We start from the raw sequence: 57,671 nt of genomic DNA, 5'->3' as shown, positions 1-57,671 counted from the left end.
GGCGGCCTGGTCGGGGTCGGTCAGCAGGTCCTCGCGGGTCATGTGGCCTTCGGCGCCGTGTCCATCCTCCTTGTCGGCCTTCATGGTTTCCAGGGAACCCAGCACGCCCAGTTCGGCTTCGACGGTGACGCCGATGTAGTGGGCGAACTCGACCACCTTCTTCGACACGGCGACGTTGTATTCATAGCTGGAAGGCGTCTTGCCGTCCTCTTCCAGGGAACCGTCCATCATCACCGAGCTGAAGCCGGACTTGATCGCCGCCATGCAGACGGCGGCCGACTGGCCGTGGTCCTGGTGCATGACGATGGGAATGTGGGGGTAGGCTTCCAGGGCGGCCAGGATCTGGTGGCGCAGGAAGGGCTCGCCGGCGTATTTGCGGGCGCCGGCGGAAGCCTGCATGATCACGGGGGCGTTCAGTTCGTTGGCCGCCTCCATGATGGCCCACACCTGCTCCATGTTGTTCACGTTGAAGGCGGGCAGGCCGTAGCCGTTCTCGGCGGCGTGGTCGAGCAATTGGCGCATGGATACGATGGGCATGGAAGTCTCCTCGTGGCGGGTTTGACGGATTAATGCTTCGGCGCGGGGTGCTCCCCCACTTTGACGATCTTCAGGGTGTTGGTGCCGCCGCTGCGGCCGATGGGCTCGCCGATGGTCAGCACGATCAGGTCGCCCGGAACCACGACCCCCTGTTCGATCAGCAGTTGTTCAGCTTCCCATAATAGTTGGTCGCGGTCCACGTGCTGCTGTTTCATCAGCAGGGGATAGACGTTGCGGTAGAGGCTCATCTTGTAGCGGGCGCGAACCTCGGGCGTCAGGGCGTAAATGGGGATGCCGCTGTTGAGGCGGCTCATCCACAAGGCCGTGGAGCCGGACTGGGTGAGCGAGGCGATGGCCTTCACCTTGAGGTGCGAAGCCGCGAACAGCGCGGCCATGGCGATCGACTGGTCGATACGGGTGAACAGCCGGTCGAGAAACTCCTTGTCGATCGAGACATCGGCGGATTTTTCCACTTCGTGGCAGATGCGGGCCATCGACTCCACCGTCTCCACCGGGTATTTGCCGCTGGCGGTCTCGGCCGAGAGCATCACCGCGTCGGTACCGTCCAGCACCGCGTTGGCCACGTCGGAAACCTCGGCCCGGGTGGGCACGGGGCTGGTGATCATCGATTCCATCATCTGCGTGGCGGTGATGGTGAGCTTGTTGTGCTCGCGCGCCAGGCGGATCATTTTCTTCTGCAGCGCCGGCACCGCGGCGTCGCCCACTTCCACGGCCAGGTCGCCGCGCGCCACCATGATGCCGTCGGAGGCTTCGAGGATTTCCTCCAGATTGGCCACGGCCTCCACCCGCTCGATCTTGGCGATCAGCAGCGCATGGGAGCCGGCCCGGGCGAGCAGCTTCCGCGCCTGCTGCATGTCGTCGCCGGACTTGGGGAAGGACACCGCCACGTAGTCCACGCCGAGTTCGGCGGCGGTGCGGATGTCGGCCCGGTCCTTGGCGGTCAGCGCCGGCGCGGTCAGGCCGCCGCCCTGGCGGTTGATGCCCTTGTTGTTGGACAGGCGCCCCCCCAGGCGCACCCGGGTGGCGACCTCCTGGGCGGTCACCTCCACCACGTCGAGCACGATGCGGCCGTCGTCCAGCAGCAGCACCGCGCCCGCCTCGACGTCGTCGATCAGGTCCGGATAGTCCAGTCCGACCCGCTCCTGGTTGCCCGACACGCAGCCCACGTCGAGGGTGAAACGGTCGCCCGGCGCCAGGTCGATGTGACCGTGCTCGAACTTGCCGATGCGGATCTTGGGGCCTTGCAGGTCGGCCATGATGCCGATGGTGCGCCCGGTCTTCTGGGTGACCCGGCGCAACAGTTCGACCCGGGCCCGGTGGTCGTCGGCGGTGCCATGGGAAAAATTGAGGCGGACCACGTCGATGCCCGCCTGGGCCATCCGCGTCAGCACCTCCTCGTCACTGGAAGCCGGACCTAGGGTGGCGACGATCTTGGTGCTGCGTTGCATGTGTTGCCTTTCCTTCAGGTGTTGGCGCGGGATTCGAGGATTTCCACGGCGGGCAGCTTCTTGCCCTCGAGGAATTCGAGGAAGGCACCGCCGGCGGTCGAAATGTAGCTGACCCTGGTTTCGAATTTGTTGATCGCGGCGATGGTGTCGCCGCCGCCCGCCAGGGAGAATGCCTTGGAGCCGGCGATCGCCTGGGCCAGGGTCCTGGTGCCGTTGGCGAAGGCGTCGAACTCGAACACGCCGACCGGGCCATTCCAGACGATGGTGCCGGCCTGCGCGGCGATCGCGGCCAGCGCCTTGGCGGACTCGGGGCCGATGTCGAGGATCATGTCGTCGTCGGCCACGTCGTCGATCTGCTTGACGGTGGCGGCGGCCGTGGCGGAAAACGCCTTGGCGCAGACCACGTCGGTGGGCAGGGGCACGGCCACCTTGGCCATCACCTTCTTCGCCTGCTCGACCAGGTCGGGCTCGGCCAGGGACTTGCCGATCCTCTTGCCGGCGGCGAGCAGGAAGGTGTTGGCGATGCCGCCGCCGACGATCAACTGGTCCACCTTGTCGGCGAGGGATTCCAGCACCGTGAGCTTGGTCGACACCTTGGAGCCGGCGACGATGGCGGCCAGCGGCCGCGCCGGCTTGGCCAGGGCCAGCGTCAGGGCCTCCAGCTCGGCGGCGACGCAGGGGCCGGCGCAGGCGACGGGGGCGTACTTGCCCATGCCGTAGGTGGTGGCCTCGGCGCGGTGGGCGGTGCCGAAGGCGTCATGGACCCAGACGTCGCAGAGCCTGGCCAGCTTCCGCGACAGCGCGTCGTCGGACTTCTTCTCGCCCTTGTTCAGGCGGCAGTTCTCCAGCAGCACCACTTCGCCGGGCTTGACCTCGACGCCGTCGACCCAGTTCTGCGCCAGGCGCACCGGCTGGCCGAGCAGTTCGGCCATGCGGACGGCGATCGGGGCGAGGGAGTCCTCGGGCTTGAACTCGCCCTCGGTGGGGCGGCCCAGATGGGACGTCACCATGACGGCGGCGCCCTGCTCCAGCGCATAGCGGATGCCCGGCAGGGCGGCGCGGATGCGGGTGTCGTCGGTGATCGCCCCGGCATCGTCCTGGGGCACGTTGAGGTCGGCGCGGATGAAGACCCGTTTGCCGGCGACGTCGAGATCGGTGAGCTTTTTGAAATTCATGGCGACCCGGTGCGGTATGAGAAAAGAAAAACGAGGACCGAAAAGCCTTGCGGCCTTGCGGTCCTCGGTGCCGGACTTACTTGGAGACGACGCGCACCATCTCCAGCACCTTGTTGGAATAGCCCCACTCGTTGTCATACCAGGAGACGATCTTGACGAAGGTGGAATCCAGGGCGATGCCGGCCTCGGCGTCGAACACGGAGGTGCAGGACTCGCCGCGGAAATCGGTGGCCACCACCTTGTCCTCGGTGTAGCCCAGGATGCCCTTCATCGCGCCTTCAGAGGCGGCCTTCATGGCGGCGCAGATCTCGTCGTAGCTGGCGGGCTTGTTCAGTTCCACGGTCAGGTCCACCACCGAGACGTCGGAGGTGGGCACGCGGAAGGACATGCCGGTGAGCTTCTTGTTCAGTTCGGGGATCACCACGCCGACGGCCTTGGCGGCGCCGGTGGAGGACGGGATGATGTTTTCCAGGATGCCACGGCCGCCGCGCCAGTCCTTGTTGGAGGGGCCGTCCACGGTCTTCTGGGTGGCGGTGGCGGCGTGCACGGTGGTCATCAGGCCGCGCTTGATGCCCCAGGTGTCGTTCAGCACCTTGGCCACGGGCGCCAGGCAGTTGGTGGTGCACGAGGCGTTGGAGATGATGTCCTGGCCGGCGTAGGTCTTGTCGTTCACGCCGAAGACGAACATCGGGGTGTCGTCCTTGGAGGGGGCGGACATGATCACCTTCCTGGCGCCGGCGGCGAGGTGCTTGGCGGCGCTGGCCTTGTCCAGGAACAGGCCGGTGGATTCGATCACCACGTCGGCGCCGACTTCGTTCCACTTCAGCTCGGCGGGGTCCTTGACGGCGGTCAGGCGGATCTTCCTGCCATTCACGATCAGGGTGTTGCCTTCCACGGCGACGGTGCCCTTGAAGCGGCCATGCACCGAGTCGTATTTCAGCATGTAGGCCAGGTAGTCGGGCTCCAGCAGGTCGTTGATGCCGACGATCTCGATGTCAGCGAAGTTCTGAACCGCGGCGCGGAAAACCATGCGGCCGATACGACCGAACCCGTTGATGCCGACTTTGATAGCCATGACTTTATCTCCGTAGAAAAATCGAAAATGACGAAACCGATGACAGAACCGTTACAGAACGGACCGCACGGCCTTCACGACGTTGTCCGCCGTGAAGCCGAATTCCTTGAACAGCACGCCGGCGGGGGCGGACTCGCCGAAATGGTCGATGCCGACCACCGCGCCCTCCAGGCCCACGTACTTGTACCAGCCGGTGGTGACGCCGGCCTCCACCGCCACGCGCGGCACGCCGTGGGGCAGCACGCTGGCGCGATAGGCCGCCGCCTGGCGCTCGAAGATGTCGACGCAGGGCATGGAGACCACCCGCGCCGCCACGCCCTCTGCGGCCAGTTGCGCCTGGGCCTTGAGGGCCAGTTCCACCTCCGAGCCGGTGGCGATGATCACCGCCTTCGGATGGGCGCAATCGGAGAGCACGTAGCCGCCCCGGGCGATGTTGGCCTGGGTAGCGGCTTCCCGCTTGACGAAGGGCAGGTTCTGGCGCGACAGCGCCAGCACGGTCGGACCGCTGTCGTCACCCTGGCGCTCCAGGGCGGCGGCCCAGGCCACGGCGGTCTCCACCGTGTCGCAGGGGCGCCAGACGTCGAGATTGGGGATCAGGCGCATGCTGGCGATGTGCTCCACCGGCTGGTGGGTGGGGCCGTCCTCGCCCAGGCCGATGGAATCGTGGGTCAGCACGTAGACCACGCGCTGCTTCATCAGCGCCGACATGCGCAGGCCGTTGCGCAGGTAGTCGGAGAACACCAGGAAGGTGCCGCCGTAGGGAATGAAGCCGCCGTGCAGCGCGATGCCGTTCATGATCGCGGCCATGCCGAACTCGCGCACGCCGTAATGAATGTAGTTGCCCTTGCCGTCCCGGCCCACGGACTTGGAACCGGACCAGTTGGTCAGGTTGGAGCCGGTCAGGTCGGCCGAGCCGCCCAGCATCTCCGGCAGTTTCGGCGCATAGGCGCCGATCACGATCTGGCTCGCCTTGCGGGTGGCGACGGTTTCCGCCTTTTCGTTGAACTGCGCCAGCACGCCCTGCACGTGGGCCGCCCAGTCGACGGGCAGCTCGCCCGCCATGCGGCGCTTGAATTCGGCGGCCAGCTCCGGATGGGCGGCCGCGTAGTGGTCGAACCGCCGCTGCCAGACGGCTTCCGTCTCGGCGCCTTTCTTGCGGCCGTCCCAGGCTTCATAGACCTCCTGGGGAATTTCGAAGGGCGCGAAGTTCCAGCCGATGTGGGGCCGGGCGGCGGCGATTTCCTCGGCGCCCAGGGGGGCGCCGTGCACGTCGTGGCTCCCCGCCTTGTTGGGGGCGCCCATGCCGATCTTGGTCTTGCAGCAGATCAGCGACGGCCGGTTCTGGTCGGCCTTGGCCATTTCCAGCGCCTTGTGGATGGCCTCGGGGTCGTGCCCGTTCACATTGCGGATCACCTGCCAGCCATAGGATTCGAAACGGCCCGGCGTGTCGTCGGTGAACCAGCCTTCCACATGGCCGTCGATGGAGATGCCGTTGTCGTCCCAGAAGGCGATCAGCTTGGACAGCCCCCAGGTGCCGGCCAGGGAGCAGGCCTCGTGCGAGACCCCCTCCATCAGGCAGCCGTCGCCGAGGAAGACATAGGTGCGGTGATCGACGATCTCATGGCCGGGACGGTTGAATTCGCTGGCCAGCAGTTTTTCCGCCAGGGCCATGCCGACGGCGTTGGTGACGCCCTGACCCAGGGGGCCGGTGGTGGTCTCCACACCCGGTGTGTAGCCGTGCTCCGGATGGCCCGGGGTCTTCGAATGCAACTGGCGGAACTGCTTGATGTCGTCGATGGAAAGATCGTAGCCGGTGAGGTGCAGCAGCGCGTAGATCAGCATCGAGCCGTGGCCGTTGGACAGCACGAAGCGGTCGCGGTCGGGCCAGGACGGATTGTCGGGGTTGTGCCGCAGATGGTGGTTCCAGAGGACTTCGGCGATTTCCGCCATGCCCAGCGGCGCGCCGGGATGGCCGGACTTGGCCTTTTCCACGGCATCCATGGCGAGGGCGCGGATCGCGCTGGTGAGGTTGTTGAACACGGGGGGCTCGAAATCGCTGAAGGTGGAAGACATTTTTTCGCCTCGAAGGCTGATCGGAACGGTCGGGAGACCGCAAAATCGAGCCCGTAATTATCGGCGAAACCAGGGACTCTCGCCAAGTGTTTGTTTTATCGCCCTGTTAGCCCCAAAACGCGCTTTTCCGTCGGGCTGCTCCGGAGGATGGCGAAGAAATGGAATACCGAAAAAGCTTTTCCGCCGCGCCGCTATTTCTCACGATGGGGAAAAGCGGCACGCGGCAAAGCCGCAACGCATCGGTGTCCGCTACAGCGTTTCCCCAAACACCCGAGCGCAGCGAGCCGTATCGAACCCCCCGGAGGGGGGCGAAGGGGGGCGGGCCACGAAGGGGGCGAGCCACCCAATCACCGCCACTTGATGGAACAGCCGATGCTCGGAATCTGCTCGGCCGGCCCCGTGCCGGTCAGCGCCACCTGGCGCATCGCCTCGAACAGCTCCCGTCGCGCGTCCGCCGGAGCCGTTTCCTTGCGCGAGGCATCGAGCCGGCCGCGGTATTGCAGTTCCAGCGCGCCGTTGAAACCGAAGAAATCCGGCGTGCAGACCGCGCCATAGGCCCGTGCCACGGACTGGTCCGCATCCAGCAGATAGGGAAAGGGAAACGCCAGTTCCTGCGCCACTCGCACCATGTCGTCCCAGGAGTCCTCCGGATAGTCGGTGGGATCGTTGGACATGATCGCGACCGCGCCCACCCCGAGCGGCCGCAGTTCGCTCGCGTCGCGGATGATGCGGTGGATCACGGCCTTGACGTAGGGGCAGTGATTGCAGATGAACATCACCAGCAACCCGCGGGGACCGGCCACCGTGGCCAACGAATGGCGCCGGCCATCGGTGCCGGGCAGGGAAAAATCGGGGGCCTTCCAGCCGGGAAGACAGGGCGGCGGCGAAATACTGACCATGAGGGACTTTCGAAGCAACGAGATGTGGCCTTTGTATAGCCTCCAGCCGCAGTGTCCGTCAATGGCCGGCACTCCGTCGGGGGCCCGGCGCCATGATCTAATACGCTTTCGCGCCTCGGCCAATCGGGGCGTTATCCACCACTAAAACATAACGAGGATTCAATATGAAAAACACCCCCCAACGACGAGACCTGCGCTTCGCCATCATCGGCGCCGGCATGGCCGGCATTCTGGCGGCCATCAAATTGCGCGAGTCGGGCCACCAACAGGTGACGATCTACGAGAAGGCCGACCGCATCGGCGGCACTTGGCGCGAGAACACCTATCCGGGACTGAATTGCGACGTGCCGGCCCATGCCTACACCTATTCCTTCGCCCCCAACCCCAACTGGAGCCACTACCTGGCGCCGGGCCCCGAGATCCAGGCCTATTTCGAGGGCGTCGTCCGCGACTACGAGATCGAGCCGTTGATCCGCTTCCGCCAGGAAATCACCCGCTGCGCGTTCGAGAACGGCGCCTGGCGGTTGAGCACCGCGGACGGCCTGGCGGACACCGCCGACGTGGTCATCGCCGCCACCGGCGTCCTCCATCACCCGAGCCTTCCCGACATCCCCGGACTGGACCGCTTCGCCGGCGCGGCGTTCCACAGCGCCCGCTGGGATCACGGCGTTCCCCTGGACGGACGGCGGGTGGGGGTCGTCGGCAACGGCTCCACCGGGGTCCAGATCATCTCGGCCCTGGCCGGCCGGGCCGGCAAGCTGCTGCACTTCCAGCGCTCCCCCCAGTGGATCATGCCGGTGGACAACTACGCCTACAGCGAGGCCCAGATCGCCGCGTTCCGCCAGGATCCGGCGCTGGTGGACAAGGAACGCTACAACGAGGCCTATCTGACCAACGTCCGCAACTTCACCGACGCCATCATCGACGCCGACTCCCCCCAGATCGCCGCGATCGAGGAAGTGGTCAAGACCAATCTGGAGCAGAGCGTCCAGGATCCCGTGCTGCGGGAGAAACTGCGCCCCACCTACCGGGCGGCCTGCAAACGCCTGATCTTCTCCCCCGACTACTACCAGGCGATCCAGCATCCGGATTCGCAACTGGTGGTCGAAGGCATCGCCGGCGTGGAGCCGGAAGGCGTGCGCACCAAGGACGGCGTGTTGCATCCCCTGGATGTCCTGGTGCTGGCCACCGGCTTCAAGGCCGACCGCTTCGTCCGCCCCATGACCGTGCTGGGTCGCGGCGGCGCCGACCTGGACCGGGTATGGGCCGCGCGGCCCACGGCCTATCTGGCGATTTCCATTCCGGAGTTCCCCAACTTCTTCCTGCTCAACGGCCCCACCGGTCCGGTCGGCAATTTCTCCCTGATCGACATCGCGGAGCGGCAGTGGAACTACATCGCCCAACTGTTGGACCAGATCGAATCCGGCCATTGCCGGGAGATCAGCGTCACCGCGGCGGCCATGGAGGACTATGAGCAGCGGCGCATCGCCGCCGCCAAGAAGACCATCTTCGCTTCCGGCTGCACGAGCTGGTACCTGGACGCGGAAGGGGTGCCCGCCAGCTGGCCCTGGAGTTACAACAATTTCGCCGAAGCGATGACCCGGCCCAATCTGGAGGCATTCGACCGGATCGGCCGAACCTGACGCACACCGGGCGGACGCCGGGTGTTCGCCCGGTGTCCGCCCGCATTTCCCGTGCGACCGCAATGACGTGAGCCTGATCAAGATCCAGCCTCATCAACATTGCCACCAGCATGGTCTTGCTATACCCTCCGAGGCCGATCAGGGAGCAAAGACATGCGCTTACGTAATTTCATCATGGCGACCTCGGCGGTGGTCTCGGTGATGTTCATTGGTGGCACCTATTTCGTCCTGAATCGGGTTTTCGATCAGTCGCTCAAGGACGAAGCCAGACAAAGCTCGCGCGCCATGGCCCAGGTCACCTTCAACGCCATGTTCGAGTTGATGAGCACCGGCTGGAACCGGGCCCAGCTCCAGTCCTTCCTCGAAGCCATGGGCCGCGCCACCGCCGACACCCCCACCCGGCTGCAGATCCATCGCGGCCCCCTGGTGGCCGAGCTGTTCGGCGAAATACCGCAAACCGAGGCCGACGCCCTCCTGAACCGGGTGCTTGCCGACGGCCAGGCGCGCCAAACCACGGCCGGCGACAACATCCGCTACCTTTTCCCCCTCGAAGCCGAGCAAAAATGCCTGGGCTGCCACGTCAATGTGCGCGCCGGAGACACCCTGGGGGTCATCGACGTGCGGCACGACGTGGGCCCTCGTCTCGCCGCCAGCCGCCAGGAGTTCCTGAACTGGGCCAGGCTGGTCATCCCCGCCGCCCTGGCCATCGCGGCCCTGATGGTGTGGCGGGTGCGGCGCAGGATCGAGTTGCCGCTGGACCAGCTCACCCACAACATCAACGCCATCAACGACGTCTCCGACCTGCGGCAGATCCAGGCGCCGCACCGCACTTCGGGCATTCTCGAGTTCGACGAACTGCTCTCGGCCTTCGAACAGTTGACCCGGCGCATCCGGGATATCGCCGTCGACAAGAACATCCTTCAGTTCGAGATCGGCCTGCTGGAAAAATTCGTCATCACCTCCGAGGTCGTCCGCGACTGGCGCGATTACGTGGCCCGCCTGCTGGAGGACATCAACCAGGTCATCACCGCCCACGTGCTGTTCTCGATCTTCAAGATCGATGAGGAACTGTTCGAACTGGAAATCTTCTGGCGCCATCCGCCCACCGACGACACCCGCGCCATGGTGGAGCGCTACATCCGGGAGGCGATCAACCAGCACACCCAGATGGGGGACCTGACGACCGTCCATATCCATCATCACTGCCATGCGGCGCCGGAAACGCCCGCGATCGAACTCAGTGACGAGGACGTCCGACTCCAGGTCAAGTCGTTCTTCGTCGACACCCCGAAAATCGGCGGCATCGTGGGTATCGGCGTCCATACCGACGTGCTAGGCGACTCGACCCTGCGGCTGGTGATGGACAGCATCCTGTCCACCCTGATGAATGTGGTGGGATCGGTGAAGGCCATCTACAAATACACCCGCGACCTGGAGTACTACGCCACGCGCGACCCGCTGACCGACCTGTTCAACCAGCGCGTGTTCTGGGAACTGCTGGAATACGAGCGCCTGCGCGCGCAGCGCCATGCCTATTCGTTCGCCCTGCTGCTGCTGGACCTGGACAACTTCAAGCTGGTCAATGACGGCTACGGCCACAGCTTCGGCGACAAATTCCTGCAAACCTTCGCCGACACCATCGGTGGTGCCTTGCGCACGGGGGACATTTTCGCCCGCTACGGTGGCGACGAGTTCGTCATCATCCTGCCGGAAACGGCGCTGGAGGAAGCCACGCTGGTGGCCCAGCGCCTCCTCGACGCGGCCACCGGCATGACCCTGGACGCGCCCGACGGCAGCGAGGTGCATGGCGCCGCCTCCATCGGTGTCGCCATGTATCCGCAGCATGCGGAGGACGTGCGCGATCTGTTCATGTTCGCCGACAACATGATGTACAAGGCCAAGGCCGAGGGCAAGGGACGCATCTCGGTACCCTCGGAGCAGGACGTGGTGGATGTGTTCCGCGACATCACCCAGAACGGCGTGATGATCATCAAGGCGATCGACGAGAAGCGCGTGATTCCCTTCTTCCAGCCCATCGTCGCTCCCGACTCCGGCGAAATCGCCGCCTACGAGGTGCTCAGCCGTCTGGAACTGGACGGGCGCATCGTCGGCGCCGGCGACTTCATCGAGATCGCCGAGAAAATGGGCGTCATCCATCGTATCGATACGCTGGTCATCGAGCGCGCCCTGCAGGAAATCAGCGAGCAGAACTACCAGGGCAGGATTTTCCTCAATCTCTCGCCGCGGGCGCTGGTGCTTTCCGAATTCACCCGCGACATGATCGCCCTGGTGGCCGGCAGCGGAATCAGCCCGGAGCGCATCGTGTTCGAGATCACCGAGCGCGACACCATCAAGAATCTGGCCCTGCTGGAAAACTTCCTCCTCGACCTGAAGCTGGAAGGCTTCAAGCTGGCCGTCGACGATTTCGGCTCCGGCTTCTCCTCCTTCCACTATCTGCGCCGCTTCCCCATCGACTACCTGAAGATCGAGGGGGACTTCATCGCCAACATGCTGCACAGCGCCAAGGATCGTGCCTTCGTGCAGAGCATGCACACCCTCGCCCATGAGCTGAAAATCCAGACCATCGCCGAATTCGTCGAGGATCAGCAGGTGCTGGAGGAAGTCGGGAAAATGGGCATCGATTTCGCCCAGGGCTTCCACCTCGGCCGCCCCAGCCGGCACATCCTGGCGACCAGCCATTGGCGGGCGCCGAACCATGCCCTGCGCTCGGCTTGAAGCCGCGCTGTGAAATAATCGGCCCATGATTCCTCGCCTCTATTGCCCCGAGCCCCTGCCCCCCGGGGGTGTCCATGACCTTGCGCCGGCGGCCGCCCACCATGCGGTGCGCGTGCTGCGGCTGGGCGAGGGCGACGAAGTGCGCCTGTTCGACGGCAGCGGCGGCGTCTGGAGCGCCCGCATCGAACGGTTGCGGCCCCAGGTGCGGGTGCGCCTCGACGGCTTCGATCCGGAAGACCGGGAGCCGCCCCTGGCGGTGACCCTGGTCCAGGGCCTGCCCGCCGCCGACAAGATGGACTGGATCGTGCAGAAGGCCGTGGAACTGGGCGTGGCGGCGATCCAGCCGGTCACCGCCCGGCGCAGCGTGGTCCGCCTGTCCGGCGAGCGCATGCAGCGCCGGCTCCAGCATTGGCAGGCGGTGGTGGTCGCCGCCTGCGAACAGTGCGGCCGCAACCGGGTGCCGGTCGTGGCGCCCCTGCTCGACCTGCACCACTACCTGGCGCAGGCCGCGCAGGCAAACGCCGTCAAGCTGCTGCTGGCGCCCGCAACCGCCCAGCGGCTGCGGGATCTGCCGCCGCCCGCCGCCATGCCTTTGCATCTGCTGATCGGCCCCGAGGGGGGCTTCGAGGATGACGAGTACAGTGCCGCCGCAAGCGCCGGATTCACCGCCCTGGGACTGGGGCCGCGGGTGTTGCGCACGGAAACCGCGGGGCCGGCGGCCTTGGCGGCCATCATGTCGCTGTGGGGCGATTCATAGGAGCTGCCGGCAATGTTCGAATCCGCGGAACTGGGTCACAAGATCGACAAGGAAACGTACCGCAAGGCGGTGCCGCAGTTGCGCACCGCGCTGCTGGAGGCGCAGTACGAGCTCAAGGAAAACCGGAACATCCCGGTCGTCGTGCTGATCAGCGGCCAGGACGGGGCCGGCAAGGGCGAGACCATCAACGTCCTCTACGAGTGGATGGACCCCCGCTTCATTTCCACCCTGGCCTTTTCCGCGCCCACCGACGAGGAATGCCAGCGCCCCTTCATGTGGCGCTACTGGCGGGCGCTGCCGCCCAAGGGCCGCGTCGGCATCTTCGCCGGCTCCTGGTATTCCAGCCCCATCCACGACCGCATCAACGGCCACATGACCAAGGCGGACATGGACCAGCGCATCGACCAGATCAACCGCTTCGAGCAGATGCTGGTCAATGAAGGCGCGCTGATCCTCAAGTTCTGGTTTCACCTGACCAAGGACGGACAGAAGCGCCGCCTCAAGGCGCTGGAAAAAGATCCCCTGACCGCGTGGCGGGTCACCAAGCAGAATTGGGATCGGCTCAAGACCTACGGCAAGCTCCAGGAGGTGGCGGGCCACGTGCTGCGGATGACCAATACGCCCTGGGCGCCCTGGATCACCATCGAAGGCGAGGACGACCGCTACCGCGCCCTCACCACCGGCCAGATCCTGCTCGACGCGCTGCGGCAGCGCCTGACCTCCGCGGACCGGCAGGCCACCCCGGTGGCGCCTCCGCTGCCGCCCAACATCGACGGGCGCGACGTGCTCTCGGAACTGGACCTCACCCGCAGGATCGCGAAAAAGGAATACGAGAACCAACTGGCCAAATGGCAGGGCCGGCTCTCCGAACTGGTGCTGGACGCGCGTTTCAAGCAACGCTCCCTGATCTGCGTGTTCGAAGGTTCGGACGCCGCCGGCAAGGGGGGCGCCATACGGCGCGTCACGACGGCCCTGGACGCGCGGGATTACCAGATCGTGCCCATCGCCGCCCCCACCGAGGAAGAGCGCGCCCAGCCCTACCTGTGGCGCTTCTGGCGCCACATTCCCCGCCGGGGCCGGGTCACCATCTTCGACCGGTCCTGGTACGGCCGGGTGCTGGTGGAGCGGGTCGAGGGCTTCTGTGCCGAGGCCGACTGGCTGCGCGCCTACACCGAGATCAACGACTTCGAGCACGAGCTGGCGGAATCCGGCGCGGTGATCGCCAAGTTCTGGCTCCAGATCGGCAAGGACGAGCAGTTGAAACGCTTCAAGGAACGGGAGAAGATCGAGTTCAAGCATTTCAAGATCACCCCGGAGGATTGGCGCAACCGGGAAAAATGGGACGATTACCACCAGGCCGTCTGCGACATGGTGGATCGCACCAGCACCGGCAACGCGCCGTGGACCCTGGTGGAGGCCAACGACAAGAATTACGCCCGGGTGAAGATCCTGCGCACCCTCTGCGAACGCCTTGAAGCCGCCTACAAGCGCAAGGACAAGAACTGGGACTGACGAGACGATGGACGCCGGCGACACCAATACCAATATCAAACTCGTGGCCTGGGTGCGCCAGGCCGCCCCCTACATCCACGCCTTCCGCGGCAAGACCTTCGTCATCGCCTTCGGCGGCGAAGTGCTGCAGGGCGACTCGGCCCAGGCCCTGATCCACGACATCGCCCTGCTCGACGCGATGGGCATCCGCCTGGTGCTGGTCCACGGCGCCCGTCCCCAGATCGACGAGGAAATGCGCGCCCGGAGCCTGGAGCCCCGCTTCCACCGGGGGCTGCGGATCACCGACGGCAACGCCCTGGAGTGCGTCAAGCGCGCGATGGGGGTCACCCGCATCGAGATCGAGGCCCTGCTCTCCCAGGGCCTGCCCAACACGCCGATGGCCGGCGGCTTCCTGCGGGTCACCGGCGGCAACTTCATCACCGCCCGGCCGGTGGGCGTGGTGGACGGCATCGACTACCAATACACCGGCGCCGTGCGCAAGATCATCGCCGAGGAGATCCAGGCCGACCTGGCCCAGGAGAACGTGGTGCTGATCACCCCGATCGGCGCCTCGCCCTCGGGGGAAATCTTCAACCTGGCCTGGGAGGAGGTCGCCGAAGCCGTCGCCGTCGCGGTCAGGGCCGACAAGCTGATCTATCTCTGCGACGCACCCGGCCTGACCGACAAGAAGGGGCAACTGATCGACGCGCTCACCGCGGACGAGGCGGAGCCCCTGGCCAAGCGCGCCACGAGTGCCCATGGCCAGACGGCGGGCGTGGCGCGCGCGCTGCCCGGCGCCATCCGGGCCTGCCGCGCCGGCGTGGGCCGGGTCCATTTCCTCGACCGCCGCGCCGACGGCGCGATGCTGATGGAGTTCTTCACCCGCGACGGCGTCGGCACTGTGATGACCCAGGCGCCGCTGGCCCGGCTGCGCGAAGCCGGCACCGACGACGTGGGCGCCCTGCTGGCCCTGATCGCCCCGCTGGAAGCCGACGGCACCCTGGTGCGCCGGGAGCGGGAGCGGCTGGAAATGGAGATCGACCGTTTTTCCGTCGTCGAGCGCGACGGCGTGATCGTCGGCTGCGCCGCGCTCTATCCCTTCGCCAAGGACAAGGCGGCGGAACTGGCCTGCCTGGCGGTGATGCCGGAATTCCGCCGCGGCGGCTACGGCGACCAGTTGCGCCGCCACATCGAATCGCGCGCCAAGAAGCTCAAGCTCAAGCGCCTGTTCGTGCTCACCACCCGCACCGCCCACTGGTTCATCGAGCGCGGCTTCGCCGAAACCAGCCTCGACCAGCTCCCCGCCGAGAAGCGCGAACTCTACAACCTGCAACGGCGTTCGAAGGTGCTGGTGAAGAGTCTCTGAAAATTCTGGCTCACCCCCTCCGGGGGGTTCTGATTGGCTCGCTGCGCTCGATATCACGGGGAATGCTGTGGGGGCACCGATAGGTTGCGGCTGGCGCCGCGTGCCGCTTTTCCTTGCGGCGGCGCGGCGGAAAAGCGCTGTCAAGGAAGCACGGGAGTTCTGATTTTGCAGGAGCGGGCCGTGCCTGCCGTGTCGCCGTGGTTTGCGACGGGAAAGCACATTTTTCACGTTAAAATCGCCGCCTTCGGAAGTCGCTGCGCGGCTCTCTCACGTCAAGGAAAGGAAACACCGTGGCACGCATGGTCAAGTGCATCAAACTGGGTCAGGAAGCCGAGGGGCTCGACTTCCCGCCGCTGCCGGGCGAACTGGGCAAGCGGATTTACGACAGCGTCTCCAAGGAAGCCTGGCAGCAATGGATCCGCATCCAGACCATGCTGATCAACGAGAACCGCCTCTCCCTGGCCGACCCCCGCGCCCGCCAGTATCTCCAGGAGCAGGTGACCAAGCACTTCTTCGGCGACGGCGCGGACAGCGCCGCCGGCTACGTGCCGCCGAGCGCCTGAAAGCGCCTGCGCCGAACCTGGCGAAGGCCGGGTTCGGCAAATCCACGCATCCGATTGTTGCCGCCAGAGCGACAATCAGGCATCTTCAGAAGTGTCTGACTGAAGGCCAAAAAAAGCGAGCCCGCTTCCCACCTGGAACCTCGCTTTGAGCTTCCCATCTCCCGCTTTTGACTGTAGCGATCCAGGATACAATCCTGCCGCCAGCCGGTTTCAGCGGCGGTATTCCTCGACGCCGCCGGCGGTGGCCAGCAGCAGCAGATCGGCGCCGCGGCAGGCGAAGAGTCCGTTGGTCACCACGCCGACGATCTGGTTGAGCCGGGTTTCGAACTCGGCCGGCGCGGTGATCGACAGGCCATGGACGTCCAGGATCACGTTGCCGTTGTCGGTGACCACGCCTTCACGCCACTTCGGCTGGCCGCCCAGTTTGGCGATTTCGCGGGCGACGTGGGCGCGGGCCATCGGAATCACTTCCACCGGCAAGGGAAACCTGCCCAGCACCGGCACCCGCTTGCTCTGGTCGCAGACGCAGACGAAGGTCCGGGCCACGGCGGCGACGATCTTCTCCCGCGTCAGCGCCGCGCCGCCGCCCTTGATCATCGACAGGCCGCCGTCGATCTCGTCGGCGCCATCCACATAGACCGGCATCTCGTCCACGTCGTTCAGATCCAGCACGCGGATGCCGTGGCCTTCCAGGCGCTTCTTGGTCGCCTCCGAGCTGGCCACGGTGCCGCCCAGACGGTCCTTGATCGCGGCCAGTTCGTCGATGAAGAAATTGGCCGTGGAGCCGGTGCCGACGCCGACGATGGCGCCCGCCGGCACCGTGGCCGCCACGTAGTCGCGGGCCGCGCGGGCCACCGCCTGTTTGAGTTCGTCCTGGGTCATGGTTCGAGTTCTCCCTGAGAAGCGGGGAATTTTACGTCAGTGGACTTCCCGCGTTTCCAGGAACTGGATGTCGGGGTAGCGTTCCTGGGTCAGTTGCAGATTGACCCGGCTGGACGCCAGATAGACGTAATCGCCGCCGCCGTCCAGGGCCACGTTGAGCGGGTATTTGTCGGCGATGGCCTTGATCTGGTCCGGGCCGCCCTTCAGCCAGCGGGCGGTGGATACGTTGTAGGGCTCGAAGATGGCATCCACGCCGTATTCGTTTTCCAGCCGATGGGCCACCACGTCGAATTGCAGGGCGCCGACCGCGCCCAGGATCAGGTCGTTGATGCCAAGAGGCCGGAACAGCTGGGTGGCGCCCTCCTCCGCCAACTGCTGCAAGCCCTTCTGCAATTGCTTGAGCTTCAGGGGATTGCGCAGCACGGCGCGCTGGAACAGTTCCGGCGCGAAGGAGGGAATGCCGGTGAAACGCAGGTCCTCGCCCTCGGTGAAGGTTTCGCCGAGACGGATGGTGCCGTGGTTGGGGATGCCGATGATGTCGCCGGCGTAGGCCTCGTCCATGGTGGTGCGGTCGCGCGCCATGAAGGTGATCGCGTTGTTGACCGCCAGGGTCTTGCCGCCGGCCACCTGCTTGAGCTTCATGCCGCGCTCGAAGCGGCCGGAGCAGATGCGCAGGAAGGCGATGCGGTCGCGGTGCTTGGGGTCCATGTTGGCCTGGATCTTGAACACGAAGGCGCTGAACCTGGACTCGTGCGGCTGCACGGTACGGCTCTGCGCGGGCCGCGCGAGGGGCTCGGGAGAGAGGTCGACGATGGCGTCGAGCACGCTCTGCACGCCGAAGTTGTTCACCCCGGAACCGAAGAACACCGGCGTCTGGCGACCCTCGAGATAGGCTACTTGGTCGAAGGGGTGGGAGGCGCCGCGCACCAGTTCGATGTCGGTGCGCAATTCATCGGCCTGGCCGCCGATCAACTCGTCCAGGCGCGGATTGTCGAGACCGTCGATGATCTCGGACGTGCCCTTCTCCGCCTGGGGATCGAAGAACTGGATGGTGTCGTTGTGCAGGTGATAGACGCCGCGGAAGGCCTTGCCCATGCCGATCGGCCAAGTCATCGGCGCGCACTGGATCTTGAGCACGGACTCGATCTCGTCCAGCAGGTCGATGGGCGCCCGGCCCTCCCGGTCCAGCTTGTTGATGAAGGTGAGGATCGGCGTGTCGCGCAGGCGGCACACGTCCAAGAGCTTGATGGTGCGGTCCTCCACGCCCTTGACCGAATCGATCACCATCACCGCCGAGTCCACCGCGGTCAGGGTGCGGTAGGTGTCCTCGGAGAAATCCTCGTGGCCCGGCGTGTCGAGCAGATTCACGATGAAGTCGCGATAGGGGAACTGCATCACCGAGGAGGTGACCGAGATGCCGCGCTGCTTTTCCAGCTCCATCCAGTCCGAGGTGGCGTGGCGGCTGGCCTTGCGCGCCCGCACCTCGCCCGCGACCTGGATCGCGCCGCCGAACCAGAGCAGCTTTTCGGTCAGCGTGGTCTTGCCCGCGTCGGGGTGGGAAATGATGGCGAAGGTGCGGCGGCGGGCGATTTCGGTATCGAGGGCGGACACGGCGGAGGCTTTCGGGGCGGATCGGGGCGGGCGATTATACAAGCCGGCCCCGGGCGGACCGGCGCGGCAATCGGCGCGGGCAAGCTTGTTCAAAACAGGCCAGATCGGCGACAATGACGGGTTTTCAAGCCTCGACGCCGAGAGAGCCCCCATGAGCCAGCAGGAACAGAACGCCGCCGCATCGCCCGCCCAGGACGAGAACCACATCATCGCCGAGCGCCGCGAGAAGCTGCGCAAATGGCGGGAGAGCGGCCGCGCCTATCCCAACGACTTCCGGCGCGAGAACACCGCCGGCCGCCTCGACGAACTCTACGGCGAAAAGACCCGCGAGGAACTGGAGGCGACGCCGATCGCGGTCAAGGTCGCCGGCCGCGTGATGCTCAAGCGCGTGATGGGCAAGGCCAGCTTCATCACCATCCAGGACCTGTCCGGCCGCATCCAGATCTTCGTCGCCAAGGATCATGTCGGCGACGAGGTGTATGCCGAATTCAAGCACTGGGACCTGGGCGACATCGTCGGCGTCACCGGCACCATGATGAAGACCAGGACCGGCGAACTGACGGTCCAGGCGCAGACCATCCGCCTGCTCTCGAAGTGCCTGCGCCCCCTGCCGGAGAAATTCCACGGCCTCGCCGACGTCGAGACCAAGTACCGCCAGCGCTACCTGGACCTGATCACCAGCGAGGAGTCGCGCTTCACCTTCATCGCCCGCAGCCGGATGATCGCCTCGATCCGCAACTACATGACCCATCACCACTTCCTCGAAGTGGAAACGCCGATGATGCATCCCATCCCCGGCGGCGCGGCGGCCAAGCCCTTCGTCACCCACCACAACGCGCTGGACCAGCAGATGTTCCTGCGCATCGCCCCCGAGCTGTATCTGAAGCGCCTGGTGGTGGGCGGCTTCGAGAAGGTCTTCGAGATCAACCGCAATTTCCGCAACGAAGGGCTGTCGCCGCGCCACAACCCCGAGTTCACCATGATGGAGTTCTACGAGGCCTACGCCGACTACCAGACCCTGATGGACTTCACCGAGGGCCTGCTGCGCCACTCGGCGCGGGACGCGCTGGGCCGGGAGACCTTCCAGTACCAGGGCCGGGAACTGGACCTGTCCAAACCCTTCGCCCGCCTCACCATGGTGGAGGCGATCCACCAATACCATCCGGGCTACAGCTTCGAGCAGCTCAACGACGAGGCCTGGCTGCGGCAGAAACTCCACGCGCTGAAGGTCGACGTCAAGCCCGCCGCCGGCCTGGGCACCCTGCAGATGCAGCTGTTCGAGGAAACCACCGAAGCCGAGTTGTGGGCCCCCACCTTCATCGTCGACTACCCCACCGAGGTCAGCCCGCTGGCCCGCGCCTCCGACAGCAGCCCGGAAATCACCGAGCGTTTCGAATTGTTCATCGTCGGCCGCGAAATCGCCAACGGCTTCTCCGAACTGAACGACCCCGAGGACCAGGCCGCCCGCTTCCAGCAGCAGGCCCAGGCCAAGGAAGCCGGCGACGAGGAGGCGATGTTCTACGACGCCGACTACGTGCGCGCCCTGGAGTTCGGCCTGCCCCCCACCGGCGGCTGCGGCATCGGCATCGACCGCCTGGTGATGCTGCTCACCGACAGCCCGGCGATCCGCGACGTGATCCTGTTTCCGCAGATGCGGACATCGGCCTGAGCCATCCGGCGCAGGCAGGCGCGTAACGGGATATTTCCGGCGTCACCCATTGCTGAAACCGTCCGTTAGAGTGGTATGTAAGGACATCTTTCGGAGGACACCATGGAAAATGCGCCCCGCTCTTCCCTGCACCCATTGGTCGGGATCGCCGCGGCCGCGGTGATTCTTTTCGCCGGCGTCGGCACGGCCCATTTCCTCGGCTGGCTGCCGGGAAAAAGCGAAGCGCCGCCCACGCCCGCCGTGAATGCGGAGACCACGCCGGCGCCGACGGCCGCGCCCGCCGCGCCGCCGGTTGCCGCGGCACCGGCGGTGGCGCCTTCGCCGGCCCCCGCTCCCGCGCGGAAAGCCGCGCCCGAGCACAAGGCGGCACCCGCCAAGCCCGCGGCGCAAGTCGTGGCGACACCCGCCGCCGTACTGCCGCCCCCGCCGCCGGCCAATGCGGTCTGCCAGGATTGCGGCAGCATCGAATCGGTACGTCAGGTGGTCAAGGAAGGTGAAGGTTCGGGCATCGGCGCGGTGGCCGGCGGCGTGCTCGGCGGAGCGCTGGGGCATGGCGTCGGCCAGGGTAGGGGCCGGGATCTGGCGACCATCGCCGGCGCGGTCGGCGGCGCCGTGTTGGGCAACAAGATCGAGAAGTCCCAGAAATCGGCCACGCTGTGGGAAACCACGGTGCGCTTCGAAGACGGTACCTCGCGGGTGGTCAGAAACGATTCACCGCCCGCCTGGCGCGCAGGAGACAAAGTAAAGGTGGTCAATGGTGCCATCTTGCCTCGCTGACCAAAGGGGGCAGTCGTAGAAAAAAGCCGGGGCGGACCCCCGGCTTTTTTCGTTCCCGTGACCGGGCTCCGGCGGAACCCGATCAGTGCCCGAGGGCGTTTACAACCAGCGGTCCAGCCGCGCCAACACGGCGTCCCGTCCCAGCACTTCGAGCACGGCATCGATCGAAGGCGACTGGGGCTGGCCCAGCAGCGCCACCCGCAGGGGAATCGCCACCTGGGGCATCTTCAGGCCCAATGCGGCGCAGGTTTCCTTGATCGCCTGGCTCAATGCGGACTTCTGCCATTCCGCCGCCGCCAGCCGGCCGCGCAGATCGGCCAGGGCCGCGCGGGCCGCATCGGTGAGGTGGGTCTCGATCATCTCGGCGGACGGATGGACCAGCACCAGCAAGGGCGCCACGGCGTCGGCCAGTTCGTTGAGGTTGCCCACCCGGTCCTTGTAGAGCGCCACCACCCGCTCCAGCACCGGCCCCGCCTCCGGGTCGATGCCCCGCGGCGCCAGGCGCCGGGCCGCCTCGGCGGCGAGATAGCCGTCGGCGGCCTGCTTGATGTACTGCTGGTTGAGCCAGTTCAGCTTCTCGGTGTTGAACTGGGCGGCCGAGGGGGTGATGTGGTCCAGGTCGAACCACTGTACGAACTGCTCGCGGGAGAAGAACTCGTCGTCGCCGTGGGACCAGCCCAGGCGCGCCAGGTAGTTGACGATCGCGTCCGGCAGATAGCCGGCATCGTCGAAATCCGTCACCGCCACCGCATTGCGGCGCTTGGAGAGCTTCTGCCCGTCGTCGCCGAGGATCATCGACAGATGGGCGTACTGGGGCACGGCGGCCCCCAATGCCTTGAGCACGTTGATCTGGCGCGGCGTGTTGTTCACGTGGTCGTCGCCGCGGATCACCTGGGTGATGCCCATGTCCCAGTCGTCCACCACCACGCAGAAATTGTAGGTGGGGGTGCCGTCGGCGCGGGCGATGATGAAATCGTCGAGTTCCTCGTTGGCGAACTCGATCCGCCCCTTGACCAGGTCGTCCCAGGCGACGACGCCATCCCGCGGGTTGCGGAAGCGCACCACCGGTTCCACACCCGGCGGCGGCGGGGGCAGGGTCTTGCCCGGCTCCGGCCGCCAGCGGCCGTCGTAGCGGGGCTTTTCCTTCTTCGCTTCCTGTTCCGCGCGCAGCGCCTCCAGCTCGTCCTTCGACATGTAGCAGTGGTAGGCGCTGCCCGCGGCCAGCATCTGGGCGATCACCGCCTTGTAGCGGTCCATGCGCTGCATCTGATAGAAGGGGCCTTCGTCGTGCGTGAGGCCGAGCCAGCGCATGCCGTCGAGAATCGCCTGCACGGCCTCGGGCGTGGAACGCGCCACGTCGGTATCCTCGATCCGCAGAATGAACTGGCCGCCATGGCGACGGGCATAGGCCCAGGAGAACAAGGCCGTGCGGGCACCGCCGATATGAAGGTAGCCGGTGGGGCTGGGAGCGAAGCGAGTGCGTACCGTCATGGAAAACCACCTGCGCAAAAGCCGGTGATTTTACGCGAGCGGGCCAGGGGGCCGGTAACCGGCATGCCGCAGCGCCGCCGCCGTTTCACGGGTTGGTGGCGATCCATGCCCACAGATGGGCGGCAACCAGCGCCCGCCACGGCGAGAACTCGGCCAGCCAGCGCCGCGCCGCGTCCTCGTCCATCTTGTCGGCGCCGCCCAGCAGCCGTTGCAGGCCCCGGCGCACCGCGGCATCGCCGTGCAGCGAACCGTCGAGCCAGCCGAAGCCGCGCAGCAGCGCATAGTTGACCGTCCAGGGGCCGATGCCGCGCAGCGCCAGCAACTGCGCGCGCATTTCCTCCACGGGCAGCGTCTCCAGCCACGAAGCCAACGGCAGCCGGTTTTCCGCCACCGCGCGGCTCAGTGCGAGCAGCGCCTGCGCCTTGGTCAGGGAAAATCCCGCCCGGCGCAGGTCCGCTTCGCTCAAGCGCGCCACCTGGGTGGCTTCCGGATAGCAGAGCAATCCGCCGGAATGCCGCAGGCCCGCCGCCTGGATGAATTTCCGGCGCAACGAGACCGCCGCGCCGACACTGATCTGCTGGCCGGCGATCGCCCAGGTCAAGGCTTCGAAAGGCGTGGCCGAGAGCGGCACCCGCAATCCCGGCCGCTGGGCGATGAGGCGCCCCAGTTGCGGGTGGCGGCGGTAGGTCCGCTCGAATTCCTCGATCGGCTGGGTGAGGCCCAGCATGCGCCGTGCCATCCGCGCCAGCGCGTCCCGGTCGATCTCGTCCCCGCCATCGACCGCCAGCTCCACCTCGGCCTGCCCGGACACGAAACGAATTTCCAGACGGGCCGCGCGGTCCGCCCAGACCAGGCCTTTTTGCAAGCCAGCGCCGACGACCCGCTCGGCCAGCGCCTGCGCGTCGCGGGCGTGAAAGTCGAGGACGTCGCGGGGTCGGAAGTCGGCCGGAAGAGGAATGGAAAAAGAGGCGCGGGAAGGCATCACGACCGGGCACACGACAGGAGAAGGGACAGCGGGCTGCAACCATAGCATCCTTGGCGTGCCGCGCTCGATGATGCGCGCCGCCGGCATCAGGCGGGACGCAGAGTTTCATTGGACGACCCCATAGAAAACGGCTATAGGGCACATAAAATAAAACTATTATAAATCATTGACTTACATCAACACCCATGAAGGCTATATGGATATCATTTGGCTCAATGCAAGATTTTTCCAAGCAAGGGAGCACAAGTATGAAAGTCCGTATCTTCTTCGCGAGCCTCGCTATCGCCGGCGCTGCCACGGCCTTCGCGGCCGATGAGCCGATCCAGCCCATCGTCGCGCCCAAGGTGGCCAACCCGGCCTTGGCCGAACTGGGCAAGAAACTCTATTTCGATCCGCGCCTGTCCAAGTCCGGCTTCATTTCCTGCAATTCCTGCCACAACCTGTCCATGGGCGGTACCGACAACATCAAGACCTCCATCGGCCACAACTGGACCGAAGGCCCGATCAACGCGCCGACGGTGCTCAATTCGAGCCTCAACGTCGCCCAGTTCTGGGACGGCCGCGCCGCCGACCTGAAGGCCCAGGCCGGCGGCCCCATCGCCAATCCCGGCGAGATGGCGTCCAGCCACGTGCTGGCGATCGAGGTGCTGCAGTCGATTCCCGGCTACGTGGCCGAATTCAAGAAGGTCTTCGGTTCCGACAAGGTGGACATCGACAAGGTGACCAAGGCCATCGCGGCTTTCGAGGAAACCCTGGTGACGCCCAATTCCCGCTTCGACAAGTGGCTGAAGGGCGACAAGAAGGCACTGACCGCCAACGAGCTCGCCGGCTACAAGCTCTTCAAGGAAAGCGGCTGCGTCGGCTGCCACAACGGCGCCGCCGTCGGCGGCAATTCCTTCCAGAAGATGGGCGTGGTCGAGGCCTACAAGGCCAGCAGCCCGGCCGAGGGCCGCGTCGCCGTGACGGGCCAGGACGCCGACCGCTTCAACTTCAAGGTGCCGACGCTGCGCAACGTGGAAATGACCTACCCCTACTTCCACGACGGCGCCGCCAACACCCTGAAGGAAGCTGTGGACACCATGGGTCGCATCCAGCTCGGCAAGAAGTTCACCGGGGACGAGAACGCCAAGATCGTGGCCTTCCTGAAGACGCTGACCGGCGAGCAGCCCAGCTTCAAGCTGCCGATCCTGCCCCCGTCCTCCGACGCCACGCCGCGTCCGCAGCCCTTCGCCAAGAAGTAAACGACGGAACCGCGAAGGAAAATGCCCTGGCCTGTGCCGGGGCGTTTTTGTTATCAGCTCGTGTATGGAGCGAACCCGCGCTGGTTTTCATCGACGACCAGGCTACCTCCCACCGACGATCCGTCCGGCGCGCGCCATGCGACCCGCCGCCAGCAGGGCGGCGACGAGCAGCGGGGCCATCGAGAGGTTGAGCAGTACCCAGCCAAAACGTGCATAGAGCCAGCCAGCCGAGAGCGAGGCGAGGGCGACGAGGCCGAAGACGATGAACTCGTTGGCCATCTGCACGCGCAGTTGCTCGGCAGGCCGGTAAGTCTGCGTCAGCAACGTGGTGCCACCGACGAAAGCGAAGTTCCAGCCGACGCCGAGCAGGATCAGCGCGGAGAAGAAGTGCAGGAATTCGAGGCCGGAGACTGCCACCGCGACATGGGCGAGCAGCAGTGCGAAGCCGATCTGCATGATGCGCGGCACACCATAGCGCTTGATGAGGGCGCCGGTAAAGAAAGAGGGTGCGAACATGCCGACCACATGCCACTGGATCACCGGCGTCACGCGCGTGCCCGGCAGGCCGCAGCCAAGCATGGCGAGCGGCGTGGCGGTCATCGCCATGATCATCGCCGAATAGCCGATGGCGGTACCGAAGACTGACATCAGCAGGGCCGGCTGGCGCAGGATTTCACCGAGCGGACGCGCCGCCCCACCCTGCGTCGGGCTGACGGCGGGCAGACGCAGGCCGGCGAGCAACGCGAACGCGACTACGCTCAACGCCGCCTGGGCGAGATAGGCGCCGAGGAACAGTTCGCCCGGAAACCAGTCGCGCCCCCACTGGCCGAGCTGCGGGCCGAGGAAGGCGGCGACGATGCCGGCAGCCACCACCAGCGAGATCGCCCGCCCCGCTTCGGTCGGACCACTGGCTTCGACGGCGGCGAAACGGTAGTAGTTGGCGAAGCCCTGGTAAGCACCGAGCAGGAAATGGCCGAGGACGAAGAGCGCGAAGGACTGCACCTGCAAGGCGTGAGCAGCGAGCAGGCTGGCACCGACACCGATCGCCGCGCCGCAGAGAAAGCCGGTACGCCGGCCAACGCGGCGCATCAGCAGCGCGGCCGGCAGCGAGGCGACGGCCACGCCGACCACCATCGCGGCGATGGGCAGCGCCGCCAGGCCCGCGTCTGGCGCAAGCTGCGCACCGAGGATGCCGGCGACCGCCATCGACATGACGATAGCCGAGAGCATCAGGGCCTGGCTCGCGGCCAGGCGCAATACGTTGGCGTTGGCGTTCAAAACACCAGCACCTTGTCGGCCGTGAGCGTCCAGGCAGTCAGTTCATCCATGGTGCTGCGGCAGACAGTTGTTTGTCGTTCATGCTTTGAGGTCTCCGGACATCGCCAACAGAGTAATTCCAGATGGCATGAGGAGTTTACTCGCGGAGAGGCTCGCCAGACGAACAGTGGTGAGTGTCAGATCAGCCAGGAGACGCTCTCCTCCGGGGCATACACGAGTTCGAAGCCCAGCCGGAGATTGGGGAACTGGAGGTGGCTCGCCAGATCGATGCTGTGCTCGGAAATTTCGCGGATGGCACGGCGGATCGCGTTGCCCACGGACTTCCGGTAGCGCTCCCGGTCGTCGATCGCGGACGGCACGTCGCTGCCGAGAATGCCGGTGCGGCGAAGCTCTCCCAGCAGCTGCTCGATGACGCCGGGAAAATCATCGCTCGGCGTACCCGGCTGCGGCAGCCGTTTGCGGTTCTCGATGGCGCTCTCGGCAAGGCGCCGGTAATGGCTCAGGCTGCTGTCGTCCATGCGCGACGCCGAGCGGACGAGAATGTTCTCGCGTTCCTTCGGCACGGTGAGAAACACGACGTCTTCGACCGAGAAGTAGCGGCCCGGGTAGGCGAGCAGGCATTGCAGGTAGGCCAGCCCCAGCATGTCCTTGAGCTGAAAGCGCGGCTGCCCCTGGAAACCGATTTCCCACCACGCGCCCATGGTGCGGAAGACGCTGCCGGCGCTTGCCGCGGCGGCCCCCTGCGCCGTGTCGCGCAACGCATCGAAGGCGAACTTGTAGCGCAGCTGACTGCGCACGCGCGCCAGCACGACGTCGGGCTCGAACGGCTTGGCGATGTAGTCGGCCGCGCCCGCCTCGAAGCCAAGGATTTCGTCGGCCTTCTCGTCCAGCGCGGTGATGAACATCACCGGAATGTGCTGCGTGGCGACCTGGCGCTTGATCTCCCGGCATACCGCGTAGCCGTCCATGCCGGGCATCATGACGTCCAGCAGGATCAGGTCCGGCAGCGGCCGCTGGCGGAGCAGCCGCAGGGCTTCGGCGCCGCTGTTCACGAGCCGGATTTCATAGGACTCGGCGAGGATGGCGACCAGCACCTGGAGGTGCTGCGGCACGTCGTCGACGATCAGCAGGCGCGGCCGGGCCGGACGCCTGGGCGGTGGATTCAGGTTCTTCAATGCCGGATCGGTCATGCCACGATTGTAGCAAGGCGGTGGGTACGGCCGGATCGCCCGGGTTTTCCGCTACACGCCGCGTAGCACATGGAGCGAAGCGTTCGCAGTAGCATTTCCAAGGGAAACACTGGAGTATTTTCAGCGAGGAGGACGGGTGGCGGCTATTTCGAAACAACGGCGTGGCGAGTCGGGGCGAGGATTGCCGTGACTCATCGTCCCTCATGAGACGCGCCCGATGAAGCTCCAGAAGGCTTCCCTGTCCTTTTCCATCTGCCTGCTGCTGGTGCTGGTCGCCAACACGTTCGTGCTTTTCGAGACCAGGAGCGCGCACGACAAGGTCATCGAAGCGCAGAACCATCGCCAGCAGGCGACGGCGCTGACTCACGAGCTGCAACAGGAAACCGAACAGCTGGCGAGCCTGGTGCGCGCCTACACCACCACCGGCGAAGCCCGCTACCTGTTCTACTACTACGACATTCTCGCCATCCGCCGGGGCGAGAAACCCGCTCCGGCCGAGTTCAACCCGAACAGCTACTGGAGCCTGGTGATCGCCGGCCGCATCCAGCACAGCCTGCCCAAGGACGGCCAGAAGAAATCCCTGCGGGAAAGAATGCGGCTGCTGGGTTTCAGCGAACGGGAACTGAACACCCTGAACGGAGTGCTGGCCGCGACCGCGGCGATGAACGAGATCGAGCAGATCGCCTTCGCCGCGACCCAGGGGCTGTACGACCCCGTCAAGCAGGACTTCGTCTCCGACGGCAGGCCCCATCTCCGGTTCGCCAGCAAGCTCGTCAATGGCAACGAGTACAACCGGATGAAGGCCGACCTCTCGAAAGCGGTCGACGACCTGTCGTCCATGGTCGATCAGCGCACCCGCGCCGACATCGCCGCGGCGACCGGCCGGCTCGACCAGCTGATCTCCCGCTCGCTGGCCCTGCTGATCGGCACCCTGGCGATACTGATCGGCGCCTATATGGTGATCCGCCGACAGGTGCTGCAACCGGTCGAGCGTCTGAGCAAGGCGGCGAAGCGGCTGGCCGACGGCGAGTACGCCACGCGCACGGGGCCGGTGCGGGGCGTCGACGAACTCGTCGCGCTGGGCAACACGATGGACATCATGGCGCAGTCCATCGAGAACGACATCCAGGCCCAGATCGTCACCCAGCGGGAGCTGGAAAGCGCGCGCCGCCACGCCGAGGAAGCCACCCGCACCAAGTCGATGTTCCTCGCCAACATGAGCCACGAGATCCGCACGCCGATGAACGCCATCATCGGCATGGCCTATCTCGCCCTCAAGACGGAGCTGACGCCGCGCCAACTCGATTACGTCGAGAACATCTACAACGCCGGCAACTCGCTGCTCGGCATCGTCAACGACATCCTCGACTTCTCCAAGACGGAAGCCGGCAAGCTCGAACTCGACCAGACCCGCTTCCGGATCGAGGACGTGGTCGCCAACACCTTCTCGCTGCTCGCCCAGCGCGCCCAGGAAAAGGAACTCGAACTGCTGCTCGACATCGCCGACCCGCGGCTGCTCGGCGACAACGGCACCCTGATCGGCGACCCACTGCGGCTCGGACAGATCCTCACCAACCTGCTGTCGAACTCGGTCAAGTTCACCCATCAGGGCCACGTCATGCTGTCGATCGACATCGACGCCTGCGACGAGGACGGCGAGACGCTGCGCTTCGCCATTCAGGACACCGGCATCGGCATGACCGAGGCGCAGCTGGGGCAGCTGTTCCAGGAGTTCACCCAGGCCGACGGTTCGACCACCCGCAGGTACGGCGGCACCGGTCTCGGCCTGTCGATCTCGAAGAAGCTCGTCGAATTGATGGGCGGCGAAATCCGGGCTGAAAGCACGCCCGGCGAGGGAGCGACCTTCGTCTTCACGGTTCGCTTCTCGATCGCCAAGCCCGGGCTGCCGCCGGCGCCCGCGCTGCCGGGCGTGGATGCCCTGCGCGTGCTGGTGGTCGACGACCAGCCGGAGAACCGCCGAACGCTGATCCGCCTCCTGTCGGCGCTCGGCGTGGGGGTGGCGCAGCCGCCCGCGGGCGTCGAGAGCGCGGACAGCGTCGCCGCGGCGCTGACCATGATCCGCCGAGCGCGGGAGGCGGGCCGCGCCTACGATCTGCTGCTGCTGGACTGGCTCCTGCCGGACCTGGACGGCGCCGCCTTGCTGGCGCAGCTCCGGCAAGACGGCGCGAAACCGCCGGCGGTCGCGGCCCTGGCCTACGATTCGGACGCGATCCGCGCCGCCGTCGCCAGAAGCGGTGTGGGTCTGTTCCTGTCCAAGCCGGCGCTGCCCAAGGCGCTGCGCAAGCTCGTGAACGGGCTCACCGGCAACAGCGCCGACGAGAGCCGCCCCGCCGCCGCGCAGGACCAGGTCCACAACTTCGCCGGCATGCGCGTGCTGCTGGTCGAGGACAACCGGGTCAATCAGCACCTGGCCATCGAACTCATGGAAAGCTGCGGCATCCACGTCGACGTCGCCAACGACGGCAAGGAAGCCCTCGCCAGGCTGGCCGGCGTCGCCGCCAACTACTATCACGCCGTGCTCATGGACTTGCAGATGCCGGTCATGGACGGCTACGAGGCCACCCGCCGCCTGCGCGTCGACCCGCGCTACGCCACGCTGCCGATCATCGCCATGTCCGCGCACGTCATGGCGGAGGAACACGAGCGCGCCGCCGCGGCCGGCATGGACGGGCACATCAACAAGCCGATCGAGCCGGACCGGCTGTACGCCACGTTGCGCCGCTTCTCGGCCGCGGCGAACCATCGCGAGATGCAACCGGCCATCGAGACCCCGGCGACGCCTGCGGAGCCTCGTTTGCCCACCATCCCCGGACTCGATACGACGGTCGGCATGCGCCGCTCGGCCGGCATGCACGACCTGTACCTGCAAATGCTGAAAGCCTTCGTGGACGACTTTTCCGGCTTCCGGCACGAGATGGCGCAGCTGACGGCCGAGCGGCGCTGGGCTGACGTCGAGCGGCTCGCCCACACGCTCAAGGGCCTGGCCGGGACGATCGGCGCCGGCGAAGTGTATGCCCTTGCGGCAACGCTCGAAACCGCATGCAGGAGCGGGCAAGCCGCGGCCGCCACCGCGTTGGCGCCGCTGCTGGAAAAACTCGAGCCGCTGGTGGCGGCCCTTCAGGCCCACCTCGCCGCGGCGTGCGCCCCGCCCCCGTCCGTCCCATCCCAGGAAACCAACGCCCCCGGCGCGATACCGGCCTGCCTGCCGCGCCTGCGGAAATTGCTGGCCGAGGGCGACAACGATGCCATCGATCTGTGGCAGGCTCACGAGTCCGAGTTCCAGGACATCCTGCCGCAGCAGACGATGTTCCGCATCGGTACGGCCATGAAGCACTTCGAGCTGGACGTCGCGCTGACCCTTCTATCCGAGATACCGAATGAGCAACCTGCCTGACCCCGCATCCCAGCGTCCGACCATCCTGATCGTCGACGACATGCCGGCCAACCTGACCCTGCTGACGAATCTGCTCAAGGGCCAGTATCGCATCAAGGTCGCCAGCAGCGCCGCGCGGGCGCTCGAACTCGCCGCGACGGCGCCGCCCGATCTCGTGCTGCTCGACATCATGATGCCGGAGATGGACGGCTACGAGGTCTGCCGGCGCCTGAAGGCCGACGAGCGGACGCAACGCGTGCCGGTGATCTTCCTCACCGCCAAGATCTCCGTCGAGGACGAGGAACTCGGCCTCTCGCTGGGCGCCGTCGACTTCATCCACAAGCCGATCAGTCCGCCCATCGTGCTGGCGCGGGTCAAATCGCAGATCGAGATCAAGGCCTGGCAGGATTTCCTGCTCGACCAGAACGGCTGGCTCACCAAGGAGGTCGACCAGCGCCTGTCCGAGATCAACCAGCTCCAGAATGCGTCGATCTACGTCATGGTCTCGCTGGCCGAATTCCGCGATGAAGACACCGGCAACCACATCGTCCGCACCCAGGAATACGTGCGCCTGCTGGCGCAGGAACTCGCGACCTTGCCGCGCCATGCCAGCATGCTGACGGGCTCCTGCATCGAACAACTGGTGCGCTCGGCACCGCTCCACGACATCGGCAAGATCGCCATCCCCGATCACATCCTGCTCAAACCCGGAAAACTCACCGTGGACGAGTTCGCGATCATGAAGACGCATGCGTTGCGCGGCTACGACATACTCATGCGCGCAGGCAACTTCATGGGCACGCACGGGGCAGTGCTCGCCTTCGCCAAGGACATCGCCCGGCATCATCACGAGAAATGGGACGGCACGGGTTATCCGGACGGGCTGGCCGGCGAGGCGATCCCCCTCGCCGCCCGGCTGATGGCGGTCGCCGACGTCTATGACGCCTTGCGCAGCACGCGCCCCTACAAGAACAGCATGAGCCACGAGCAAGCCGCCGATTTCATCATCCAGGGCCGCGGGCGGTATTTCGATCCCGACGTGGTGGACGCGTTCACCCGGCTCGCCGCCCGGTTTGCCGAGATGGCCGAATACTGGCCGGACGAATGAACCCTCTCCTCAGCCATATCAGAAACCCGACCACGGACTCCGCCATGAAACGAAAATCCGTCCTCCTGTTGTGCGCGCTGCTGCTGCCGCTCGCGGCCACGGCCGACGATGCCAGCATCTCCGGCTTCGGCACCGTCGGCTACGCGCGTTCCGACCAACCTTACGCCTACCTGCGCCATATCGACGACAAGGGCACGTTCGACAGCGACAGCGTGTTCGCCATCCAGGTGGACAAGAAGCTCGCCCCTGAATGGAGCGCCACGGTGCAGCTCAAGCTGGCGTCCTCGGTCAGCAGCGACAGCCGCTGGGATCCGACGCTGGCCTGGGCCTTCGTCTCCTGGCGGCCGACCAACGACTGGCTGTTCCGCGCCGGCAAGATACGCATACCGGGCTACCTCAACGCGGAAAACCTGGACGTCGGCGTCACCTACGATTACGCCCGCCCGCCCGCGGAGGTCTACTCGGTCTCACCCACCTTCAACGTCACGGGTGCCTCGTTCAACAAGGTCTTCGAACTGGAACGCGGCGACCTGACGCTCGACGGCTACTGGGGCAAGAGCAATACGGACTCCCGCGGCTACCTGCGCAGCGACGTTCCGGGCCTCGCCTCCGCCGGGCCGCAGTTCCAGCCCATCAAGCTCGAGGCCAGGGGCCTGGGGCTGACCCTGCACCGGGACGACGACATCTACGTGGTCAGCGCGCACAAGGCGTATTCCAGAAAGAAGGACGGCCAGCCGTGGACCGGCCCCGGCCTGGTCACCCTGCCCACCCCGCCCTTCCCCCCCGGCATCGGCTACTACGATGCGTCGGCGGGCGCTGGCGGTCAGAGCGCGAACGCCCTCGATACGTCGATTCTCTATGCGGGCGCCGATGTCGCCCTCGGCGGCGACGTGCGCCTGGCCGGGGAATACGTCCGGCGCAAGGTGGCGAACCTGCGCGGCGGCCTCAACAGCACCAGCGGCTACGTCTCCCTGCGCAGGCAGATCGGCCGCTGGACGCCTTACGTCCTGGGCGCCCGGCTGCTCTCGGACAGCAGTTCGCTGTCCATGTGGAAGGCGATCAACGGCAACACCGTGCCGCTCTTCGTACCCAATGCGGCGTTCATCAACGCCTACCAGCGCGCCATCGCGGACATCTTCTCGGGCTATGACCAGTCGTCGCTGGCCATCGGCACGTCCTATGCGCTGACGCAGACCAGCAAGATCAAGGTGGAATGGATGCGCACCCGCGTCGGCGTCACCTCGGGCCTGGTCGATGCGCCCCCCGGAGTCGATCTGAACCGGCAGCGCATCAACGTCTTTTCGCTGTCCTACAGCTTTACTTTCTGAGGAGGCGAAGCCGTGAATACGACAAGACTCCTTTCCCTCCTCCTGCTCCTCTCGGCAAGATCGGCATTGGCCGACGGCGTCGCGGTCATCGGCTCGGCCGAACTGCCGAAGCTCGACGGCGTCACCATCCAGAAACTCTTCACCGGCCGCATCGTCGAGATCAACGGAACGCGGATCAGCGTCGTCAATGCCGTCCCCGGCAATGCGGTGCGCAACCGCTTCCTGGCCACGTTCCTCAACCAGAACGACGAAAAATACATCGCCTACTGGACGGTCCGGAAATTCATCGGCAAGGGGCAGCCGCCTCCTGAGCTGGATTCCGGCGCGGCCGTCATCCGCTTCGTGCAATCGACGCCCGGCGCAGTCGGCTACATCGACGCCGCCGACCTGACGCCCGGGCTCAACGTGCTCAGCCGGAAATAACCATCGCCCGCCAATCCACTGAAGCTGCATGAAACGATCCTCCCTCACCCTATGGACCGGGTTGCTGCTGCCGCTTGCGGCCTCGGCCGGTGACCTGAGTCTTTCGGGATTCGGCACCGTGGGTTACGCGCGCTCCGACCAGCCCTACAAATACCTGCGCTACGTCGACGACCAGGGCACGTTCGACCGCGACAGCGTGTTCGGGGTCCAGGTGGACGCGAAAATCGCGCCGGAATGGAGTGCGACCGCGCAACTGAAACTGGCCCCCGCGGTCGGCAACGACAACCGCTGGGACGCGAGGCTGGCCTGGGCCTTCGTCTCCTGGCGGCCGGACAACGACTGGCTGCTGCGCCTGGGCAAGATTCGCGTGCCGGGCTACCTCAATTCGGAGAACATGGACGTCGGCGCGACCTACGACTACGTCCGCCTGCCTCACGAGGTCTATTCCGTTTCGCCGACCTACGACTTCAACGGCGCTTCGTTCAACAGGACCTTCGGCCTGGCCGACGGCGATCTGGTGCTCGACGGCTACTGGGGCAGGACGGACACGAAATGGCGCCTCCATTTCCGCGACGGCATCCCGGGCGTTTTACCCCCCGGGCCGCAGTTCACCCCGGTCGAGGTCGAATCCAAGGGATTGGCGCTGACCTGGCGCCGGAACGACGACACTTACCTCGCCTTCTTCCACCAGGCATCCGGCAAAAGCCCCATTGGCCAGCGCTGGACCTTGCCCGTCCTGGTCACGCCGGCGCCCGGCATCAGTTATTACACTTCCCAGCCGGGGCCGGGGGTGCCAAGCTGGGAGACCCTGGAGATGAACATCTTCGGCATGGGTGCCGACGTCGGTCTGGGCAACGGCGTCCGCCTGGCCGCCGAATACGTCCGGCGGCGGGCCCCGGACATCCCGCAAGGTGTGAACAGCGACGGCGCCTACGTCTCCCTGCGCCGGCACGTCGGCCCGTGGACGCCCTACGTGCTTTATTCGCGGTTGCGCACCGAGACCGGGTTGCTCGACCTCTACCAGACGGTGAACAACGCCGCCGTGCCGTCCTTCGTTCCCGGCGCGGCCGTCATCAACGCCTCGCAGCGCATGGAGGCGGACAAATTCGCGGGATACGACCAGTCGTCATGGGCCGTCGGAACGTCCTACGCGCTGACGCCGACCCGCAAGATCAAGGCGGAATGGATGCGCACGCGCACCGGCGTTGCCTCGAGCTTCATCGACGCGCCGATCGGCGGCAACAGCGGCGGCCAGCGCGTCAATGTTTTCTCGCTGTCCTACAGCTTCACGTTCTGAAGAGATGAGGCGGTGAAACCGGGACTCCTCGCTGCCGTACTTTTCCTGCTCGCGAGCGCTCCGGCACTCGCCGACGGCGTCGCCGTCATCGGCTCGCCCGACTTGCCGAAACTCGACAACGCCACCATCCAGAAACTCTTCACCGGCAGGATCGTCGAGCTCAACGGCACGCGCGTCACCGTCGTCAACGCCGCGCCCGGCCATGCCGTGCGCACCCGCTTCCTCGCCGCCTTCCTCAACCAGGGCGACGAGAAATACATCGCCTACTGGACGGTGCGCAAGTTCATCGGCAAGGGCCAGCCGCCCGCCGAGCTCGATTCCGCCGCGGCCGTCATCCGCTTCGTACAGTCGACGCCCGGCGCGATCGGCTACATCGATGCCGCCGACCTGACGCCCGGGCTCAACGTGCTGAACCGGAAATAGCCGACGACGACAACGTAGACCCGCATCACGGCTGGCGGGCCACGGCCCTCGGCGGCGCAGGGCGATGCTCCGCCCTCCCATCGCAATGGAAACACGGCCTGAGTTGAGCGGATTGCGCTGGGTCAATACAATTGACCGCCATGCGGAGCGTGCAATTCACGGCATCCGGAAATCGGAAATTTCTTCAATGCTCCGCCAGGAGAACCGTCATGGGCAATAAGGCACTCGTCACCCGGTTCATCGAATATCTCAACCAGGGCAACACCGCCGGCCTGGTTGGCATGTACGACGATGACGGTTATGTATGGACTTCAGGCGGCACGCTGATTTCCGGCAAGTTCGACAAGGCGCGGATCGCCGCTTCGGCCGGCGCCATTTTCGACGCCTTCCCGCAAGGCATCCATTTCACCATCCACGGCATGGTGGCGGAAGGCGACAAGGTGGCGGTCGAAGCCGAGAGCAACGGTCTGCATGCATCGGGCAGGCATTACAACAACCTGTACCATTTTCTGTTCGAATTCCGGAACGGCAAGCTGCTGTCGCTCAAAGAGTACATGGATACCGAGCGCGTGACCGACGTGCTGTGCGGCGGTCAGCGGCCCTGATCTGGCGAGGCGTCCACGCCCCGCTCCGTCGATGATGGGCTTACAGCCGTGGCAGCACCTGCTCGGCAAAGAGCCGCAGACTGCGCCAGGCCAGCGCCGGATCGGTTCCCCCGACCAGGGGCGCGATGTGCAATGAGCCCGTGTCGCGGATCACGTCCACCGCCTGCGCCGGCGTCAGGACGCGATACTTCCCTTCGGCCCGCAGGCTCGCCATATCCGTGGCGAAGGACTCGGCGTAGGCCCGCCGGTTGGGATGGCGCCAGGAACCGTAGGCGATGGCATCGAACAGCATGGCCGGGCCATAGTCGCGCCAGCCTTGCTCCACGTCCTCGGCGATGAACGTGGTGGAGGGCGCGTTGGGCAGCACGGCAAACCCTCGCCGCCCCCACAGGCGCTCGCATTCGGCCTGATAAACCGTCACCAGCTCCTGGTCGTCGATGGCCGGCAGAAACACCAGTCCGAAGCGCGCCGCGCGGCGCGCGGCGGCCTTGCTGTTGCCGCCGACGTACAGCAGCTGTTGCGCCCGCGAGACGGGGCGGGGCAGGACCTGCGCCGGACGCCCGCGATACTCGAAGGGCTGGCCGCGCCAGGCCTTGAGCAAAACCTCGATGCCCTCGTCGAGCAATTCGCCGCGACGCTCCCAATCCCGGCCCAGGGCCGCATATTCCTCGGGCCGATAGCCGATGCCCACCGTGATCGCCGCCCGGCCCCTGGCGATCATGTCCAGCACGGCAACGTCCTCGGCGATGCGCAAGGGTTCGTGCAGGGGCAGCAGCAGCGCCCCCACGTTGATGGCGATGCGCTCGGTGCGGCCGGCCATGGCCATGGCCAGCATCAGCGGCGAGGACAGATAACCATCGGCGGTCACATGATGTTCCGACAGCCCGATGGTGTCGAAGCCGTTGCCCTCGGCCCAGACCGCCATCTCCAGCGCCGCCTGATACCGCGCCTGATCGCTCGTCGGGCAGTCCGGCGGACGCCGCATATCGAAACGCATGACAAGATTTCTCATACCAATCCCTTAGCCTCAGGACAAATCCGATTGCAATTATTCTGAACCAGATATTGTTTTTGCTCAATGAGCGGATTACACTTTTTGCTCAATATTTGTTTCGGACACCATGCGCACCGGCACCAAGAAAAAACTTTCCCGCCAGAATGAAAGCGCCCGCAAGCGGGAGCTCATGCTCGACGTGGCCTCCACCTGCTTCGGCGAATTGGGCTACAAGGCCACCACGACCCGCGAAATCGCCCGCCGGTCGGGTGTTTCCGACGGACTCTTGTTCGCCCATTTCGCTTCCAAGGAAGCCTTGTTCGAAGCCGCCGTGGAACAGGTGCTGGCGCACTGGTGGGACATGACCCAGGACATCCTGGACGCGACGCCCGACGTGATCGACGCCCTGGAAAAACTGTTCCGGGCGGGCTTCGAATTCGCCGCCCGCTCCCCCCTCTACCTGGCGCTGCGGCGCCACGAGGGCGCCCCGACACCCCGCCTCAAGACCGCCATCACGGAAGCCAACCGGCGCTGGCTGCAGCAACTGGCCGACCTGCTGCGACAAGGACAGATCAAAGGCGAAATACGACGGGATCTGGACACCGCCTCCGCGGCGGATCTCTTGAATGAATTGCAGATCACCTACACCACCCGGCGCATGGGGCTGGGCATGCCGCTGCCGGACGCCATGACCGACACACTGCTTCAGTTCATGAAGAACGGACTCACCCCCACCAACAGCTAGAAGGAGACACCATGGGACGCTTTACCGAAGCCGAATTACGCGCAGCCTTCGACATCTACAACGACGCCCGGCGCCGTTCGCAGGAGACCGGGGACTGGAACATCTGGGCCGACATCTTCACCGAGGACGCCCACTACATCGAGCACGCCTACGGCGAAATGCATGGCCGCGAGGAAATCCGCAAATGGATCTGCGATGTGATGAAGCCCTATCCGCACATGCGCTTTCCCCAGAGCTGGAAGGTCTTCGACACCGAGACCGATGCCATCGTCTTCTGCTGCCTGAACACCTTTCCCATGGACGACCCCAGCGATGACCGCTTCCAGTTCCCCAACTGGTGCCGCGTCGTCTATGCCGGCAACGGCCTGTTCTCCTCGGAAGAGGATATCTACAACCCCTTCCGCGACGCCCCGAAAATGGCGCTGGAATGGCTGAAGGCCGGCGGCAAGATGCTGGCGCAGCCCATCCCCATGAAGCACGTACCCGGAAAGTAAGCGCCTCATCAGGGATCAGGGAACACCGGGTCAGCTGATCGGCGCGGCCCGGTAGCGCAGCCTGAAGGTACGCGCCATGCCTGGCGTGCCCAAGCGAAAACGCCCAACCGAGAACGGTTGGGCGCTGAATTTTGGTGGACCGAAAGGGGATCGAACCCTCGACCTCCGCATTGCGAACGCGGCGCTCTCCCAGCTGAGCTATCGGCCCGAGTATCTACGAAACGGCGCGGATTATATCAGCGCCCACCGGGCTTGTCGTGCCCCGGCATGGCGCCGGTGCATCAGCCCACCCGGCTCGGCTCGGGCAGGACGATATTGACCTCCAGTACCTCGTAGTTGTCCTGCTTTTCCAGCGACACCTTGATGTCGTCGGGGTTCACCCGGACATATTTGGAGATCACCTGGATCAGTTCCTGCTGCAGTTGGGGCAGGAAGTCCGGTGCGCCTCCTTCGCTGGACCGCTCGCGGGCGATGATCAGCTGCAGGCGCTCCTTGGCGACGTTGGCGGACTTGGGCTTGCTGCCGAACAGAAGATCGAGGAGCGACATGTCACTTGCCTCCGAACAGACGCTTGAGGAGGCCGGGCTTCTCGTAATCGACGAAACGCAGGGGTTTGTCCTCCCCCAGGAAGCGGCCCACGGTATCCAGGTAGGCCGCGGCAACGTCGGAGTCCTTGATGTGGATTGCCGGCGTGCCCTGGTTGGAGGCATGCAGCACGCTCTCCGACTCGGGGATGACGCCCAGGATGGGCACGCGCAGGATCTCCTGCACGTCCTTGTAGGACAGCATCTCGCCGTCTTCCACCCGCTTCGGCGAATAGCGGGTGACCAGCAGGTGCTCCTTGACCGGTTCGCCGCCCGCCTGGGCGCGGCGGGACTTGGCCTGGAGGATGCCCAGGATGCGGTCGGAATCGCGCACCGAGGACACTTCCGGGTTGGTGACCACGATGGCCTCGTCGGCGAAGGTCAGGGCCATCACCGCGCCCCGCTCGATGCCCGCCGGGCTGTCGCAGATGATGTATTCGAAGCCCATGTGCTCCAGCTCCTTGAGCACTTTTTCGACGCCGTCCTCGGTCAGGGCGTCCTTGTCCCGGGTCTGGGAGGCGGGCAGGACGAACAGGTTCTCGCAGTGCTTGTCCTTGATCAGCGCCTGGGTGAGATTGGCTTCGCCATTGACCACGTTGACCAGATCGTAGACCACCCGCCGCTCGCAGCCCATGATCAGGTCCAGATTGCGCAGGCCCACGTCGAAATCGACCACCGCAGTCTTGAAACCGCGCATGGCCAGCCCCGAGGAAATACTGGCGCTGGTGGTGGTTTTACCCACGCCCCCCTTGCCGGAGGTCACGACGATGATTCGGGTCACGGAAGACTCTCCCTCGAATGAATGGTTTCAAGACGCCGATTCTAGCGGGCGCCAAGTGCTTGCCTTTGGGGGAAAAAAGGGGAAATCCGGGGCTGAAAGGAACGCTCGCGCCGATTCCCGGCCGGCGCTCAGCCCAGGGACAGCGCGTCGAGCAGCAGCGTCTGCTGGCCACTGCCCGCTTCCAGACGCACCTGGACCGGCTTCTTGGCCAATTGGGACGGCAACCCCTGCTCGAAGGTCCGGTAGGTACCGGCCACGGATACCAGTTCCGCCTCGAAGCAGGTGCAGAGTATCCGCGCGCCGCCATCCCCGCTCGCGCCGGCCAGGGCGCGGCCACGCAGCGGCGCATAGACGTGGATGCTGCCGTCGGCGATCACCTCGGCGCCGGCGGAGACCATCGCGGTCAGGATCAGGTCGCCCCCTCGGGCATAGATCCGCTGGCCGGAACGCAGCGGCTTGTCCACGATCATCGCGGCGGCGGCCGGCGGCGCGGCCGGTGCCTGTTCCGCCGTCGGCTTGCGGCTGGGGCGGGCCAGTTCCGTCGCCTCGATGGCGACCAGCCCGACGTCATTGGCCTGGGCGGTCAAGGCCGCGCCGCCGTTGCACACCGCCACCGGCTGCAGGCCGTAATCCTTCAGCAAGGTCAGCAGCGCGGGCCAGTCGGCGGCGGTTTCCCCCGCCACCGCGGCCAGATCGAGGACTGCCGCGTCGCCTTCGAAAAAGCGCCGCTTGCCGCCGGGCATGGCGGCAAGCGCCTTGTCCAGGCCGGCGATATCCAGGGAGGCGAGAACGACGGACACCACCGAGAGGGAGGTGCCCTTGAATTCGATGGGCTTGGCAGCGGACATGGCGGTGGGTTTCATCATTGTTCCCGGGCGCCGCAGTCTAGCGGCCCGTCCCGATTCGGGCAATGGCCTGCCGAATCGTTACCCGCCGCATCAGGACATCACACCCTCCAGCACTTCACGGCCATGGATCATCTCCGCCACCGCGCTGAAATCGGGGCCGCGACGCAGGGAATGCCCACCGTCCACGCCGATGCACTGGCCGGTGATCCAGCGCGCCTCGTCGCCCAGCAGGAAGCGGGCAAGGTTGGCCACGTCCTCCGGCTGGCCGACATCGCCCAGCGGAGTGTTGTCCAGGTAGCTGCGGTAGGCGGCGCTGTCGCGCGGAATGCTCTCCATCATCTCGGTTTCGATGAAGCCGGGGCGGATCGCGTTGAAGCGCACCTTGAAGCGGCCGTACTCGTCGGCCGCGTTGCGCATCATGGCTTCCACGCCGGCCTTCGCCACCGGATAGGCACCGAAATACGGGTGGGAAAGAACGCCGGTGATGGAGGACATGCCGATGAAGGAACCGCCGCCTGCCGCGATCATCGGCCTGACGGCGTGCTTGACGCAGAGCATGGTGCCCAGCAGGTTGAGGTGCAGCACCCGCAGGAATTCCGCCGGGTCCTGGGCATGGTAGGGACCGGGCACGCCGCCACCGCCGGCATTGGCGATGCAGCCGTCCAGACGCCCCGTGGCCTCCAGGGCCACCGCAACGGCGCGCTGCACATCCGCCTCCACCGTCACGTCGGCGACGACCGTGCGCACGCTGCCGCCCCCTCTCGCCGCAGCGGCAATCCGGCGGGCGGCGCTTTCCAGGCGGCCCTCGCCGCGACCGCAGATCGCGACCGCCGCCCCGTCGGCGACCAGACGCGCAGCACAGGCCAGCCCGATGCCGCTGCCCCCACCGCTGACAAAATAGGCGCGGCCGGACAGCGGGGCGGCAGTAGACGATTCGGACATCACGGTATCTCCTCGATCAAGATGTATTGGCGATCAAATTATAATTTCGCGGCGGGACATACCTGAGCAATACCGGCGTCCTGCCGCCCCATGCCCCCATTAGGCTCTAGAATTCTCCCACCGTCCTCAACGACAACCCGACCTGACCCTCCCCGTTCCAGGCCTTTCCGCTTCAGCGAGCCCCCCATGAAAATCGATCTGCGCAAAATCTATCGCTTCGACCCCATTTCCCTTCAGGCCGACGGGATCTTGCCGCGAGGTGGCGATGTTTACTACGAATGCACCGAGTGCAGCCACATCATCAGTTCGGTTTCCCATTTGCCGGCCAGTTGCGATTGCGGCAACCTCAGCGGCGGCGAAGGCACCGTCACGATCAATGCGAAAGACAAGGTGACTCCTCTGCGCGGTAAGCTGCGTTGACGGCTGGCCTCAACGCCCCCCAGCGGGAAGCCATCCACTATCTCGACGGTCCCCTGCTGGTGCTGGCCGGGGCCGGCAGCGGCAAGACCCGGGTGATCACCCAGAAGATCGCCTACCTGGTGAAGGACTGCGGTTATTCGCCATCCAGGATCACCGCCATCACCTTCACCAACAAGGCCGCCAAGGAGATGAAGGAGCGGGCCGCGCAGCTGCTGGGCGACGGCGCCAGCGGAGGGCTGACCGTATCCACCTTCCACGCCCTGGGGGTGCGCATCCTGCGCCAGGAGGCGAAGGCGCTGGGGCTGAAGCCGGGCTTTTCCATCCTCGACGCCTCCGACGTGGGCGGGCTGTTCCAGGATTTGATGAAAAACGCCGACAAGGACCGGCGGCGCGCGGTGCAGAACCGCATTTCCCTGTGGAAGAACGCCCTGCTCGGCCCCGAGGAGGCCGCCGCCCAGGCGGCGGACGAGATGGAGCGGGCGGCAGCCCAGGTCTATGGCGAGTACGAGCGCACCCTGCGGGCCTACCAGGCGGTGGATTTCGACGATCTGATCCGCCTGCCGGTAAATCTGTTCGAGGCCAACCAGGAAGCCCTGGCCCGCTGGCAGAGCCGCATCTGGCATCTGCTGGTGGATGAATACCAGGACACCAACCGCTGCCAGTACCGCCTGATGAAACTGCTGGCCGGCCCCCGCGCCGCCTTCACCGCGGTGGGCGACGACGACCAGTCCATCTACGCCTGGCGCGGCGCCGACATCGGCAACATCCATCTGTTGCAGGAGGACTTCCCCCGCCTCAAGGTGATCAAGCTGGAGCAGAACTACCGTTCGACGGCGCGCATCCTGGCCGCCGCCAACGCGGTGATCGCCCACAATCCCAAGGTCTTCGAAAAGCGCCTGTGGTCCGACCTGGGCCACGGCGACGCGATCCACATCCAGATCTGCCGGGATGGCGAGCACGAGGCGGAATGGGTTGCCTCCCGGCTCACCGCCCATCGTTTCCAGCACCGGGGCAAGTGGTCGGACTACGCCATCCTCTACCGCGGCAATCACCAGGCCCGGGCGCTGGAGCAGCAACTGCGCAACCAGAAGGTGCCCTACGTGCTCTCCGGCGGTCAGTCCTTCTTCGAGCGCGCCGAGATCAAGGACATCACCAGCTACCTGCGACTGATGGCCAACCAGGACGACGATCCGGCCTTCATCCGCGCGGTCACCACGCCCAAGCGGGGCATCGGCGGCGCCACCCTGGAAACCCTGGGTCGCATCGGCGGCCAGCGCCACATCGGGTTGTTCTCCGCCGCCGTCGCGGTGGGAGTGGAACAGCATCTCAATCCACGGCAACTGGAAGCCGTGCGCACCTTCTGCCAGTTCATCGTCCGCATGGAATCGCGCGCCGGTCGCGAGCCGGCGCGGCAGGTGCTGGAGGACCTGCTGAAGGCCATCGACTACGAGGCCCACCTGTTCGAGACCCTGGAGCCGCGCGAGGCGGAAGGCAAATGGGCGAACGTGCGGGACTTCGTGGACTGGCTGGGCCGGCGCGGCGAGGAGGACGGCAAGAGCCTGCTGGAACTCGCGCAGACCGTGGCCCTGATCAGCATGCTGGACAAGAACGACCAGGAAACCGACGCGGTGCAACTGGCCACCCTGCACGCGGCCAAGGGCCTCGAATTCCGCCACGTGTTCCTGGTCGGCGTGGAAGAAGGCATCCTGCCCCATCGCGATTCCCTGGAGCCGGTCAAGCTGCAGGAGGAACGCCGCCTGATGTACGTCGGCATCACCCGCGCCCGCATGAGCCTCTATCTCAGTCACTGCAAGCGCCGCAAGACCGGCAAGGAATGGCGCGACTGCGAGCCTTCTCGTTTCATCGACGAAATGGGAAGCGACCTGCGGCGCGGCGGCGGCGATGAGGCCATTCCCGCCGCCGAGGAAAAACAGGCCGGCCGCGCCCGCTTCGCCCAGTTCAAGGCCCTGCTCAACAAGACCGGCACCGACGGCGCCTGAAAGCAGACAGGGCAGCCGGAGCCGCCCTGTCGATTTTTCCGTTCCGCAGCAGCCGGAACGGAAGCTCGCGAATCCCGCGACGCGGAACCCGGCGAGCCTGGCCTGCTATTTGGACTTGGCTTACTGGGGCTCCTTGAGGTTGCCGCCCGATTTGTTGACCATGTACACGATGGCCGAGGCCAGCTCCTTGTCGGTCGCGTCGGCGGCGCCCCCCTTGGGCGGCATCGCGTTCAGGCCATTGGTGGCGGACTTGAGCAGCCCGTCCAACCCCTTGGCGAGACGCGGCGCCCAAGCGCCCTTGTCGCCCACCTTCGGCGCATTCAGGGCGCCGGTGCCGTGACAGGCGTTGCAGGCGGACTGGAACAGATCCTCGCCGCTGCGCCCTCCCGCGGCACTACCCGCCGCACCCGCCAATTGAACCTGGGCGACAGGCTGGATACGGGCCAGCACCGCCTCTTCGTCGACCTTGGGCTTGCCGCCCATGGCGATGGCGGCGGAAGAAACGGAAAGGACGCTCAGCAGGGCGGCAATGCGCGGATTGAAATGGGACATGATGGACAAGGCCTCGAAACAGGACGCGAAGGAAGGTCCGGATTATAGCCAATCGAACAACGGGCATGGACTCGGAAACCGAAACGCGCTATCCTTCGCCCCCCTTTGCGCCCGTAGCTCAGCTGGATAGAGTACTGCCCTCCGAAGGCAGGGGTCGTGCGTTCGAATCGCGCCGGGCGCGCCAGTCATCAGTCAAGAGCGGGAGCCATTCGGCTCGCCGCTCTTCTTTTTTCTCCGTCACCAGTTCGGACGCTGCGATGACCGAGATCGGTTCAACGCCGATCAACTTCGCCAGCTTGATGCAGGCATACGCCGGCAGTCCCCGCCGGCTCGCTTTTGCTCCGCTTAATGCCTCTCGTTCTTGACCGAGATCGGCTCGGCGCATTCTCTTGATCCTGCGTCCCCCAATCCTCCCCCAGGATGGGGAATCCTCCAGAGAGGGAGGTTGAGTCGGTGGGCTTTATACCAACCATGACATTCAGCTTGAACACTTGTAATGACGAGAGCCATCTCCCTTCATACACCATCAAGCGCTTCCTAGCCTTGCCCACGTGACCCGTCACATCCGTGGTGACCGCCTGGTAGCCGAAAAAAGTGGGGCTACCCAAAATAAGGAATCACGCCCTTATCCGGATAGAGTATTTCGTAACATTGGAATGAAATGACCAGAGTTTTACCAGTCGATTCGAATGGAAGCAGAAACGGAGGCATCATGGCCCTGGAATCCCCAATACATTTTTCCAACAGAGGGAACCCCACCCCTCGTGGTGGCAGTGGGTTCTATAAAAACCTCCCTCTGCGCACAAAAGTGCTCTTGGCTCCAGCCGTCGGCGTCTTGTTGTTCATCGGCTTCCTTGTCTACACCATGGTGGCCACACTGGGTAACACCCAACGGCTTGACCGTATCCGCGACGTGACCTTTCCGACGCTGGAGGTGGCCACGATCAATGTGACCACCCTGGAAAAGATCACCGAAACATTGAATTCCGCCGCCGCGACCGGGGAGTCGGACATGGTGAAAACAGCGGACGGTCTTGCCGAGAACATCCGCCAGAACCTTCAGAAGTTCGCCAAACTGGACGAGGGGCAGCGAGCGGCCGCCGAACAGGCGTTGCAAACCTTTGACGGCTACTACGGCAAGGCGCAGAGCATATCCAACGCCCTGATCAGTGGCACCCTCGACATGGGGTCGGCAGGCGGCAACCTCGCCGAAATGAAAAAAGCCCTGGACGACACCAGGTTGCAGTTCAACAGCCTACGGGAAAACACGCTCAAGAATTTCACCGCGATGGTGGATGCGTCCTCCGCCACCTCTCGCCACATGATGGGCATTGGCCTCATTGGCGCCGTCGCCGTTGTCGCGGCGGCCTTGCTGGCCTGGTACATGGCATCGCTGATCACGCGCAGCGTGGCGACCGTGGTTCGATCCATGCGCGACATCGCTGCCGGCGAAGGCGACCTGACCCGCCGAATCACGCCCGAAACCGGCGATGAAATCGGCGAATTGGTCACCCGGTTCAATGAGTTCGTATCCAAGCTGCAAAAAGACATCGGCAGCCTGGTGGATTCCTTGAAGTCCCTGGAAGCCGCCGCCGCCGACATGGGCGGAGTGGTTTCCAATACCGAGGCCTTCGTCGCCCAGCAGCATGGCGTCGTTGCGGATGTGACCGAAGGCGTCAACTCCATTCGTACCGGAATTGAACAAGTTGCCCAAAGCGCCGAGAGCGCTTCCACGGCCGCCACCATGGCCGACGAAGTCACACAGACCAGTTACAGCGGTATCCAGACGACGATTTCGACCATCAACGGCCTGGCCGCCAGTGTGCAGCAGGCATTTACCGAGCTGGGCAATCTGCGCAACGACGCCGCGCGCATTGGCACAGTGGTCAACACCATCAAGGGGATCGCGGACCAGACCAATCTGCTCGCGCTCAATGCGGCCATTGAAGCTGCGCGCGCCGGAGAGCATGGAAGAGGTTTCGCCGTGGTGGCCGACGAGGTACGCAAGCTCTCGGGGCAGACACAGGAAGCCACCGTCGAGGTGGGCTCGATCGTCGACCAGGTCGACCGGACCATGTCGGCCCTGTCGAACATCATCGAAACCAGCCAGACCAAAGCGATCTCGAGCGTGGAGCAAATTACCGAGTCAGGCCACACGTTGCAGGAAATCACAGCCAAGGTGGGAACGATCCGGACCATGAACCATGAGATCGCCCGCGCAACCGAGCAACAGCAACAAGGCTCGGAGTCCATTACTCAGCGCATCACCGATCTGGAGTCCATCTCCAGCGCCTCCAACGCGCAGGCCAGGGCGCTGACTGAAATTTCACGAAAGATCAGCAATCTGACCCAGAGCCTCAAGAGCGTCTCGGGTCATTTCAAAATTTAATTCCAAACACGAAAAGGGAAATCACCATGAAAAAAAATCACGTTGCCCAGGTCATCCTGGCGACAGCCATCGGGACCTTGGGCGCCTCCGCCCAGGCCGTCGACTTCAAGCTTTCAGGCTTTGGCACCATTGGTGGCGCCATGACCAACACCGATAGCGTCGCCTACAGCACGGACACCAATGTACCGGGTGGGGCGCGCAAGGATTTCGAATTCATCGACAACAAAGTGGCGGTGCAAGGCGACTTGATCGTTGACGACAAACTGTCCTTCACCGCGCAGATCATGAGCAAACGCGGCTACGACAACAGCTATCGCCCGAAGGTGGAGTGGGGCTACGCCAAGTACAAGTTCACCCCCAACCTGTACGTTCGCGCCGGCCGCATGTATGCCGGCTCCTTCATGAACACCGATTTCGCCTTCGTCGGCTACGCCAACCTGCTGGTGCGCCAGCCCGTCGGCGTTTATGGCCCTCGCGCCACCCCCGGCCCCAACGATGGCATCGACGTGACCTGGAAGACCAATTCCGGGGACACGGTCTATACCGTGAGCGGAGGCACTGCGGTTACCCGCCTCCACAGTTATACGGGCGGCGGCTCCAAGAGTGACGACCTGCGCTGGCTCATCGGCAGCGCCGAGAATGGGCCGTGGATGGGTCGCATCAGCTATACGGAGGGAACTCTTGCGATCAACCACCTTGAGGCGAACGCCCTGATTGGCTTCATCGGCAACTTCGACCCCGCCTATGCCAACTTCATGCGCAATGATATCCGCCGCATTCCTTATTCCTTCACCGGCCTGGGCGGCACCTACGATGACGGCACCTGGCAGGTCCAAGCGGAATGGACCAAGTTGAAATTCGACTCGGCCCTCATGACTTCGGCCAACAATACCGGCTGGTACGTCACAGCCGGCCGCCGCATCGGCAACTTCACGCCCTATGCCAGCTATCTGCGCAACAAGAAGGATGGCAGCAGCGCGCCGATCGCTCCCGCCTCCCTGGCCGCGATTCCGGGCTACGGTCCGATTCTGGCGGGTGGCGTCAACGCGTTCACCGCGGCCGACCAGAGCCAGAAATCCGTCAGCCTCGGCGTGCGCTGGGACTTCATGAAAAATACCGCCCTCAAGTTCCAGTACGACCGTGTAATCACCAGCCCGAGCGACGGCTTCTTCTTCGAGGGCCGCACCGGCCAATATCCGGCTGGCTTCAACAAGAGCGCCAACGTCGTCAGCGCCGCGTTGGATTTCGTTTTCTAATTTAAAGGGGACCGACAATGAAAAAATCCATCAAGCTCATCAGCGCACTGGTCGCCACCCTCGGATTCGCCGCCGCGGCACACGCCGAAGTGGTGGTCATCGTCAACGCCGCCAACCCCACCGCCAGCCTGACGACGGAACAGGTCGGCAACATCTTCCTCGGCAAGATCACGGAAGTTCCGGGTGCCGGAGCCGCGTCGCCCTACGACCTGCCCGAATCCTCCTCCCTGCGGGAAGAGTTCTATACCAAGACCACCCAGAAATCCGCCGCTCAGGTAAAAGCCTACTGGTCCAAGCAGGTCTTCACGGGCAAGGGATACCCGCCCAAGGAAGTGGGAAACAGCGCCGAGGTGAAGAAGGGCGTCGCCAGCAACCCCGGTGGCATTGGCTACATCGAGAAGAGTGCCGTCGATGGCAGCGTAAAGGCGGTTCTGACGCTGCACTGAGCGTCCCGCCCTTACCCACCCATCAAACCCCGCCTCGGCGGGTAATGCCGTTCAGTTAACGCTGGACGGCATTTTCATTTTGTGCGCAAATGGTTGTAAACATCAGCAAAGGCTGTCGACTTTCGGCTTGATGGTTTCGAGCCGACTGCACGCGACGACGGATATTCTGCCCGTGGCCAACCTAGACCGGCTGGCGGAGCATCTGCTACTCCTGCGCACCCAGCTTCAATCGCCACCGTGGAAAAACGACGGAGCGCCAATAGCCCCCGTCTCGTCAAAGCCCTGCCCAAACGCCATACCGTCCGCTATCTCAATAAAAACATTAACTAAACGGCATTACCGCCGAAGCAAGCTTTTTGCTGTTCGGTGAGTCCTTACAATATTTTATGTAAGGTCGCTACGATGGCGATTGCGGCGGCGATCAGACTGCCAAGTTTAATTGTCATACGGTATTCCATTTCCCGTAGATCTGTCTTGGTGGCGACTTCGGCCACGGTCAAGGCGTTTTTCAGGGCATCATTGATCCCCTCGGCTTGATCCGACGTGAATCCCTTGCGCTCCAGGGTTTTCACGAATTCATGCGTGTCAAAGGTTAGGGCGGTCATCGAAATCTCCTTTTTTCCGAGTCTATCATCCCACTCCCCTATGAACCCCAGCAGCGCACAAACCTCACGGACCCATGATGTTTGAAGAAGTGATCGGCGCATACCTTTCTGCGAGGGGTCGTCTCAGAAAACGGAAAATAAAGCACGCTAAGCCGGTTGTGGCGGCCGTAGCGGTCTGAACTTGCCCACGGCACAGGAAATCAAGGCTTGCGATTCTCGAAAATGGTTCTTTAAATTGTATTCTCAATCGCCTACCATCTCGACGAGTTTCGATAAGAAAGGATGCCCATGCGACCGTCCGCCGTGCTTGACATGAAGCGAATCGCGGTGCGTGAGGCGGTAGGCCGCTTTCGCGCGGCGAACCCTCGCGTCTTCGGCTCGGTGCTGCACGGCACCGACCGAGATGGCAGCGACATTGATCTGTTGGTGGATGCGCTGCCAGGTGCGACGCTGCTTGATCTGGGCGGCTTGCAAGACGAACTGGAATCGCTGCTCGGCCTCCACGTCGATCTGCTGACGCCCAGCTGACCTGCCTCCGAAGTTCCGGGCCAAGGTGCTCGCGGAGGCGCGACCGATATGAGCGAGAACCGCCTGACCGACTACCTCGACCACATGCGGCAGGCCGCTACCGATGCCTGCGACTTCGTGGATGGCTTGGCCAAAGAGGATTTCCTTGAGGACAAGCGAACTCAGCAGGCCGTCATCATGAGCCTCATCATCATCGGCGAGGCCGTCACAAAGGTGATGGATGGCTATGCCGAATTTGCTCAGGCACACGGGGGCAAGTACCGTGGCGCAACAGGCTCGGCATGCGCAACCGTATCGCCCACGGCTACTTCGACATCACAAACGTTCGGCGCATGGTTTGATGCAATCCCATGTTGATTGGCTATGCACGCGTCTCGACGCAAGACCGGAACCTTGAGTTGCAACGCGAAGCCTTAACCAGGGCCGGATGCAAAAAGGTCTTTGAAGACAAGGTGAGCGGCACGCGGGCAGACCGGCCAGGCTTGGCCAAGACGCTCGAAATGTTGCGCGAAGGCGACACTTTGGTCGTCTGTAAACTCGACCGGCTGGGCCGCTCTGTCAAGCAACTGGTCGATCTGATCGGCGAACTACACAAACAAGGCGTCCAGTTCAGGAGCCTCACCGACTCCATAGACACCGGTACGCCATCCGGTCGGTTCTTCTTCCACGTCATGGCAAGCCTGGCCGAAATGGAGCGCGAGCTGACCGTCGAACGCACCCGCGCCGGACTGGAAGTCGCAAGGCAGCTTGGCCGTAAGGGTGGCCGCAAGCCCAAGATGACGGACAGCAAGATCAAGTCGGCCAAGAGATTGCTGGCCAGCGGCGTGCCGCCCAAGGACGTGGCCAAGAACCTCGGCGTGTCGGTTCCAGCGCTATACCGCTGGGTGCCAGCCACCGCGCACGCCTGACCACGACAAACCCGGCGGGCAAGGCGAAATTGATGGTACCCAAGTAGGGTATGGAGCATGTTTTCCAGTACCACATAGTCCTAGCATGGCCCGTTCGTGGCGGGGCGTTTCATGCTGCATTGCAGTATCGAAGCGGCCTTTCACCTCGTTGTTGATGTACCGCACCGGTATTTTCGAGTCAGTCCCGAAAATACCGAATGGATAGCCATCTATCTTTGTAATGGGAGACATAGATATGCAGAACCAAAAAAACTTATGGGTGGTGCGTGCCTTGCCGATGCTGATCGCCTCGGCGTTCGCCGGTAGCGCCCTCGCGGCGGAAAACCCGGAGAGCCAGAAACTGGAAGAGGTGGTGGTCACGGCGCAGAAGCGGGCGGAACGCCTGCAGGACGTGCCGATCTCCATCTCCGCCATCAGCGGCGGCCAGCTCGAGACTCGCGGCATCAAGGGCGCGTCCACATTGGAAGGCATGGTGCCGAACCTCAGCATGAAACATACGCCAGGCCAGTCCCTGGGCGGGAACGTCGGCATCCGCGGCATCACCTCCGGCCAGCCGGCCATCTGGCAGGATCCCAGTGTCGGTATCTATGTGGATGGCGTGTTCGTCGGCAAGAACCAGGGCGCCCTGTTCGACCTGGTGGACCTGGAACGGGTCGAGGTGCTGCGCGGCCCGCAGGGCACGCTCTTCGGCCGCAACACGGAAGGCGGCGCCGTGAGCCTGGTGACCCGCAAGCCGTCCGGCTACTTCAGCGGCAACGTGGGCTTCGAGATCGGCAACTACGGACACCACGTCGAGCGTGTTTCGGTGGACCTGCCCAAGGTCGGCATCACCAGCATCAGCTTCGCCCTGCGCAATGAAGAGCGGGACGGCTGGTCGAAAAACCCCAACGGCAAGGACTGGGGCAGCAAGGGCCGCACCGGCGCGCGCCTGGCCCTCAATTTCGACATCAGCCCGAAGTTCAAGGTGGATTACACCTACGACCTCACACGGGTCAACGAAACGCCGACGCCGACCTCGCTCTACAGCGATAGCGGTTATGGCCAACTCTATCCCGGTACGGCAGTCTCCCCGACGCCCAATCCGGCCTTCGGCCCCCTAACTGGCTATGGCACCTTGATGACGGGCGCCCTTTTCGCCAACGGCTTCAACGGCGTACCTCTCCCTTATTTCGATGATCCGAAACTGGCGAGCTTGAAGCAAGCCCGACAGTACAACATGCTGCCTGGAGTCAAGACGTTGCTGACCCCCCTGGCCAGCACCAGCTATCCGACGACGCTGGCGGGCACGGCCGGCCACAACTACTACCAGAAGCTGGACGTGGATGGTCAGATGCTGTCCGCGACCTACGAACTGAACGCCAACAACACGTTGAAGTACATCGGCTCCTATCGCAAGATGCATTTCGACGACAACAAGGATCTGGACGGTTCCGCGGCCTGGGTCTATGACGGCGGATTGAACACCGTCTACAGCACCTATTCCCACGAGTTCCAGTTGATCGGCAACACCGAGCGCTCGAATTACGTTGTGGGTTACTACCAGTTCAAGGACGACGGCGCGACCCTGTCCAGGACCAGTGGCTATTTCCTGACGATGGTCCCGGGCTACGCGGGATACCAGCACACTTGGTACCGCGTGACGTCGGATGCCAAGGCGCTCTTCGGCCAGGTGGACTTCAAGGTCAGCGACGACTTGACCGCGACCGTGGGTCTGCGTCGCACCACGGAGGAAAAAGGTGGCGCCTACTGGCGCACCGACACCTGCCCGGTCAACGGCAGTCTGCTGAATCTCGCCGCCATCGGTGCGATGTGCCCCACTGGACCGGTGGCTTATCAGGTCGACCGCAACAACGGCTTCGTCTATTCGCCCTCCAAGAGCACGGTCTCCTTCTCCGCCACGACGCCGGTATTCGCCCTGAACTACAAGGTGAACGACGGTCTGAACGTCTATGGCCGCCTCGCCAAGGGCTTCAAGAGCGGCGGCTTCCCCGGGGAAGCATCCTATGTGACGGATGCCCAGGGCAACGTGCTTTCCGATCCGCGCAAGCCCTTCATGGATGAACGCTCCACCGCCTTCGAGGTCGGCTTCAAGTCCAACTTCTGGGACGGCAAGGCCCAGCTGAGCGCCGCCCTGTTCCGCACCGACGTCACCAACTTCCAGGGCTCCATCCTGCCGCCGGGTACCTTGTCGCCGACGATGGAAAACGCCGGCAAGGCGCGCTACCAGGGTCTGGAGATCGAGGGCATGGTGGTCCTGGCGCCCGGCTGGCGCATGCAGTTCGGCTACGGCTACCTGGACCCCAAGTTCATCGACCTGATGAACTACAACTATCTGGGCCAGCTGGTGAACTCCGCCGGCAACACCCGGACGCCCATGGCGCCGAAGCACACCTTCAACATGACCCTGGACGGGCGTCTGGCGAAGACGGAATGGGGCACCCTGCGCGGTATCGTGGATGTCAGTTATACCGGGAAGTACTATTCCTATGGCGCCCAGATCGTCGCGGCCGACCCCAATGGCTCCATGGGCAACACCGAGGCCTTCTCCACAGTCAAGGCGCTGACCAACGTCAATGCCCGGCTGTTGCTGGCCAACATTCCGATCGGCGGCCCCGGCGCGGCTGACATGTCGCTCTGGGTGCGCAACCTGACCGACAACAGGGAGAAGGTCACCGGCATCGACTTCGGTGGTCTCTTCCAGGTTGCCAACTGGACCGAACCCCGGACGTACGGGATGTCCTTCAACTACAAGTGGTAGCATCTTTCGCCGGGCTCCCAGGGGGGAGTCCGGCGAAGCAGCGCGAAGGCGGGCCCCCAGGGAGGCCCGCCGGGTCGCCTGCCCTGTCAGCATTACCTGAATTGGGCAATTGGCGACGAGTCCCCCGGGTCGGCTTGAATATGATGCGCCTACGAACATAGGATTGCCGCCCCATTCGACGGGGAGATCATCATAATCAAGGAAGGGGATGCAATGGATATCGATCTGGATTTGACACTGACCGAGGAGATGCTGGCCATCCGGGAAAGCTGCCGTCGGTTTGCCACCGAGGTGCTGCGCCCGCTTGCGGCCAAGCTGGACCGCATGGACCCCGAGGCCGTGATCGCCAAGGACTCCCCGCTCTGGGACGGCCTGGAGAAGTTCAAGGCCCTGGGCCTGGTGGGCATGCCCGAATGCTACGGCGACGATCTGACGCCCGCCCAGCGCACCCTGATGCACAGCATCGTCTGCGAGGAACTGGCCTGGGGCGACGTCGGCCTGTTCATCACCTACGCCCTCTACAACATGGCGCCCGGCGTGGCCAAGGCCTACGGACGCCAGGATCTGGTGGACTTCTTCAGCCAGCGGGACGAGATTTTCTGCCTGGCCTTGACCGAGCCCAACCACGGCTGCGACATGGTGGGCTTCTCCGAAGCCTCCTTCCGCGATCCCAAGGGCCGCGCCGATCTGCGCGTGCGCCGGGACGGCGACGATTTCATCCTCAACGGCCAAAAGGCGGCCTGGGTCTCCTGCGGCACCATCGCCGGCAGCGCGGTGCTCTTCGCCACCTATGAGGATTCCAAAGAGGGTCGCGCCGACGGCGTCGTGTTCCTGCTGCCCCTCGACCTGCCGGGCATCAGCCGGGGCAAGCCGCTGGACAAGATCGGCCAGCGCACCCTGAATCAGGGCGAGATCTTCTTCGACAACGTGCGCGTGCCGCGCCAGTTCTTCCTGATGGACGGCCCCGCCATCTACCCCCACGTGCTGGGCGCCACCCTGCGCGACGCCAACATCGCCATGGGCCAGCAATTCATCGGCGTGGCCCGTGCCGCCTACGATCACGCCCTGGCCTACGCCAAGGAACGCGTCCAGGGCGGCGTGCCCATCATCCAACATCAGGCGGTGAAGCTGCGCCTGTTCAACATGTTCTCCAAGCTGACGGCCGCCCGCTCCCACGTGCGCCGCATCGCCATGGCCAACGCCACGCGGGATGGCGGGCTGCCCTTCCCCTATGCCGCCACGGCCAAGGTCGTGGCGACCCAGACCTGCCTGGACCTGGCCCACGAAGCCATCACCATGTTCGGCGGTTACGGCCTGTGCCGCGAATATCCCGTCGAGAAGCTGTTCCGCGACGCCCGCGCCTCCCTGATCGAGGACGGCGAGAACACCATGCTGGCCCTGATGGCCGTATCCCATTTCTGACCCCCCCTGTAATTTCGGAGTAATGACCATGGAATTGAGAGAAGTTATCGGCTCCCGCCGCTCCTACCGCTATCTGGACCCCGATCGTCCCGTCGAGGTCGAGAAGATTCAGCGCATGCTGGAAGCGGCGCGCATCGCCTCCCATTTCGGCAACAACAACGCGGTCCAGGCGCTGGTGGTAGATCGTCGCACCGCCACCCAGGAGCAGTTGGATTCCCTGCCCTCCCCCGTGGGCGGCTTCCAGATCCAGAACGCGCCGATCATCATCCTCTGGTACGTCCATGGCCCCGCCCTGGATCAGGCTTCCGAGCGCCTGCGGGAACTGGTGGCCTGCGGCGCCCTGGGTTATGGCGAAGGCCGCTATGAGGAGCTGGAAAAGACCCTGGTGCCGATCTTCGAGCGGGCCGGCCCCAACCTGCGCCTGCCGGGCATGACCGACATGGATCTGGGCCAGGCCGTGGCCCAGGCGACCCTGATGGCGATCGAACAGGGCCTGGGCTGCTGCTGTCAGGGCTCCGCCAACTGGAAGAAGGTGGAGAAGGCTTTCGGCTTCTCCGACGACCAGCGCATCGTCGTCGTGCAGACCGTCGGCTACCCGCTGGAATCCAAGGAGGCGGGCGGCCAGCGGCCCCGCCTGCCGTTCGAGCAGCTGTTCCAGTACAACGCCCTGGGCAACCCCTTCCCCCGTTCCCAGGCGGTGGTGGACGAACTGACCCAGAGCAAGTTCTTCCAGGCCCCGGCCAAGCTGCCCGGCCGCGAGGAGGAAGTGGAAGCGATCCGCCAGAAATACAATCTGCCCCGCTGCGGCATGATTTAAACCGGCCCAGTCGGAACAAACTTGTCCAGGAGACCGTGACATGAGAGTGAATGCAGTCGTCGCCGGCGTGGGCATGACCCCTTTCGGCAAACATTTGGATAAGAGCATCAAATGGCTGGGTGGCCAGGCCGTGCTCGATGCCATCAAGGATGCCGGCATCCGCCCCGAGGAGATCGAGGCGGCCTACGTCGGCAACTGTGCCGCCGGCACGGTCACCGGCCAGGAGTCGATCCGCGGCCAGGTGGTGCTGAGTTCGGTGGGTCTGGGCAAGTTTCCCATCATCAACATCGAGAATGCCTGCGGCAGCGGCTCCACGGCGCTGAACCAGGCCTGCATGATGGTTTCCGCCGGCTACTACGACGTGGTGCTGGTGGTGGGCTTCGAGAAGCTCTACCACGAGAACAAGGCCATCAGCTACGCGGCCTTCAACGGCGCCATCGACGTCGAGGAACGCGACAAGTTCCTCGCCCAGATGAGCGCCGGCCAGTCCGAGGGTTCCGGCACCAGCCGTTCCATGTTCGCCGATTTCTACGGCGTGCTGGCGCGGGAGTTCATGGCCAGCCATGGCACCAGCATCGAGCATTTCGCCATGGTCTCGGCCAAGACCTCCTTCCATGGCAGCCTCAACCCGCGCGCCCAGTTCCAGAACGCCATGACGGTCGAGGAAGTGCTGGCCCAGCCGGTGATCGTCGATCCCCTGACCCGGCCGATGATCTGCCCCCTGGCCGACGGCGGCGCGGCGGCGGTGATCGTCAGCGAACGCAAGGCGCGGCAGTTGGGCATCGCCAAGCCGGTGCGGGTGGTGTCCTCGGTGGTGCATTCCTTCTTCGAACATCCCGATGGCGCGGCGGAGAACGTCACCAGCCTGTCCATCGAGGAAGCCTATTACGAGGCCGGCGTCGGCCCCAAGGATCTGAGCCTGGTGGAACTGCACGACTCCTCCGTCGTCACCGAGATGCTCACCTACGAGCACCTCGGCCTGTGCAAGCCCGAGGAGATCGCCGGCTGCGTCGAGCGGGGCGACTTCCGCCTCGGCGGCCGCCTGCCGGTGAACACCTCCGGCGGCCTGCTGCGCAAGGGCCATCCGGTCGGCGCCTCCGGCGTCGCCCAACTGTGCGAGGTCACCTGGCAGTTGCAGGGCCGGGCCGGTCAGCGCCAGGTGGAAGGCGCCCGCGTCGGCCTGTGCCACAACGGCGGCGGCAACCTGGGCAACGACACGGCGGTGATGAACATCACCATCGCGATGCGGTAAGGGGGAATGCTCACTCCCCCTCGCCCCCTCCGGGGGGCGTGTGCCGCTTTCCTCGTTTTTCCCTTTCCCCTTTCCCTTTGGGCCAGCCCGATGGGAAAGCTGCTTTTTTACGGTAAATGATTGGTAAAGACATGGCCGAACTCAATCCGATGATCCTCTCCCATCTGATCGCCCTCAAGGCCGAACAGCAGCCCGACCGGGACATCCTGACCTTCGAGCACCTGAGCCTGGACGGCGGCAAGACGCCCGACGAGGTGCGCACCTACGCGGATTTGCAGAAGAACGGCAACCGCATCGCCGCCTACCTTGCGGCCAAGGGCATCCGGAAGGGCGATCGCTTCGTGATCTCCCTGCGCAACCATCCCGAGTTCGTCGAGGCCATGGTGGCGACCTCCATCGTCGGCGCCGTCTTCGTGCCGGTGGACCCGCGCACCAAGGGCGAAAAGCTGGCCTTCATGATCAACAATTCGGACAGCCAGGGCATCCTCTGCGCCGACTACAACCTGGCCGAGGTAGCGGCGGTCCGCGCCCAGTGCCCGCAACTGAAGTGGGTGCTGGTGCTGAACTCCGGCGAGAACGGCGTATCCCCGGGGGATTTCTCCGGGGTGGACGACATCGCCGCGGTGCTGTCCCGCGACGTGCCGCCCGTGCCCCGCGCCGAGCTGACGCTGGCCGATCCGTTCCAGATCATCTACACCTCCGGCACCACCGGCGACCCGAAGGGCATCGTCGGCGGCGTGGGCCGCTTCGGCGGCACCGGCATGATGGGCCAGCTCTTCGGCTATGCCGAGGATGAGCGGCCCTATACCGGGCTTTCCTTCACCCACAACAACGCCCAGGCCACGGCCCTGTGCCCGGCGCTGTTCGGCGGCTACCGGGCGGTGTTCAGCCGCAAGTTCACCAAGTCCAGGCTCTGGGACGTGGCGCGCAAGTACGGCTGCACCAGCTTCTCGGTGCTGGGCGGCATGGCCACGGCCATCTACAGCGAACCGCCGAAGGCCGACGACCGTGACAATCCGGTGCGGCTCGTGGTCAGCGGCGGCATGCCCGGCGCGATCTGGGCGGCCTTCGAGGAGCGCTTCGGCGTCAAGATCTTCGAGATCTACGGCGCCAGCGACGGCGGCGGCATGGCCTTCAAGCGGCCGGGGGAAGGCCCCATCGGTTCCTTCGGCAAGGCGATGCCCGGCTACGAGATGAAAGTTCTCGACGACGCCGGCAACGAATGCCTGCCCGGCGTGGTGGGCGAGATCTGCTGCCGTCCCGCGCAGGGCAGCACGGTGTCGGTGGAAGTGGAATACCACGGCAACCCCGATGCCTCGAAGAAGAAGGTCCGCGACGGCTGGAACCGCAGCGGCGACATGGGCCACGGCGACGCCGAAGGCTGGCTCTATTTCGACTACCGCAAGGGCGGCGGCATCCGCCACAACGGCGACTTCATCAATCC

General features: G+C 64.9%; 48 protein-coding genes, 2 tRNA genes and 2 pseudogenes (2 of these 52 running past the window's edge). 32 read left to right on the top strand and 20 right to left on the bottom strand.

Annotation, left to right across the window (positions count from 1 at the left end; genetic code table 11):
- The 6 genes from fba to B9N43_RS15450 all read right to left on the bottom strand — a co-directional run.
- On the bottom strand, window positions 1–537 hold the 5' portion of the coding sequence (fba, locus tag B9N43_RS15475; protein WP_145843093.1) for a class II fructose-bisphosphate aldolase. Its footprint begins 528 nt before the window's first position; 537 of the gene's 1,065 nt are visible here — the first part of the coding sequence; the start codon lies at window positions 535–537; the stop codon falls past the left edge of the window.
- A gap of 29 nt (window positions 538–566) precedes the next feature.
- Window positions 567–2,006, bottom strand: coding sequence for a pyruvate kinase (gene pyk / locus B9N43_RS15470; RefSeq protein ID WP_145843092.1), 1,440 nt, complete (start codon window positions 2,004–2,006; stop codon window positions 567–569).
- A 14-nt stretch (window positions 2,007–2,020) separates the two neighbouring features.
- Window positions 2,021–3,181, bottom strand: a complete 1,161-nt coding sequence (locus tag B9N43_RS15465; RefSeq protein ID WP_145843091.1) for a phosphoglycerate kinase — start codon at window positions 3,179–3,181, stop codon at window positions 2,021–2,023.
- 76 nt (window positions 3,182–3,257) lie between these two features.
- On the bottom strand, window positions 3,258–4,256 hold the full coding sequence (gene gap / locus B9N43_RS15460) for a type I glyceraldehyde-3-phosphate dehydrogenase (RefSeq protein WP_145843090.1): 999 nt from the start codon (window positions 4,254–4,256) through the stop codon (window positions 3,258–3,260).
- Between the two features lie 51 nt (window positions 4,257–4,307).
- Window positions 4,308–6,329, bottom strand: a complete 2,022-nt coding sequence (gene tkt, locus B9N43_RS15455; protein WP_145843089.1) for a transketolase — start codon at window positions 6,327–6,329, stop codon at window positions 4,308–4,310.
- Between the two features lie 347 nt (window positions 6,330–6,676).
- Window positions 6,677–7,228, bottom strand: coding sequence for a thioredoxin family protein (locus tag B9N43_RS15450; RefSeq protein ID WP_145843088.1), 552 nt, complete (start codon window positions 7,226–7,228; stop codon window positions 6,677–6,679).
- Between the two features lie 164 nt (window positions 7,229–7,392).
- On the opposite strand from B9N43_RS15450, the gene B9N43_RS15445 reads away from it, so the two are divergent.
- The 6 genes from B9N43_RS15445 to B9N43_RS15420 all read left to right on the top strand — a co-directional run bounded on the left by B9N43_RS15445 (window position 7,393) and on the right by B9N43_RS15420 (window position 15,784).
- Window positions 7,393–8,871, top strand: coding sequence for a flavin-containing monooxygenase (locus tag B9N43_RS15445; RefSeq protein WP_145843087.1), 1,479 nt, complete (start codon window positions 7,393–7,395; stop codon window positions 8,869–8,871).
- A gap of 153 nt (window positions 8,872–9,024) precedes the next feature.
- Window positions 9,025–11,607, top strand: coding sequence for an EAL domain-containing protein (locus tag B9N43_RS15440; RefSeq protein ID WP_145843086.1), 2,583 nt, complete (start codon window positions 9,025–9,027; stop codon window positions 11,605–11,607).
- Window positions 11,608–11,632: 25 nt separating this feature from the next.
- Window positions 11,633–12,364, top strand: a complete 732-nt coding sequence (locus tag B9N43_RS15435) for a 16S rRNA (uracil(1498)-N(3))-methyltransferase (RefSeq protein WP_145843084.1) — start codon at window positions 11,633–11,635, stop codon at window positions 12,362–12,364.
- A gap of 12 nt (window positions 12,365–12,376) precedes the next feature.
- Window positions 12,377–13,876, top strand: coding sequence for a polyphosphate:AMP phosphotransferase (pap, locus tag B9N43_RS15430; RefSeq protein WP_145843083.1), 1,500 nt, complete (start codon window positions 12,377–12,379; stop codon window positions 13,874–13,876).
- Between the two features lie 7 nt (window positions 13,877–13,883).
- Window positions 13,884–15,221: an amino-acid N-acetyltransferase gene (gene argA, locus B9N43_RS15425; protein WP_145843082.1), complete on the top strand. Its 1,338-nt coding sequence runs from the start codon at window positions 13,884–13,886 to the stop codon at window positions 15,219–15,221.
- A gap of 290 nt (window positions 15,222–15,511) precedes the next feature.
- A complete protein-coding gene (locus B9N43_RS15420) occupies window positions 15,512–15,784 on the top strand; it encodes an oxidative damage protection protein (protein WP_145843081.1) in 273 nt (90 codons plus the stop codon).
- 210 nt (window positions 15,785–15,994) lie between these two features.
- On the opposite strand, the gene rpiA is transcribed toward B9N43_RS15420, so the two are convergent.
- Entirely contained in the window at window positions 15,995–16,666 is a 672-nt protein-coding gene (rpiA, locus tag B9N43_RS15415; RefSeq protein WP_145843080.1) for a ribose-5-phosphate isomerase RpiA, read from the bottom strand.
- Between the two features lie 36 nt (window positions 16,667–16,702).
- On the bottom strand, window positions 16,703–18,277 hold the full coding sequence (locus B9N43_RS15410) for a peptide chain release factor 3 (RefSeq protein WP_186453863.1): 1,575 nt from the start codon (window positions 18,275–18,277) through the stop codon (window positions 16,703–16,705).
- Between the two features lie 151 nt (window positions 18,278–18,428).
- Between B9N43_RS15410 and lysS the strand changes: the two genes are divergently transcribed.
- Both lysS and B9N43_RS15400 read left to right on the top strand, forming a co-directional pair.
- Window positions 18,429–19,946, top strand: a complete 1,518-nt coding sequence (lysS, locus tag B9N43_RS15405; RefSeq protein ID WP_145843078.1) for a lysine--tRNA ligase — start codon at window positions 18,429–18,431, stop codon at window positions 19,944–19,946.
- A 102-nt stretch (window positions 19,947–20,048) separates the two neighbouring features.
- On the top strand, window positions 20,049–20,723 hold the full coding sequence (locus B9N43_RS15400; protein ID WP_145843077.1) for a glycine zipper 2TM domain-containing protein: 675 nt from the start codon (window positions 20,049–20,051) through the stop codon (window positions 20,721–20,723).
- Between the two features lie 99 nt (window positions 20,724–20,822).
- On the opposite strand, the gene gltX is transcribed toward B9N43_RS15400, so the two are convergent.
- Both gltX and B9N43_RS15390 read right to left on the bottom strand, forming a co-directional pair.
- Window positions 20,823–22,214 (bottom strand): glutamate--tRNA ligase, encoded by a 1,392-nt coding sequence (gene gltX / locus B9N43_RS15395; RefSeq protein ID WP_145843076.1) that lies wholly within the window; start codon window positions 22,212–22,214, stop codon window positions 20,823–20,825.
- Between the two features lie 85 nt (window positions 22,215–22,299).
- A complete protein-coding gene (locus tag B9N43_RS15390; RefSeq protein WP_145843614.1) occupies window positions 22,300–23,196 on the bottom strand; it encodes a DNA-3-methyladenine glycosylase family protein in 897 nt (298 codons plus the stop codon).
- A 251-nt stretch (window positions 23,197–23,447) separates the two neighbouring features.
- On the opposite strand from B9N43_RS15390, the gene B9N43_RS15385 reads away from it, so the two are divergent.
- Complete coding sequence (locus B9N43_RS15385) at window positions 23,448–24,440, top strand: cytochrome-c peroxidase (protein ID WP_145843074.1); 993 nt, start codon at window positions 23,448–23,450, stop codon at window positions 24,438–24,440.
- 102 nt (window positions 24,441–24,542) lie between these two features.
- Here B9N43_RS15385 and B9N43_RS15380 read toward each other — a convergent pair whose 3' ends face one another.
- Both B9N43_RS15380 and B9N43_RS15375 read right to left on the bottom strand, forming a co-directional pair.
- The gene (locus tag B9N43_RS15380; RefSeq protein WP_261379349.1) at window positions 24,543–25,718 is read right to left on the bottom strand and encodes an MFS transporter; all 1,176 of its coding nucleotides are present in this window, start codon (window positions 25,716–25,718) and stop codon (window positions 24,543–24,545) included.
- A gap of 176 nt (window positions 25,719–25,894) precedes the next feature.
- A complete protein-coding gene (locus B9N43_RS15375) occupies window positions 25,895–26,908 on the bottom strand; it encodes a response regulator (RefSeq protein ID WP_145843073.1) in 1,014 nt (337 codons plus the stop codon).
- 217 nt (window positions 26,909–27,125) lie between these two features.
- Here B9N43_RS15375 and B9N43_RS15370 point away from each other — a divergent pair, with 217 nt between their 5' ends.
- The 7 genes from B9N43_RS15370 to B9N43_RS15340 all read left to right on the top strand — a co-directional run bounded on the left by B9N43_RS15370 (window position 27,126) and on the right by B9N43_RS15340 (window position 35,486).
- On the top strand, window positions 27,126–30,323 hold the full coding sequence (locus B9N43_RS15370; RefSeq protein ID WP_145843072.1) for a response regulator: 3,198 nt from the start codon (window positions 27,126–27,128) through the stop codon (window positions 30,321–30,323).
- Window positions 30,307–31,410: a two-component system response regulator gene (locus tag B9N43_RS15365; RefSeq protein WP_145843071.1), complete on the top strand. Its 1,104-nt coding sequence runs from the start codon at window positions 30,307–30,309 to the stop codon at window positions 31,408–31,410. Before B9N43_RS15370 ends, B9N43_RS15365 begins: the two co-directional genes overlap by 17 nt.
- 44 nt (window positions 31,411–31,454) lie before the next feature.
- Window positions 31,455–32,738 carry a hypothetical protein gene (locus B9N43_RS15360; protein ID WP_145843070.1) on the top strand — a complete coding sequence of 428 codons (1,284 nt, stop codon included), beginning with the start codon at window positions 31,455–31,457 and terminating at the stop codon, window positions 32,736–32,738.
- A 66-nt stretch (window positions 32,739–32,804) separates the two neighbouring features.
- Window positions 32,805–33,161 carry a hypothetical protein gene (locus tag B9N43_RS15355; RefSeq protein WP_222428755.1) on the top strand — a complete coding sequence of 119 codons (357 nt, stop codon included), beginning with the start codon at window positions 32,805–32,807 and terminating at the stop codon, window positions 33,159–33,161.
- A 28-nt stretch (window positions 33,162–33,189) separates the two neighbouring features.
- Window positions 33,190–34,458, top strand: coding sequence for a hypothetical protein (locus tag B9N43_RS15350; protein ID WP_145843068.1), 1,269 nt, complete (start codon window positions 33,190–33,192; stop codon window positions 34,456–34,458).
- A 12-nt stretch (window positions 34,459–34,470) separates the two neighbouring features.
- Entirely contained in the window at window positions 34,471–34,881 is a 411-nt protein-coding gene (locus B9N43_RS15345; RefSeq protein WP_145843066.1) for a substrate-binding domain-containing protein, read from the top strand.
- A gap of 209 nt (window positions 34,882–35,090) precedes the next feature.
- The gene (locus B9N43_RS15340; protein WP_145843065.1) at window positions 35,091–35,486 is read left to right on the top strand and encodes a nuclear transport factor 2 family protein; all 396 of its coding nucleotides are present in this window, start codon (window positions 35,091–35,093) and stop codon (window positions 35,484–35,486) included.
- A gap of 40 nt (window positions 35,487–35,526) precedes the next feature.
- Here the strand turns inward: B9N43_RS15340 and B9N43_RS15335 are convergent, their stop codons facing one another.
- Window positions 35,527–36,483, bottom strand: coding sequence for an LLM class flavin-dependent oxidoreductase (locus tag B9N43_RS15335; protein ID WP_186453862.1), 957 nt, complete (start codon window positions 36,481–36,483; stop codon window positions 35,527–35,529).
- Between the two features lie 124 nt (window positions 36,484–36,607).
- Here B9N43_RS15335 and B9N43_RS15330 point away from each other — a divergent pair, with 124 nt between their 5' ends.
- Both B9N43_RS15330 and B9N43_RS15325 read left to right on the top strand, forming a co-directional pair.
- Window positions 36,608–37,225 (top strand): TetR/AcrR family transcriptional regulator, encoded by a 618-nt coding sequence (locus B9N43_RS15330; RefSeq protein ID WP_145843063.1) that lies wholly within the window; start codon window positions 36,608–36,610, stop codon window positions 37,223–37,225.
- An 11-nt stretch (window positions 37,226–37,236) separates the two neighbouring features.
- Window positions 37,237–37,719: a nuclear transport factor 2 family protein gene (locus B9N43_RS15325; RefSeq protein WP_145843062.1), complete on the top strand. Its 483-nt coding sequence runs from the start codon at window positions 37,237–37,239 to the stop codon at window positions 37,717–37,719.
- A 132-nt stretch (window positions 37,720–37,851) separates the two neighbouring features.
- On the opposite strand, the gene B9N43_RS15320 is transcribed toward B9N43_RS15325, so the two are convergent.
- From B9N43_RS15320 to B9N43_RS15300, 5 genes are all read right to left on the bottom strand, one after another.
- Window positions 37,852–37,927 (bottom strand) — tRNA-Ala (locus B9N43_RS15320).
- A 73-nt stretch (window positions 37,928–38,000) separates the two neighbouring features.
- The gene (minE, locus tag B9N43_RS15315) at window positions 38,001–38,267 is read right to left on the bottom strand and encodes a cell division topological specificity factor MinE (RefSeq protein WP_145843061.1); all 267 of its coding nucleotides are present in this window, start codon (window positions 38,265–38,267) and stop codon (window positions 38,001–38,003) included.
- A gap of 1 nt (window position 38,268) precedes the next feature.
- On the bottom strand, window positions 38,269–39,084 hold the full coding sequence (gene minD, locus B9N43_RS15310) for a septum site-determining protein MinD (RefSeq protein ID WP_145843060.1): 816 nt from the start codon (window positions 39,082–39,084) through the stop codon (window positions 38,269–38,271).
- A gap of 128 nt (window positions 39,085–39,212) precedes the next feature.
- Window positions 39,213–39,950 (bottom strand): septum site-determining protein MinC, encoded by a 738-nt coding sequence (gene minC, locus B9N43_RS15305; RefSeq protein ID WP_261379348.1) that lies wholly within the window; start codon window positions 39,948–39,950, stop codon window positions 39,213–39,215.
- Window positions 39,951–40,022: 72 nt separating this feature from the next.
- Window positions 40,023–40,874: an SDR family oxidoreductase gene (locus B9N43_RS15300; protein WP_145843059.1), complete on the bottom strand. Its 852-nt coding sequence runs from the start codon at window positions 40,872–40,874 to the stop codon at window positions 40,023–40,025.
- A gap of 186 nt (window positions 40,875–41,060) precedes the next feature.
- Between B9N43_RS15300 and B9N43_RS15295 the strand changes: the two genes are divergently transcribed.
- Both B9N43_RS15295 and B9N43_RS15290 read left to right on the top strand, forming a co-directional pair.
- Window positions 41,061–41,294 carry a hypothetical protein gene (locus tag B9N43_RS15295; protein ID WP_145843058.1) on the top strand — a complete coding sequence of 78 codons (234 nt, stop codon included), beginning with the start codon at window positions 41,061–41,063 and terminating at the stop codon, window positions 41,292–41,294.
- A complete protein-coding gene (locus B9N43_RS15290; RefSeq protein WP_145843056.1) occupies window positions 41,291–43,294 on the top strand; it encodes a UvrD-helicase domain-containing protein in 2,004 nt (667 codons plus the stop codon). Before B9N43_RS15295 ends, B9N43_RS15290 begins: the two co-directional genes overlap by 4 nt.
- A gap of 120 nt (window positions 43,295–43,414) precedes the next feature.
- On the opposite strand, the gene B9N43_RS15285 is transcribed toward B9N43_RS15290, so the two are convergent.
- Complete coding sequence (locus B9N43_RS15285) at window positions 43,415–43,846, bottom strand: c-type cytochrome (RefSeq protein WP_145843055.1); 432 nt, start codon at window positions 43,844–43,846, stop codon at window positions 43,415–43,417.
- A gap of 107 nt (window positions 43,847–43,953) precedes the next feature.
- Here B9N43_RS15285 and B9N43_RS15280 point away from each other — a divergent pair.
- The 4 genes from B9N43_RS15280 (at window position 43,954) to B9N43_RS15265 (ending at window position 47,937) form a co-directional block, all read left to right on the top strand.
- A tRNA-Arg gene (locus tag B9N43_RS15280) sits at window positions 43,954–44,030 on the top strand.
- Between the two features lie 528 nt (window positions 44,031–44,558).
- A complete protein-coding gene (locus B9N43_RS17245; protein WP_186453861.1) occupies window positions 44,559–46,235 on the top strand; it encodes a methyl-accepting chemotaxis protein in 1,677 nt (558 codons plus the stop codon).
- Window positions 46,236–46,261: 26 nt separating this feature from the next.
- On the top strand, window positions 46,262–47,491 hold the full coding sequence (locus B9N43_RS15270) for a hypothetical protein (RefSeq protein WP_145843054.1): 1,230 nt from the start codon (window positions 46,262–46,264) through the stop codon (window positions 47,489–47,491).
- Between the two features lie 17 nt (window positions 47,492–47,508).
- Entirely contained in the window at window positions 47,509–47,937 is a 429-nt protein-coding gene (locus tag B9N43_RS15265) for a substrate-binding domain-containing protein (protein ID WP_145843053.1), read from the top strand.
- A 374-nt stretch (window positions 47,938–48,311) separates the two neighbouring features.
- Here B9N43_RS15265 and B9N43_RS15260 read toward each other — a convergent pair whose 3' ends face one another.
- The gene (locus B9N43_RS15260) at window positions 48,312–48,542 is read right to left on the bottom strand and encodes a coiled-coil domain-containing protein (RefSeq protein ID WP_145843052.1); all 231 of its coding nucleotides are present in this window, start codon (window positions 48,540–48,542) and stop codon (window positions 48,312–48,314) included.
- A gap of 288 nt (window positions 48,543–48,830) precedes the next feature.
- Here B9N43_RS15260 and B9N43_RS15250 point away from each other — a divergent pair.
- From B9N43_RS15250 to B9N43_RS15215, 8 genes and pseudogenes are all read left to right on the top strand, one after another.
- Window positions 48,831–49,122: pseudogene (locus tag B9N43_RS15250) on the top strand (nucleotidyltransferase family protein).
- A pseudogene (locus B9N43_RS15245) lies at window positions 49,119–49,387 on the top strand (DUF86 domain-containing protein); the annotation flags it as partial. The pseudogenes B9N43_RS15250 and B9N43_RS15245, both read left to right, overlap by 4 nt.
- A 33-nt stretch (window positions 49,388–49,420) precedes the next feature.
- A complete protein-coding gene (locus B9N43_RS15240) occupies window positions 49,421–49,978 on the top strand; it encodes a recombinase family protein (RefSeq protein ID WP_145843049.1) in 558 nt (185 codons plus the stop codon).
- 235 nt (window positions 49,979–50,213) lie between these two features.
- Window positions 50,214–52,736: a TonB-dependent receptor gene (locus B9N43_RS15235; RefSeq protein WP_186453860.1), complete on the top strand. Its 2,523-nt coding sequence runs from the start codon at window positions 50,214–50,216 to the stop codon at window positions 52,734–52,736.
- Between the two features lie 213 nt (window positions 52,737–52,949).
- The gene (locus tag B9N43_RS15230; RefSeq protein ID WP_145843047.1) at window positions 52,950–54,158 is read left to right on the top strand and encodes an acyl-CoA dehydrogenase family protein; all 1,209 of its coding nucleotides are present in this window, start codon (window positions 52,950–52,952) and stop codon (window positions 54,156–54,158) included.
- A gap of 28 nt (window positions 54,159–54,186) precedes the next feature.
- The gene (locus B9N43_RS15225; RefSeq protein WP_186453859.1) at window positions 54,187–54,975 is read left to right on the top strand and encodes a nitroreductase family protein; all 789 of its coding nucleotides are present in this window, start codon (window positions 54,187–54,189) and stop codon (window positions 54,973–54,975) included.
- 40 nt (window positions 54,976–55,015) lie between these two features.
- Window positions 55,016–56,227 carry a thiolase family protein gene (locus B9N43_RS15220; RefSeq protein ID WP_145843045.1) on the top strand — a complete coding sequence of 404 codons (1,212 nt, stop codon included), beginning with the start codon at window positions 55,016–55,018 and terminating at the stop codon, window positions 56,225–56,227.
- Window positions 56,228–56,358: 131 nt separating this feature from the next.
- Window positions 56,359–57,671 carry the 5' portion of an AMP-binding protein gene (locus tag B9N43_RS15215; protein WP_145843044.1) on the top strand. Its footprint extends 307 nt past the window's final position, so the window shows 1,313 of its 1,620 coding nt (coding positions 1–1,313); the start codon lies at window positions 56,359–56,361; the stop codon falls past the right edge of the window.

The sequence above is a fragment of the Denitratisoma sp. DHT3 genome, assembly GCF_007833355.1.
Lineage (GTDB): Bacteria > Pseudomonadota > Gammaproteobacteria > Burkholderiales > Rhodocyclaceae > Denitratisoma.
Note: the sequence above shows the minus strand (reverse complement) of the source record. Positions and strands in the feature narration are given on the sequence as shown.

Coding starts and splice junctions, on each gene's coding strand:
- B9N43_RS15375 (WP_145843073.1), bottom strand. CDS start 26,908: ATGACCGATCCGGCATTGAAGAACCTGAATCCACCGCCCAGGCGTCCG.
- B9N43_RS15225 (WP_186453859.1), top strand. CDS start 54,187: ATGGAATTGAGAGAAGTTATCGGCTCCCGCCGCTCCTACCGCTATCTG.
- B9N43_RS15330 (WP_145843063.1), top strand. CDS start 36,608: ATGCGCACCGGCACCAAGAAAAAACTTTCCCGCCAGAATGAAAGCGCC.
- B9N43_RS15365 (WP_145843071.1), top strand. CDS start 30,307: ATGAGCAACCTGCCTGACCCCGCATCCCAGCGTCCGACCATCCTGATC.
- B9N43_RS15335 (WP_186453862.1), bottom strand. CDS start 36,483: ATGCGTTTCGATATGCGGCGTCCGCCGGACTGCCCGACGAGCGATCAG.
- B9N43_RS15265 (WP_145843053.1), top strand. CDS start 47,509: ATGAAAAAATCCATCAAGCTCATCAGCGCACTGGTCGCCACCCTCGGA.
- B9N43_RS15385 (WP_145843074.1), top strand. CDS start 23,448: ATGAAAGTCCGTATCTTCTTCGCGAGCCTCGCTATCGCCGGCGCTGCC.
- tkt (WP_145843089.1), bottom strand. CDS start 6,329: ATGTCTTCCACCTTCAGCGATTTCGAGCCCCCCGTGTTCAACAACCTC.
- B9N43_RS15440 (WP_145843086.1), top strand. CDS start 9,025: ATGCGCTTACGTAATTTCATCATGGCGACCTCGGCGGTGGTCTCGGTG.
- B9N43_RS17245 (WP_186453861.1), top strand. CDS start 44,559: ATGGCCCTGGAATCCCCAATACATTTTTCCAACAGAGGGAACCCCACC.
- pyk (WP_145843092.1), bottom strand. CDS start 2,006: ATGCAACGCAGCACCAAGATCGTCGCCACCCTAGGTCCGGCTTCCAGT.
- minC (WP_261379348.1), bottom strand. CDS start 39,950: ATGATGAAACCCACCGCCATGTCCGCTGCCAAGCCCATCGAATTCAAG.
- gltX (WP_145843076.1), bottom strand. CDS start 22,214: ATGACGGTACGCACTCGCTTCGCTCCCAGCCCCACCGGCTACCTTCAT.
- argA (WP_145843082.1), top strand. CDS start 13,884: ATGGACGCCGGCGACACCAATACCAATATCAAACTCGTGGCCTGGGTG.
- B9N43_RS15325 (WP_145843062.1), top strand. CDS start 37,237: ATGGGACGCTTTACCGAAGCCGAATTACGCGCAGCCTTCGACATCTAC.
- rpiA (WP_145843080.1), bottom strand. CDS start 16,666: ATGACCCAGGACGAACTCAAACAGGCGGTGGCCCGCGCGGCCCGCGAC.
- B9N43_RS15220 (WP_145843045.1), top strand. CDS start 55,016: ATGAGAGTGAATGCAGTCGTCGCCGGCGTGGGCATGACCCCTTTCGGC.
- B9N43_RS15240 (WP_145843049.1), top strand. CDS start 49,421: ATGTTGATTGGCTATGCACGCGTCTCGACGCAAGACCGGAACCTTGAG.
- lysS (WP_145843078.1), top strand. CDS start 18,429: ATGAGCCAGCAGGAACAGAACGCCGCCGCATCGCCCGCCCAGGACGAG.
- B9N43_RS15285 (WP_145843055.1), bottom strand. CDS start 43,846: ATGTCCCATTTCAATCCGCGCATTGCCGCCCTGCTGAGCGTCCTTTCC.
- B9N43_RS15340 (WP_145843065.1), top strand. CDS start 35,091: ATGGGCAATAAGGCACTCGTCACCCGGTTCATCGAATATCTCAACCAG.
- B9N43_RS15400 (WP_145843077.1), top strand. CDS start 20,049: ATGGAAAATGCGCCCCGCTCTTCCCTGCACCCATTGGTCGGGATCGCC.
- B9N43_RS15445 (WP_145843087.1), top strand. CDS start 7,393: ATGAAAAACACCCCCCAACGACGAGACCTGCGCTTCGCCATCATCGGC.
- pap (WP_145843083.1), top strand. CDS start 12,377: ATGTTCGAATCCGCGGAACTGGGTCACAAGATCGACAAGGAAACGTAC.
- B9N43_RS15300 (WP_145843059.1), bottom strand. CDS start 40,874: ATGTCCGAATCGTCTACTGCCGCCCCGCTGTCCGGCCGCGCCTATTTT.
- B9N43_RS15360 (WP_145843070.1), top strand. CDS start 31,455: ATGAAACGAAAATCCGTCCTCCTGTTGTGCGCGCTGCTGCTGCCGCTC.
- B9N43_RS15390 (WP_145843614.1), bottom strand. CDS start 23,196: ATGCCTTCCCGCGCCTCTTTTTCCATTCCTCTTCCGGCCGACTTCCGA.
- B9N43_RS15235 (WP_186453860.1), top strand. CDS start 50,214: ATGCAGAACCAAAAAAACTTATGGGTGGTGCGTGCCTTGCCGATGCTG.
- B9N43_RS15350 (WP_145843068.1), top strand. CDS start 33,190: ATGAAACGATCCTCCCTCACCCTATGGACCGGGTTGCTGCTGCCGCTT.
- B9N43_RS15370 (WP_145843072.1), top strand. CDS start 27,126: ATGAAGCTCCAGAAGGCTTCCCTGTCCTTTTCCATCTGCCTGCTGCTG.
- B9N43_RS15435 (WP_145843084.1), top strand. CDS start 11,633: ATGATTCCTCGCCTCTATTGCCCCGAGCCCCTGCCCCCCGGGGGTGTC.
- B9N43_RS15295 (WP_145843058.1), top strand. CDS start 41,061: ATGAAAATCGATCTGCGCAAAATCTATCGCTTCGACCCCATTTCCCTT.
- minE (WP_145843061.1), bottom strand. CDS start 38,267: ATGTCGCTCCTCGATCTTCTGTTCGGCAGCAAGCCCAAGTCCGCCAAC.
- gap (WP_145843090.1), bottom strand. CDS start 4,256: ATGGCTATCAAAGTCGGCATCAACGGGTTCGGTCGTATCGGCCGCATG.
- B9N43_RS15260 (WP_145843052.1), bottom strand. CDS start 48,542: ATGACCGCCCTAACCTTTGACACGCATGAATTCGTGAAAACCCTGGAG.
- B9N43_RS15450 (WP_145843088.1), bottom strand. CDS start 7,228: ATGGTCAGTATTTCGCCGCCGCCCTGTCTTCCCGGCTGGAAGGCCCCC.
- B9N43_RS15465 (WP_145843091.1), bottom strand. CDS start 3,181: ATGAATTTCAAAAAGCTCACCGATCTCGACGTCGCCGGCAAACGGGTC.
- B9N43_RS15270 (WP_145843054.1), top strand. CDS start 46,262: ATGAAAAAAAATCACGTTGCCCAGGTCATCCTGGCGACAGCCATCGGG.
- B9N43_RS15230 (WP_145843047.1), top strand. CDS start 52,950: ATGGATATCGATCTGGATTTGACACTGACCGAGGAGATGCTGGCCATC.